47 protein-coding genes, 3 tRNA genes and 1 pseudogene (1 of these 51 running past the window's edge) are annotated in these 57,671 nt (G+C 65.8%); 40 read left to right on the top strand and 11 right to left on the bottom strand.

All coding sequences use genetic code 11. The features are described 5' to 3' along the window. Positions 1–73: 73 nt before the first annotated feature. Positions 74–2,221, bottom strand: coding sequence for an FUSC family protein (locus ACNFIA_RS21125; protein WP_416788386.1), 2,148 nt, complete (start codon positions 2,219–2,221; stop codon positions 74–76). Positions 2,222–2,549: 328 nt separating this feature from the next. Between ACNFIA_RS21125 and ACNFIA_RS21130 the strand changes: the two genes are divergently transcribed. The 24 genes from ACNFIA_RS21130 to ACNFIA_RS21245 all read left to right on the top strand — a co-directional run bounded on the left by ACNFIA_RS21130 (position 2,550) and on the right by ACNFIA_RS21245 (position 29,060). Beyond that, positions 2,550–3,497 (top strand): LysR family transcriptional regulator, encoded by a 948-nt coding sequence (locus ACNFIA_RS21130; RefSeq protein WP_259756488.1) that lies wholly within the window; start codon positions 2,550–2,552, stop codon positions 3,495–3,497. 203 nt (positions 3,498–3,700) lie between these two features. Continuing rightward, the gene (locus tag ACNFIA_RS21135; RefSeq protein ID WP_416788389.1) at positions 3,701–4,717 is read left to right on the top strand and encodes a TRAP transporter substrate-binding protein; all 1,017 of its coding nucleotides are present in this window, start codon (positions 3,701–3,703) and stop codon (positions 4,715–4,717) included. Positions 4,718–4,779: 62 nt separating this feature from the next. Further along, the gene (locus tag ACNFIA_RS21140) at positions 4,780–5,418 is read left to right on the top strand and encodes a TRAP transporter small permease (protein ID WP_416788391.1); all 639 of its coding nucleotides are present in this window, start codon (positions 4,780–4,782) and stop codon (positions 5,416–5,418) included. After that, complete coding sequence (gene dctM, locus ACNFIA_RS21145) at positions 5,415–6,695, top strand: C4-dicarboxylate TRAP transporter large permease protein DctM (protein ID WP_416788394.1); 1,281 nt, start codon at positions 5,415–5,417, stop codon at positions 6,693–6,695. The genes ACNFIA_RS21140 and dctM overlap by 4 nt, the downstream gene beginning before the upstream one ends. A gap of 162 nt (positions 6,696–6,857) precedes the next feature. Then, positions 6,858–8,813 (top strand): acetate--CoA ligase, encoded by a 1,956-nt coding sequence (acs, locus tag ACNFIA_RS21150; protein WP_416788396.1) that lies wholly within the window; start codon positions 6,858–6,860, stop codon positions 8,811–8,813. Between the two features lie 619 nt (positions 8,814–9,432). After that, complete coding sequence (locus ACNFIA_RS21155; RefSeq protein WP_259756481.1) at positions 9,433–10,212, top strand: ABC transporter substrate-binding protein; 780 nt, start codon at positions 9,433–9,435, stop codon at positions 10,210–10,212. Positions 10,213–10,352: 140 nt separating this feature from the next. Beyond that, entirely contained in the window at positions 10,353–11,042 is a 690-nt protein-coding gene (locus ACNFIA_RS21160) for an ABC transporter permease (RefSeq protein ID WP_259756479.1), read from the top strand. Positions 11,043–11,058: 16 nt separating this feature from the next. Then, on the top strand, positions 11,059–11,757 hold the full coding sequence (locus tag ACNFIA_RS21165) for an ABC transporter permease (RefSeq protein ID WP_259756477.1): 699 nt from the start codon (positions 11,059–11,061) through the stop codon (positions 11,755–11,757). 10 nt (positions 11,758–11,767) lie between these two features. Next, positions 11,768–12,880 carry a succinylglutamate desuccinylase/aspartoacylase family protein gene (locus tag ACNFIA_RS21170; protein WP_259756476.1) on the top strand — a complete coding sequence of 371 codons (1,113 nt, stop codon included), beginning with the start codon at positions 11,768–11,770 and terminating at the stop codon, positions 12,878–12,880. A gap of 17 nt (positions 12,881–12,897) precedes the next feature. Continuing rightward, positions 12,898–13,662 carry an arginine/ornithine transport ATP-binding protein AotP gene (aotP, locus tag ACNFIA_RS21175; protein ID WP_192430289.1) on the top strand — a complete coding sequence of 255 codons (765 nt, stop codon included), beginning with the start codon at positions 12,898–12,900 and terminating at the stop codon, positions 13,660–13,662. Positions 13,663–13,696: 34 nt separating this feature from the next. Next, on the top strand, positions 13,697–14,680 hold the full coding sequence (gene argR, locus ACNFIA_RS21180; protein ID WP_416788400.1) for a transcriptional regulator ArgR: 984 nt from the start codon (positions 13,697–13,699) through the stop codon (positions 14,678–14,680). 828 nt (positions 14,681–15,508) lie between these two features. Continuing rightward, positions 15,509–16,729 carry an aspartate aminotransferase family protein gene (locus ACNFIA_RS21185; RefSeq protein ID WP_416788402.1) on the top strand — a complete coding sequence of 407 codons (1,221 nt, stop codon included), beginning with the start codon at positions 15,509–15,511 and terminating at the stop codon, positions 16,727–16,729. Between the two features lie 153 nt (positions 16,730–16,882). After that, positions 16,883–17,899, top strand: a complete 1,017-nt coding sequence (gene aruF, locus ACNFIA_RS21190; RefSeq protein ID WP_259756471.1) for an arginine/ornithine succinyltransferase subunit alpha — start codon at positions 16,883–16,885, stop codon at positions 17,897–17,899. Positions 17,900–17,910: 11 nt separating this feature from the next. Beyond that, positions 17,911–18,930 carry an arginine N-succinyltransferase gene (gene astA / locus ACNFIA_RS21195; RefSeq protein WP_416788405.1) on the top strand — a complete coding sequence of 340 codons (1,020 nt, stop codon included), beginning with the start codon at positions 17,911–17,913 and terminating at the stop codon, positions 18,928–18,930. Positions 18,931–18,955: 25 nt separating this feature from the next. Continuing rightward, positions 18,956–20,422, top strand: a complete 1,467-nt coding sequence (astD, locus tag ACNFIA_RS21200) for a succinylglutamate-semialdehyde dehydrogenase (protein ID WP_416788408.1) — start codon at positions 18,956–18,958, stop codon at positions 20,420–20,422. Beyond that, on the top strand, positions 20,422–21,768 hold the full coding sequence (astB, locus tag ACNFIA_RS21205; protein WP_416788410.1) for an N-succinylarginine dihydrolase: 1,347 nt from the start codon (positions 20,422–20,424) through the stop codon (positions 21,766–21,768). The genes astD and astB overlap by 1 nt, the downstream gene beginning before the upstream one ends. 9 nt (positions 21,769–21,777) lie before the next feature. Beyond that, on the top strand, positions 21,778–22,059 hold the full coding sequence (locus ACNFIA_RS21210) for a GTPase (protein ID WP_024766339.1): 282 nt from the start codon (positions 21,778–21,780) through the stop codon (positions 22,057–22,059). Between the two features lie 50 nt (positions 22,060–22,109). After that, positions 22,110–23,102, top strand: a complete 993-nt coding sequence (astE, locus tag ACNFIA_RS21215; RefSeq protein ID WP_416788413.1) for a succinylglutamate desuccinylase — start codon at positions 22,110–22,112, stop codon at positions 23,100–23,102. Between the two features lie 163 nt (positions 23,103–23,265). After that, a complete protein-coding gene (gene ltaE, locus ACNFIA_RS21220) occupies positions 23,266–24,270 on the top strand; it encodes a low-specificity L-threonine aldolase (RefSeq protein WP_259756464.1) in 1,005 nt (334 codons plus the stop codon). Between the two features lie 121 nt (positions 24,271–24,391). Then, the gene (alaS, locus tag ACNFIA_RS21225) at positions 24,392–27,016 is read left to right on the top strand and encodes an alanine--tRNA ligase (protein WP_416788416.1); all 2,625 of its coding nucleotides are present in this window, start codon (positions 24,392–24,394) and stop codon (positions 27,014–27,016) included. A 101-nt stretch (positions 27,017–27,117) separates the two neighbouring features. Then, positions 27,118–28,353 carry an aspartate kinase gene (locus tag ACNFIA_RS21230; protein ID WP_259756461.1) on the top strand — a complete coding sequence of 412 codons (1,236 nt, stop codon included), beginning with the start codon at positions 27,118–27,120 and terminating at the stop codon, positions 28,351–28,353. 184 nt (positions 28,354–28,537) lie between these two features. Next, complete coding sequence (gene csrA / locus ACNFIA_RS21235) at positions 28,538–28,723, top strand: carbon storage regulator CsrA (protein WP_003085981.1); 186 nt, start codon at positions 28,538–28,540, stop codon at positions 28,721–28,723. Between the two features lie 60 nt (positions 28,724–28,783). After that, positions 28,784–28,874 (top strand) — tRNA-Ser (locus tag ACNFIA_RS21240). 109 nt (positions 28,875–28,983) lie between these two features. After that, positions 28,984–29,060: transfer RNA gene (locus ACNFIA_RS21245), tRNA-Arg, on the top strand. A gap of 62 nt (positions 29,061–29,122) precedes the next feature. Here the strand turns inward: ACNFIA_RS21245 and bamE are convergent. Then, positions 29,123–29,650 carry an outer membrane protein assembly factor BamE domain-containing protein gene (bamE, locus tag ACNFIA_RS21250; protein ID WP_416788419.1) on the bottom strand — a complete coding sequence of 176 codons (528 nt, stop codon included), beginning with the start codon at positions 29,648–29,650 and terminating at the stop codon, positions 29,123–29,125. Between the two features lie 322 nt (positions 29,651–29,972). Between bamE and mgtE the strand changes: the two genes are divergently transcribed. Then, positions 29,973–31,415 carry a magnesium transporter gene (gene mgtE, locus ACNFIA_RS21255; protein WP_416788421.1) on the top strand — a complete coding sequence of 481 codons (1,443 nt, stop codon included), beginning with the start codon at positions 29,973–29,975 and terminating at the stop codon, positions 31,413–31,415. 125 nt (positions 31,416–31,540) lie between these two features. Here the strand turns inward: mgtE and amrZ are convergent, their stop codons facing one another. Continuing rightward, entirely contained in the window at positions 31,541–31,873 is a 333-nt protein-coding gene (amrZ, locus tag ACNFIA_RS21260; protein ID WP_017517196.1) for a transcriptional regulator AmrZ, read from the bottom strand. 487 nt (positions 31,874–32,360) lie between these two features. On the opposite strand from amrZ, the gene phnN reads away from it, so the two are divergent. Then, a complete protein-coding gene (gene phnN / locus ACNFIA_RS21265; RefSeq protein WP_416788423.1) occupies positions 32,361–32,924 on the top strand; it encodes a phosphonate metabolism protein/1,5-bisphosphokinase (PRPP-forming) PhnN in 564 nt (187 codons plus the stop codon). 2 nt (positions 32,925–32,926) lie between these two features. Here phnN and ACNFIA_RS21270 read toward each other — a convergent pair whose 3' ends face one another. Further along, positions 32,927–33,403, bottom strand: coding sequence for a GNAT family N-acetyltransferase (locus tag ACNFIA_RS21270; protein ID WP_416788425.1), 477 nt, complete (start codon positions 33,401–33,403; stop codon positions 32,927–32,929). Between the two features lie 92 nt (positions 33,404–33,495). Here ACNFIA_RS21270 and ACNFIA_RS21275 point away from each other — a divergent pair. Beyond that, positions 33,496–33,572 (top strand) — tRNA-Arg (locus ACNFIA_RS21275). A 54-nt stretch (positions 33,573–33,626) separates the two neighbouring features. Here the strand turns inward: ACNFIA_RS21275 and ACNFIA_RS21280 are convergent. The 5 genes and pseudogenes from ACNFIA_RS21280 to wecB all read right to left on the bottom strand — a co-directional run bounded on the left by ACNFIA_RS21280 (position 33,627) and on the right by wecB (position 42,163). Next, positions 33,627–34,694 (bottom strand): diguanylate cyclase domain-containing protein, encoded by a 1,068-nt coding sequence (locus tag ACNFIA_RS21280; protein WP_416788427.1) that lies wholly within the window; start codon positions 34,692–34,694, stop codon positions 33,627–33,629. A gap of 96 nt (positions 34,695–34,790) precedes the next feature. Beyond that, entirely contained in the window at positions 34,791–35,666 is an 876-nt protein-coding gene (locus tag ACNFIA_RS21285; RefSeq protein WP_416788430.1) for a DUF4434 family protein, read from the bottom strand. Next, positions 35,666–38,841 (bottom strand): annotated as a pseudogene (locus ACNFIA_RS21290) (NfrA family protein). Before ACNFIA_RS21290 ends, ACNFIA_RS21285 begins: the two are co-directional and overlap by 1 nt. Continuing rightward, positions 38,838–41,012, bottom strand: coding sequence for a cyclic di-3',5'-guanylate-activated glycosyltransferase NrfB (gene nrfB, locus ACNFIA_RS21295; RefSeq protein WP_416788433.1), 2,175 nt, complete (start codon positions 41,010–41,012; stop codon positions 38,838–38,840). The pseudogene ACNFIA_RS21290 and the gene nrfB overlap by 4 nt, the downstream one beginning before the upstream one ends. Further along, complete coding sequence (gene wecB / locus ACNFIA_RS21300; RefSeq protein WP_259756449.1) at positions 41,009–42,163, bottom strand: non-hydrolyzing UDP-N-acetylglucosamine 2-epimerase; 1,155 nt, start codon at positions 42,161–42,163, stop codon at positions 41,009–41,011. The genes nrfB and wecB overlap by 4 nt, the downstream gene beginning before the upstream one ends. Before the next feature lie 255 nt (positions 42,164–42,418). Between wecB and ACNFIA_RS21305 the strand changes: the two genes are divergently transcribed. Next, the gene (locus tag ACNFIA_RS21305) at positions 42,419–43,270 is read left to right on the top strand and encodes a LysR substrate-binding domain-containing protein (protein WP_416788436.1); all 852 of its coding nucleotides are present in this window, start codon (positions 42,419–42,421) and stop codon (positions 43,268–43,270) included. A gap of 389 nt (positions 43,271–43,659) precedes the next feature. On the opposite strand, the gene ACNFIA_RS21310 is transcribed toward ACNFIA_RS21305, so the two are convergent. Continuing rightward, positions 43,660–43,899 carry a hypothetical protein gene (locus tag ACNFIA_RS21310; RefSeq protein WP_416788438.1) on the bottom strand — a complete coding sequence of 80 codons (240 nt, stop codon included), beginning with the start codon at positions 43,897–43,899 and terminating at the stop codon, positions 43,660–43,662. Here ACNFIA_RS21310 and flgB point away from each other — a divergent pair. From flgB to ACNFIA_RS21370, 12 genes are all read left to right on the top strand, one after another. Then, on the top strand, positions 43,898–44,305 hold the full coding sequence (flgB, locus tag ACNFIA_RS21315) for a flagellar basal body rod protein FlgB (RefSeq protein WP_416788441.1): 408 nt from the start codon (positions 43,898–43,900) through the stop codon (positions 44,303–44,305). The two genes, ACNFIA_RS21310 and flgB, sit on opposite strands and share 2 nt — an antisense overlap. A 5-nt stretch (positions 44,306–44,310) precedes the next feature. Beyond that, a complete protein-coding gene (gene flgC, locus ACNFIA_RS21320) occupies positions 44,311–44,754 on the top strand; it encodes a flagellar basal body rod protein FlgC (RefSeq protein ID WP_045212156.1) in 444 nt (147 codons plus the stop codon). A gap of 16 nt (positions 44,755–44,770) precedes the next feature. Continuing rightward, positions 44,771–45,472 (top strand): flagellar hook assembly protein FlgD, encoded by a 702-nt coding sequence (gene flgD / locus ACNFIA_RS21325; RefSeq protein ID WP_259756446.1) that lies wholly within the window; start codon positions 44,771–44,773, stop codon positions 45,470–45,472. Positions 45,473–45,499: 27 nt separating this feature from the next. Then, on the top strand, positions 45,500–46,807 hold the full coding sequence (flgE, locus tag ACNFIA_RS21330) for a flagellar hook protein FlgE (RefSeq protein WP_259756445.1): 1,308 nt from the start codon (positions 45,500–45,502) through the stop codon (positions 46,805–46,807). 220 nt (positions 46,808–47,027) lie between these two features. Next, positions 47,028–47,771 carry a flagellar basal-body rod protein FlgF gene (gene flgF, locus ACNFIA_RS21335; RefSeq protein WP_259756444.1) on the top strand — a complete coding sequence of 248 codons (744 nt, stop codon included), beginning with the start codon at positions 47,028–47,030 and terminating at the stop codon, positions 47,769–47,771. 56 nt (positions 47,772–47,827) lie between these two features. Next, on the top strand, positions 47,828–48,613 hold the full coding sequence (gene flgG / locus ACNFIA_RS21340; protein ID WP_259756443.1) for a flagellar basal-body rod protein FlgG: 786 nt from the start codon (positions 47,828–47,830) through the stop codon (positions 48,611–48,613). Positions 48,614–48,654: 41 nt separating this feature from the next. After that, a complete protein-coding gene (gene flgH, locus ACNFIA_RS21345; protein ID WP_253453403.1) occupies positions 48,655–49,347 on the top strand; it encodes a flagellar basal body L-ring protein FlgH in 693 nt (230 codons plus the stop codon). 92 nt (positions 49,348–49,439) lie between these two features. Further along, a complete protein-coding gene (locus ACNFIA_RS21350) occupies positions 49,440–50,504 on the top strand; it encodes a flagellar basal body P-ring protein FlgI (RefSeq protein ID WP_416788709.1) in 1,065 nt (354 codons plus the stop codon). Positions 50,505–50,514: 10 nt separating this feature from the next. Further along, a complete protein-coding gene (flgJ, locus tag ACNFIA_RS21355) occupies positions 50,515–51,744 on the top strand; it encodes a flagellar assembly peptidoglycan hydrolase FlgJ (RefSeq protein ID WP_416788445.1) in 1,230 nt (409 codons plus the stop codon). A gap of 34 nt (positions 51,745–51,778) precedes the next feature. Continuing rightward, entirely contained in the window at positions 51,779–53,776 is a 1,998-nt protein-coding gene (flgK, locus tag ACNFIA_RS21360; RefSeq protein WP_416788447.1) for a flagellar hook-associated protein FlgK, read from the top strand. A 10-nt stretch (positions 53,777–53,786) separates the two neighbouring features. Continuing rightward, positions 53,787–55,382, top strand: a complete 1,596-nt coding sequence (locus ACNFIA_RS21365; RefSeq protein WP_416788449.1) for a flagellar hook-associated protein 3 — start codon at positions 53,787–53,789, stop codon at positions 55,380–55,382. Positions 55,383–55,450: 68 nt separating this feature from the next. Further along, complete coding sequence (locus ACNFIA_RS21370) at positions 55,451–56,293, top strand: hypothetical protein (RefSeq protein WP_416788451.1); 843 nt, start codon at positions 55,451–55,453, stop codon at positions 56,291–56,293. 139 nt (positions 56,294–56,432) lie between these two features. On the opposite strand, the gene ACNFIA_RS21375 is transcribed toward ACNFIA_RS21370, so the two are convergent. Next, positions 56,433–57,671: the 3' portion of a hypothetical protein gene (locus ACNFIA_RS21375; RefSeq protein ID WP_416788454.1), read on the bottom strand. Its footprint extends 399 nt past the window's final position; only the last 1,239 of its 1,638 coding nucleotides appear in the window; the start codon falls outside the window, past its right edge; the stop codon is at positions 56,433–56,435.

The following is a 57,671-nucleotide window of genomic DNA, read 5'->3' on the forward strand; positions in this document are numbered from 1 at the left end:
CGAGCAAGCTCGCTCCTACTGGGAGGGCATGACGCTCTTCGTAGGAGCGAGCTTGCTCGCGAACCCGCCGGACTCAGTCGCGCAGCGGCGACTGCGGATCGAGCAGCGAGGTGCGGATGAAGTGCAGGTAGCTGCACACCCGGCGCAGGGGAGAGGAGTCGAAGTGCGGCGGGCGGCGATCATCCGTGCTGCGGGTCGCGTGGATGGCATGCTCCACCGCCGCCAGGGCGCGCTGGCGGTTGCTCTCGCTGGGCTGGAGGAACAGGCGGACCAATGACCGGCCCAGCGCGCGGATCGCCCGGCGCCAGGGCATGCGCTCGGCGTACCAGGGCTCCTTCGGCAGGGCCTCCTGCTCGCGGCGCAACTCGATGATCGACAGACCGATCTCCTGCACCTGGAAGGTCCAGCGCAACAGCCGGCGCTGCACGTCGGGGCGGCCTGTGGATAACCCGTAGGCCTGGTTCAGCAGGTCGCGGGTGCCGCTTTCGAAGTTCGACGACAGCCCCTTCAGCGGATCGCTGATCACCCGCACCACGCGCAGGCGCAGCTCGGCTTCCAGGCGCTCCCACAGCCACGGCCGGTTCGGCGGCAGGATGACGATGGCCGCGACCACCGCCATGCCCATGGAGAGCAGCATCGCCAGGTATTCGTTGATGAAGGTGTAGGCGTCGTAGCGTGCCACGTTGGCCGGCAGCGAGGCGATGCAGAACCACACCAGCAGGCCGACGCCATAGCCGCTCCATTGGGGCCGGGTGATCAGGAAGGCGCCCAGGGCGAACACCGGGGCGAGCACGAAGCACAGCAGCGGGAAGCCATCGATATGCGGCAGCACGCGGAAGGTGAGAATGAAGCCCAGGGTGGCGCCCAGCAGGGTGCCCAGGGTCAGTTGCAGGGACTGGCGCTTGGGATTGGGCGAGGCGGAGGAGAGCGCGGCGATCAGCACCGAGGTCAGAGCGAAGGTGGCGCCGCTGAGCCAGGACGTCTCGATCCAGAATACTCCGCCGACGATCACCAGCAGCGCACAGCGGAAGCCCGCCACGGTGGCGGCCAGTGCATTGGCCTTGGGCGTGAAGCGCTCCTTCCACTGCTCGCGCTCGTGCTTGTGCGCGGCCAGCGAGGCGTGGGTCTGGGCGTAGTTGTGCATGTCGTCGGCGAAGCGGTAGAGCAGCTCGGCGGCGGTTTCGAAATCCAGCTGGTCGGCTTCGCGCGGGCAGGTGTGGCCCAGGTTGGCACGGGCCTCGCGGATGCGCGGCATCAGGTGATGCTTGCACAGTTCCAGTTGCACGCTCAGGCGCTCGGCGTCCGCTTCGCCGAGCGGCCGCCCATGCCAGCTGGCGAGCAGTTCGCTGACGTCGATCAGGCAGGGCATCAGCACTTCCAGCACGTTGCTGGCCTGGCGTTCGCGCAGGCGGTCGAGCAGGCGCTGCAAGGCGTGGAAGCGGGTGGTCAATTGCATGAATTCGCTGTTCAGGCGCGCCAGGCGACCGCTGCGCAGGCGCATGTGCGGGTCTTCGAAGGCGGTGACGTTGCGCAGGCTTTCCAGGCCCACCACCTCGGCGGCGAGCCGCGCGCTGGCCTGTTCGAAGCGCTCGCGCTCCAGCGTGCCGTTGAGGCCCGCGCTGGCGAGGCCGGCGAAGTCGCCGAAACGGGTGTTCAGCGCGTTGCGCAGGGCGGCGCTGCTGGTCTGCGGCAGGACCACGGCGCTGACCACGCCGGTGCAGAGAATCCCCAGGGTGATCTCGATCACCCGCCACAGCGCCTGCATGAAGGCGCCCTCCGGGTGCAGGGTGGCGGGGATGCCGATCATCACCGCGGTGTAGCCGGCCAGCAGGCAGGCGTAGGCGCGGAAGTCCCGGTAGCGCGCGGCGCCCGCCGTGCACAGGCCGACCCAGATCGCCACGCAGAGCAGGAACAGCACGCGCTCCTGGGCGAACAGGGCGATGAAGGTGACCATCACCGTGAGCCCGGCCAGCGTGCCGAGGATGCGGTAGAAACTCTTCGCCAGCACCTGGCCGCTCTGCGGTTGCAGCACGATGAAGGCGCTCACCAGCACGGTGTTGGGCTGCGGCAGCTCCAGCCGGTAGGCCAGCCACAGCGCGGTGAAGGCGGTGATCAGGGTCTTGAGGATGAACATCCAGGTCACGCCGTCGGTGTGCGCCCAGTCGGACAGGGCGAAGCGCACCGCGGCGGCCTTGGGCAGGCGCACGGGCAGACTGCTCATCGGGCTTATCTCGGCAGGCGGTAATCGGGCTGGATCGGCTGGAAGGCGTAGCGAAGGGGTGGAAGCACGTTGCACGAAAGGCGGAGCACGGCTGCTTGTCCTGGGGCGTGGCGGGAGACCGCGTTGGGGAGGGCGATTCTAGAAGTGCGCCGGGGACAGGATAAGCTGACGGATGGGCGAATTATTGTTACCTGAAAGTACAATAATCCCCGGCGGGCACCTGTGCGACAATTCGCCGCCTGTCATGAATCTGTAACAAGGCGTTGCTTGCCATGCACCGTTGCAGAGGCCGCCCGCCGTGGCGTGGACAGACTCTTCTGGAGAACTGATGGACCTGCTGCACAACATGCGTGCCTTCGTCTGTGTCGCCGAGACCGGCAGCTTCACCGCCGCCGCCCAGCGCATGGACCTCACCACCGCCTACGTCTCGCGGACGGTGGCCAAACTCGAAGCGCACCTGCGCACTCGCCTGCTGCACCGCACCACCCGCCGCATCGCCCTTACCGAAGCCGGCCAGCGCTACCTGCAGCGCTGCCAGCAGATCCTGGGCTACATCGAGGAAGCCGAGGCCGAGGCCGGCGACGCCCACGCCCGCCCCCACGGCAAGGTGAAGGTGCATGCCATGACCGGTATCGGCCAGCACTACCTGATCCGTGCGATCGCGCAGTACTGCGAGATCTACCCCGAGGTCACCTTCGACCTGACCCTGGCCAACCGCATCACCGACATCCTCGACGAGGGCTACGACATCTCCGTCGTGATCGCCCAGGAATTGCCGGATTCGGGCTTCGTCTCCAAGCGCATCGGCAAGACCTACAGCGTGCTCTGCGCCTCGCCCGAGTACGTGGCGCGGCACGGCATGCCGACGAAGCTCGGCGAGCTGACCGAGCACCGCTGCCTGCGCCTGGTGAACTCGGTGATGTCGCTGGACAAGTGGCTGTTCGACGGCCCCGACGGCCAGGAAATGGTCGGCATCAACCACAGCCATTTCCAGGTCAATACCGCCGACGCCATGACCGAGGCGGTGCGCGCCGGGATGGGCATCGGCGCGCTGCCGGTATATTCCGCCGTGCACGGGTTGCAGGATGGCAGCCTGGTCCGCGTGCTGCCGGCCTACAGCCTGTTCCATCTCAACGTCTATGCGCTGTATCCGTCGCGGCAGTACCTCGACGCGAAGATCCGCACCTGGGTGGAGTTCCTGCGCGACTGCGTGCCCGGCATGCTCGAAGAGCACGAGCGGATGATGCTCGAGCACCGCACGCGGCTACCCGCCTGAGGCCCGTTCCCCGGCCCTGAACCCAGGAATACTCCAGTGCCCGGCCCCTGCCGGGCGCTGCTTTTTCTGCCTGGCGTTTTGTCTGTACGAACGCCGCTTTGGGAAAAGACGAATTCTCCGAACGCCAGCATTTGCGTCAGTCTCCTCACGAGCCTGCCGCCAGGCTCACCTCGCAAGCACAAGAACAAATTGAGGGTGACGCGATGTTTGGATCGATAGGGCGGGCCTTGCTCGCCGTCCTGGCGTTGGCCTGCGCCTCAGCCAGCCAGGCTGCCGATGAACCGCAGGCTGCCAACGAACCGATAGTGATCAAGTTTGCCCACGTGGTCGCGGAGAACACGCCCAAGGGGCAGGGCGCGCTGCTGTTCAAGCGCCTGGCCGAAGAGCGCCTGCCCGGCCGGGTGCGTGTGGAGGTGTACCCCAACTCCTCGCTGTTCGGCGATGGCAAGGAGATGGAGGCGCTGTTGCTGGGCGACGTGCAGATGCTCGCACCGTCCCTGGCCAAGTTCGAGCAGTACACCAAGAAGGTGCAGATCTTCGACCTGCCGTTCCTCTTCGACGACATCGACGCCGTCGACACCTTCCAGCGCAGCCCGCAGGGCCAGAGGCTGCTGACCAGCATGCAGGGCAAGGGCATCCTCGGCCTGGCGTACTGGCACAACGGGATGAAGCAGCTGTCGGCCAACCGCCTGCTGCTCGAGCCCGGCGATGCGCGCGGGCTGAAGTTCCGCGTGCAAGCCTCCGATGTGCTCAACGAGCAGTTCCGCCAGTTGCGCGCCATCTCCCGCAAGATGTCCTTCGCCGAGGTCTACCAGGGCCGGCAGACCGGCGTAGTGAATGGCACCGAGAACACCTGGTCGAACTACGAGAGCCAGAAGGTCAACGAGGTGCAGAAGTACTTCACCGAGTCCAACCACGGCCTGGTGGACTACATGGTCATCACCAACGCGGCGTTCTGGAACGGCCTGCCGCCGGACCTGCGTGGCGAGTTGGAGACGATCATGGCCGAGGTCACCGTGAAGGTGAACGCCGAAGCCGAGCGCCTGAACCGCGACGCCCGCCAGCGCATCCTCGCCAGCGGCACCAGCGAGATCCACCCGCTCACCGCGCAGCAGCGCGCCGACTGGCGCGAGGCGATGCAGCCGGTGTGGCAGAAATTCCGCGACAACGTCGGCGCCGATTTCCTCCAGGCCGCCGAAGCCGCCAACCGTCCCCATTGATTCCGCCCGGCCCTGCCGGCTGGCGGGGCGACCTGGCGTTCCTTCGTTGTGGAGAATTTTCGATGAACCGACTCGTGCGCGTGTGGAACCACGTCGAGGAAGGCGCCATAGCCTTCCTGCTGGCGGCCATGACGCTGGTGACCTTCGTCTACGTGGTGGTGACCAACGTCTTCACCCTGTTCTATGACCTGGGCGATCGCCTGCCCTCGATCCAGGGGCCGTTCTACGCCATTGGCGATGCGATCCTGGGCGTTGCCCAGGACATGTCCTGGAGCAACGCGCTGACCAAGGCGCTGTTCGGCTGGCTGATCTTCCTCGGCATCGCCTATGGCGTGCGCACCGCCGGCCACCTGGGCGTGGATGCGCTGGTGCGCCTGGCGCCGCGCCCGGTGCAGCGCGGCATCGGCGTGCTCGCCTGTCTCTGCTGCCTGGGCTACGCCGGCCTGTTCATGGTCGCCAGCTACGACTGGGTGAAGACCCTGTTCATCGCCGGCATCGGCGCGGAAGACCTCGACCACTTCGGCATCCTGCAGGCCTACGTCGCGGTGATCGTGCCCATCGGCTTCGGCCTGGTGGTCCTGCGCTACCTGGAAATCCTCGTCAACCTGTTGCGCGGCCGCCAGCTCGGCCTGGGGCTGGCCGACGAGGCCGCGGAAGCCTCGAAGCTGGCCGGCGAAGACGCCGTGGAGAACCGTCCATGACCGTGATGATGCTGTTCCTCCTGCTGTTCGTCTTCATGTTCATCGGCGTGCCCATCGCCATCTCCCTGGGGCTGTCCGGGGCGCTGACGATCTTGCTGTTCAGCCCGGACTCGGTGCGCTCGCTGGCGATCAAGCTGTTCGAGACGTCCGAGGCCTACACGCTGCTGGCGATCCCGTTCTTCCTGCTCTCCGGCGCCTTCATGACCACCGGCGGCGTGGCGCGGCGGCTGATCGACTTCGCCAACGCCTGCGTCGGCCACATCCGTGGCGGCCTGGCGATTGCCGCGGTGCTGGCATGCATGCTGTTCGCCGCGCTATCCGGCTCCTCGCCGGCGACCGTGGCGGCAGTGGGCTCGATTGCCGTGGCGGGCATGGTGCGCTCGGGTTACCCGCGCGAGTTCGGCGCCGGGATCATCTGCAATGCCGGCACCCTGGGCATCCTGATCCCGCCGTCGATCGTCATGGTGGTGTACTCCGCCGCCACCGAGACCTCGGTGGGCAAGCTGTTCGTCGCCGGCGTGGTGCCCGGGCTGCTGCTGGGCGTGATCCTGATGGTGGTGATCTACATCGTCGCGCGGGTGAAGAAGCTGCCGGCGCAACCGCGCGCCAGCCTGCGCGAGTGGCTGTCCGCCGCGCGCCGGGCGATCTGGGGGCTGCTCCTGCTGGTGATCATCCTCGGCGGCATCTACTCGGGGCTGTTCACGCCCACCGAGGCGGCGGCGGTGGCGGCGGTGTACTCGGCCTTCGTCGCGCTGTTCGTCTACAAGGACATGCGCCTGCGCGACTGTCCCAAGGTGCTGGTGGAGTCGGGGCGGCTGAGCATCATGCTGATGTTCATCATCGCCAACGCCATGCTCTTCGCCCACGTGCTGACCACCGAGCAGATCCCCCAGCAGATCACCGAGTGGGTGATGCAGGAGGGGCTGACGCCGATCGGCTTCCTGCTGATGGTCAACGTGGTCCTGCTGGTGGCCGGCAGTTTCATGGAGCCTTCGGCCATTGTGCTGATCCTCGCGCCGATCTTCTTCCCCATCGCCATGCGCCTGGGCATCGACCCGATCCACCTGGGGATCGTCATGGTGGTGAACATGGAGATCGGCCTGGTGCACCCGCCGGTGGGGCTCAACCTGTTCGTCACCTCGGCGGTCACCGGCCTGCCGCTGGGTTCGACCATCCGCGCGGCGCTGCCCTGGCTGATGATCCTGCTGCTGTTCCTGATCCTGGTGACCTACGTGCCCTATATCTCGCTGGCGCTGCCCCACGCCCTTGGTATGTGACAGGTTGTCGCGGCCCCATGCGCCCGCTGTGAAAACAACGGCTTATGGGGCCCATCACTACGACTAAGGATTGGTAAGACCATGGTCGTATGGTTCGGGGGAGGGTGTCGCCGTTACAACTGATGGCAACAAAAACAACACTCTTCACCGAGGTAAAACGCCATGACAGCGGCATCCGTGTACCCCGTGCGTCCCGAAGTGGCCGCGACCACTCTGACCGACGAGGCCACCTACAAGAAGCTGTACCAGCAGTCGGTGGTCAACCCCGACGGCTTCTGGCGCGAACAGGCCCAGCGCATCGACTGGATCAAGCCGTTCACCAAGGTCAAGCAGACCTCCTTCGACGACCACCACGTGGACATCAAGTGGTTCGCCGATGGCACGCTGAACCTCTCCTACAACTGCCTCGACCGCCACCTGGCCGAGCGCGGCGACCAGATCGCCATCATCTGGGAAGGCGACGATCCTTCCGAGCACCGCGAAATCACCTACCGCGAACTGCACGAGCAGGTCTGCAAGTTCGCCAACGCCCTGCGCGGCCAGGACGTGCACCGTGGCGACGTGGTGACCATCTACATGCCGATGATCCCCGAGGCCGTGGTGGCGATGCTGGCCTGCGCCCGCATCGGTGCGATCCACTCCGTGGTGTTCGGCGGCTTCTCTCCCGAAGCCCTGGCCGGCCGCATCATCGACTGCCGTTCCAAGGTGGTGATCACCGCCGACGAAGGCGTGCGCGGCGGCAAGAAAACCCCGCTCAAGGCCAACGTCGACGACGCGCTGACCAACCCGGAAACCAACAGCGTGCAGAAGATCATCGTCTGCAAGCGCACCGGCTCGCCCATCAAGTGGAACCAGCACCGCGACGTGTGGTTCGAAGACCTGATGAAGGTCGCCGGCAACAGCTGCGCGCCGAAGGAAATGGGCGCCGAAGAGCCGCTGTTCATCCTCTACACCTCCGGCTCCACCGGCAAACCCAAGGGGGTGCTGCACACCACCGGCGGTTACCTGGTGTACGCCTCGCTGACCCATGAGCGCGTGTTCGACTACCGTCCGGGCGAAGTCTTCTGGTGCACCGCCGACATCGGCTGGGTGACCGGTCACACCTACGTCGTCTACGGCCCGCTGGCCAACGGCGCCACCACCGTGCTGTTCGAGGGCGTACCGAACTACCCGGACATCTCCCGCGTCGCCAAGATCGTCGACAAGCACAAGGTCAACATCCTCTACACCGCGCCCACCGCCATCCGCGCCATGATGGCCGAGGGCAAGGCCGCGGTCGAAGGCGCCGACGGTTCCAGCCTGCGCCTGCTGGGTTCGGTGGGCGAGCCGATCAACCCCGAAGCCTGGCAGTGGTACTACGAGACCGTCGGCCAGTCGCGCTGCCCGATCGTCGACACCTGGTGGCAGACCGAGACCGGCGCCTGCCTGATGACCCCGCTGCCGGGCGCCCATGGCCTGAAGCCGGGCTCCGCCGCCAAGCCGTTCTTCGGCGTGGTGCCGGCGCTGGTGGACAACCTGGGCAACATCCTGGAAGGGGCCACCGAGGGCAACCTGGTGATCCTCGACTCCTGGCCGGGCCAGGCCCGTACGCTGTACGGCGACCACGACCGCTACGTGGACACCTACTTCAAGACCTTCAAGGGCATGTACTTCACCGGCGACGGCGCCCGTCGCGACGAGGACGGTTACTACTGGATCACCGGGCGTGTGGATGACGTGCTCAACGTTTCCGGCCACCGCATGGGCACCGCCGAGATCGAGAGCGCTCTGGTCGCCCACCCGAAAGTGGCAGAGGCCGCGGTGGTTGGCGTGCCGCACGACATCAAGGGGCAGGGCATCTACGTCTACGTCACCCTGAACGCCGGCGAGGAATCCAGCGAGCAACTGCGCCAGGAACTGCGCGCCTGGGTGCGCAAGGAAATCGGCCCGATCGCCACGCCGGATGTGATCCAGTGGGCGCCCGGTCTGCCGAAGACCCGCTCGGGCAAGATCATGCGCCGCATCCTGCGCAAGATCGCTACGGCCGAGTACGATTCCCTGGGTGACATTTCCACCCTGTCCGATCCGGGTGTGGTGCAGCACCTGATCGACACGCACCAGGCCATGCGCGCGGCCTGATCCGCCGCCCGCCGAAGAACGCCCCGCTTGCCGGGGCGTTTTTCATTGTGCGGATCTGCAGCGAACCGCCTGCCAGTGGGAACGGGCCATGCCCGCGATCACGCGCTCCTACAGATGGGCGCTTCTCTTGTTACCGCGGATTCCCCCGTGAGGCCTTTCGCGCACAAGGTCCGCTCCTACGGTGTGCTACTCACCCACCGGTAACATTTCCCCGCGACAAAATGAGGCGCCCGGAAACATTTCGCACAGGCTCGGTGCGTCTTTTCTGTTGGCGCAGAATGAGTCAATATCGCGCACCCCGCGTGGGGCCTGGGATTTGTTATTTGTGGCCCAATTACTGCAGGTAATTCAGGTTTTACTACCCGCTTTCGGATCACGTAAAATCCCCGCCGTCAAGCCGCTGGGGCCCTGTCGCCAGCGCTTCTATAATTACTTGTCGCATTGAAGAAATAACCGCTTCGGGGCTGTCGCTAGAATGCCGCTCACCCCGGTAGGCGCGCTTTTCAAAAGAATCGCGCCGGCAATGCGCAGACGAACAATAACCTTCACTTCTGCACGGGCAGCCTGGGCCAACCCCTTTCTCCTGCCAATCGAAGTCCTACCCTCGAAGGAGTTACTGATGAAGAAGTTTGCACTTCTCGGTGCGCTGGCCCTGTCCGCGCTTTCCCTGGTTGCCCACGCTGACGACAAGCCGGTACGCATCGGCATCGAAGCCGGCTATCCGCCTTTCTCCTTCAAGACTCCCGACGGCAAGCTCGCCGGTTTCGACGTGGATATCGGCAACGCCCTGTGCGAAGAGATGAAGGTCAAGTGCACCTGGGTCGAGCAGGAGTTCGACGGCCTGATCCCGGCGCTGAAGGTTCGCAAGATCGACGCCATCCTCTCGTCCATGACCATCACCGACGAGCGCAAGAAGTCCGTGGACTTCACCAACAAGTACTACCACACCCCCGCGCGCTTCGTGATGAAGCAGGGCGTGACCCTGAACGACCCGCTGGTGGACCTCAAGGGCAAGAAGGTCGGTGTGCTGCGCGCCTCCACCCATGACCGCTACGCCACCGACGTGCTGGCCCCCGCCGGCATCGAAGTCGTGCGCTACAACTCCCAGAACGAAGCCAACATGGACCTGGTCTCCGGCCGCCTCGACGCGACCATGGCCGACTCGGTCAACCTCGACGACGGCTTCCTGAAAACCGACGCCGGCAAGGGCTATGCCTTCGTAGGGCCCGAATACAACGATCCGAAGTACTTCGGTGGTGGCGCCGGCATCGCCGTGCGCAAGGGCGATACCGCCCTGGCCGAGAAATTCAACGCGGCCATCGCCGGCATCCGTGCCAACGGCAAGTACAAGGAAGTACAGGACAAGTACTTCAAGTTCGACGTCTACGGCGAGAACTGATCCACGTCCAGAAGTGGCACAGACCCAGGCCTGATCCTGAAGTTTGTGCCACTTTTTTATTGGGGGTGAGCCAGCACCTGCGCTTGCCCTGAGCGTCCGTGTCGTTGCGGGCGGCGTCCGGTTTCACGAGGTACGAAATTATGCTCAATGGCTACGGAGCCACCATCGTCGATGGTGCCTGGCTGACGCTTCAGCTGTCCCTGCTGTCGATGGCCCTGGCGATCGCGCTGGGCCTGCTCGGCGCGGCCATCCGCCTGTCGCCGGTGAAGTGGCTGGCCTGGTGCGGCGACCTCTATGCCACCGTGATCCGTGGCGTGCCGGACCTGGTGCTGATCCTGCTGATCTTCTACGGCGGCCAGGCCGCGGTGAACTGGGTCGCGCCGATGCTGGGCTATGAGGACTACATCGACCTCAACCCCTTCGCCTCCGGCGTCGGCACCCTGGGCTTCATCTTCGGCGCCTACCTGTCCGAGACCTTCCGTGGTGCCTTCATGGCGATTCCCAAGGGGCAGGGCGAGGCCGGTTTCGCCTACGGCATGAGCCCGCTTCAGGTGTTCTTCCGCATCCAGGTGCCGCAGATGATCCGCCTGGCCATTCCCGGCTTCACCAACAACTGGCTGGTGCTGGTCAAGGCTACCGCGCTGATTTCCGTGGTCGGCCTGCAGGACATGATGTTCAAGGCCAAGCAGGCCTCGGACGCCACCCGCGAACCCTTTACCTACTTCCTCGCCGTGGCGGCGTTGTACCTGGTGGTCACCACCGTTTCCCTGGTACTGCTGCGCATGCTTGAACGCCGCTATTCGGTTGGCGTGAAAGTCGCCGAGCTTTGAGACCGGGAGCCTGATCATGATTTTCGACTTCTCCGTCATCTGGGACAGCCTGCCGCTCTACTTCAGCGGCCTGCTGGTGACCCTCAAGCTGCTGGCGATCTCGCTGTTCTTCGGTCTCGTGGCGGCGGTGCCGCTGGCGCTGATGCGCTGCTCGAAGAACCCGGCGGTGAACCTGCCGGCCTGGCTCTACACCTATGTGATCCGCGGCACCCCGATGCTGGTGCAGCTGTTCCTGATCTATTACGGCCTGGCCCAGTTCGAAGTGGTGCGCGAAAGCTCGCTGTGGCCGCTGCTGTCCAACGCCACCTTCTGCGCCTGCGCAGCGTTCGCCATCAACACCAGCGCCTACACCGCCGAGATCCTCGCCGGCAGCATCCGTGCCACGCCGCACGGCGAGATCGAGGCGGCCAAGGCCATGGGCATGTCGCGGATCAAGATGTACCGCCGCATCCTCCTGCCGTCGGCCCTGCGCCGCGCGCTGCCGCAGTACAGCAACGAAGTGATCATGATGCTGCAGACCACCAGCCTGGCGTCCATCGTGACCCTGGTGGACATCACCGGCGCCGCGCGCACCGTGTACTCGCAGTATTACCTGCCGTTCGAGGCGTTCATCACTGCCGGCATCTTCTACCTGATCATGACCTTTACCCTGGTGCGCCTGTTCAAGCTGGCCGAGCGCCGCTGGCTGGCCTATCTCGCGCCGCGCAAGCACTGAGGAACCGACCGTGGAACGTATCGATCATCTTCTGCCGTGGAGTAGCCTGGGTAGCGAGCGCCGCCTGAGCGTGTTCCGCTACGGCAAGGGCCCGCGCAAGGTCTACATCCAGTCCAGCCTGCACGCCGACGAGTTGCCCGGCATGCGCACCGCCTGGGAGCTGAAGCAGCGCCTGGCGGACCTGGAGTCGCGCGGGCAGCTGAACTGCGTCGTCGAGCTGGTGCCGGTGGCCAACCCCATCGGCCTGGGCCAGACCCTGCAGGCCAGCCATCTGGGCCGTTTCGAATTCGGCAGCGGGAAGAATTTCAACCGCGATTTCGTCGAGCTGTCCGCGCTGGTGGCCGAGCGTGTCGGCGCCCAGTTGGGTGCCGACGAGGCCGCCAACGTCGAACTGATCCGCCAGGCCATGCGCGATGGCCTCGATGCGCTGCCGCCGGCTTCGTCCGAGCTGCAGGGTATGCAGCGCCTCCTGCTGCGCCACGCGTGCGACGCCGAGGTGGTGCTCGACCTGCACTGCGACTTCGACGCCGCCATCCACGTCTACGCGATCCCGCAGCACTGGCCGCGCTGGCAGTCATTGGCGGCGCGCCTGAAGGCGGGCGTGGCGTTGCTTGCCGAAGATTCCGGCGGCAGCTCCTTCGACGAGTCCTGCTCGCTGCCCTGGCTGCGTCTGGCGCAGGCCTTCCCGCAGGCGGCCATCCCGCTGGCGTGCCTGGCGACCACCGTCGAGCTGGGCGGGGTGGGCGACACCCGTGTCGACCAGGCGCGGGACAACGCCGAAGCCATCCTTGGCTTCCTCGCCGAGCAGGGATTGATCGCCGGTGACTGGCCGGCGGCCCCGGGCGAATGCTGCGAAGGCATGCCCTTCGAAGGCACCGAATACCTCTACGCACCCCATGCTGGCGTGGTGAGTTTCCTGCGCAGGGCAGGGGAGTGGGTGGAGAAGGGCGACGCGCTGTTCGAGGTGGTCGACCCGCTGGACGACAAGGTCAGCACCGTTTGCGCCGGTACCTCCGGCGTGCTGTTCGCCATCGAGCGTGGGCGCTATGCCCAGCCAGGGCTTTGGCTGGCCAAGGTGGCCGGGCGTGAGCCGTTCCGCAAGGGCCGGCTGATCAACGACTGAATTCGAGAACCGACACCATGTACAAACTGGAAATCCAGGACCTGCACAAGCGCTACGGCAGCCACGAGGTGCTCAAGGGCGTCTCCCTGGCGGCGAAGGCAGGCGACGTGATCAGCATCATCGGCTCCTCCGGCTCGGGCAAGAGTACCTTCCTGCGCTGCATCAACCTGCTGGAACAACCCCACGCCGGCAAGATCCTGCTCAACGGCGAAGAGCTCAAGCTCGTGCCGAACAAGGACGGGGCGCTCAAGGCCGCCGACGCCAAGCAGCTGCAGCGCATGCGCTCGCGCCTGTCGATGGTGTTCCAGCACTTCAACCTGTGGTCGCACATGAGTGCTCTGGAAAACGTCATCGAGGCGCCGGTCCATGTACTGGGCGTGTCGAAGAAGGAAGCGCTGGAAAAGGCCGAGCACTACCTGGCGAAAGTGGGCGTGGCGCACCGCAAGGATGCCTACCCGGCCCACATGTCCGGTGGTGAGCAGCAGCGCGTGGCCATCGCCCGTGCGCTGGCGGTCGAGCCGGAAGTGATGCTCTTCGACGAGCCGACCTCGGCGCTGGACCCCGAGCTGGTGGGTGAAGTCCTGCGTGTGATGCAGGACCTGGCCCAGGAAGGCCGCACCATGGTGGTGGTGACCCACGAGATGGGCTTTGCCCGCGAGGTTTCCAACCAGCTGGTGTTCCTGCACAAGGGGCTGGTGGAAGAGGCGGGCTGCCCGAAGGAAGTCCTGGCCAATCCGCAATCGGACCGCCTGAAGCAGTTCCTTTCCGGCAGCTTGAAGTAAGCTGTCTGTTACCGTCGCCTGGTGATCTAGCCGAATGACCGCACAACGCATCGGATTCCTGCTCTGGCCGCACACGCGGGCGCTGACCCTCGGTCTGGCCGAGGAGGCCCTGCGGGTGGCCCGCCGGCTGCACCCCGAGGCGCTTTATGAGCCTGTGTTCATGAGTGCCGAGACGCTGGCGGACGCCGATGGCTGGCGGCTGCCGGGGCAAGCCTGGAATGGCGCGCTGGAGCAATGCCAGCGCATCTTCCTGGTCGCCGACGAGGTGCCGCAGACGGTGTCCGCGCCGCTGGCCACGGCCCTCAAGCAGCTGTCGCGCAGTGGCGTGAGCATCGGCGCACTGTCCGCCGGCATCTACCCGCTGGCGCAACTGGGCCTGCTCGACGGCTATCGTGCCGCCGTGCACTGGCGCTGGCACGACGACTTCACCGAGCGTTACCCCAAGGTCATCGCCACCAACCACCTGTTCGAGTGGGACCGTGATCGCCTGAGCGCCTGTGGCGGCATGGCGGTGCTGGACCTGCTGCTGGCCGTGCTGTCCCGCGATCATGGCGCCGAGCTGGCGGGCGCGGTCTCCGAGGAGCTGGTGGTGGAGCGCATCCGCGAAGGCTCCGAACGCCAGCGCATCCCGCTGAAGAACCGCCTCGGTTCCAGCCACCCCAAGCTCACCCAGGCGGTGCTGCTGATGGAGGCGAACATCGAGGAGCCGCTGACCACCGACGAGATCGCCCAGCACGTGTGCGTCTCGCGTCGTCAGCTGGAGCGCATCTTCAAGCAGTACCTGACCCGCGTGCCCAGCCAGTACTACCTGGAACTGCGCCTGAATCGCGCGCGGCAGATGCTGATGCAGACCAGCAAGTCGATCATCCAGATCGGCCTGTCCTGCGGCTTCTCCAGCGGCCCGCACTTCTCCAGCGCCTACCGCAATTTCTTCGGCGTGACCCCGCGCGAAGACCGCAACCAGCGCCGCGGCCATAGCGCCGCCGAAGCCCCCCAGGTGGTCGCCGAGCGCGGTTGACGGCTCTCGGGTAGGCGCAACTGTCTTTCTCTGAAAGTCCGTGCCTGTATTTCCCTCTCCCTAGCCCTGGCTACGCGCCCCGCTCCGAAGGGAGAGGGGATCGCATGATGCAGGATGAAACCTCAGCATCAGCCGGCACGGAGAGCTCCCTCTCCCTTCAGGGAGAGGGCGGGGGAGAGGGCGGGCCCCGGCGTGAAGCGGTTCGCGAGCAAGCTCGCTCCTACAGTGCCTCTTTCTGGTTGTCCTGCGACCACGCGTCTGGCCTAAAGGAACCCTCTCCCTAGCCCTCTCCCGCAAGCGGGAGAGGGGACCGTTCGGCGCCGAATGAAGGCATGGCGTGAGCCGGCACGATCTGCCGCTCTCCCTTCGGAGCGGGGCACGTAGCCAGGGCCGGGAGAGGGGCGCAATGCTGTAGGGCGAATAACCTGGAACAGGTTATCCGCCGCAATGACCACCGCGGATAACGCTGGCGCGTCATGCGCCCTACGACGCTGCTCTTCGTAGGAGCGAGCTTGCTCGCGAACGATCTCGCCGGGTGTGCCGACGTAAAGCGGCTCGCGAGCAAGTTCGCTCCTGCAAAAATCTCCCTCTCCGCTCTGTTGCTGACCGTTCGTTCATCGCGCGAACAAATTCCACGCGTCCGTGTACCCGCAGCAGGCCGCAGGCCTTACACTGCGCCTTCCCGACGCTTTCTGTCGCATTTCCGTAAGCCTCGGCAATCCGCGGGTTGGCGCTATAACAAGTTGTCGCATGGCGGCAATGCCGGCCCGCTGTTCGTCCCTACAATCCATCCATCGATAGCCGCCTCAACCAGGCAGGAGAACACCGATGTCCGCTCCGCAAGCTCAGGTCCAACGCTCCGACTTCGACCAGGTCATGGTTCCCAACTATTCGCCGGCTGCCTTCATTCCGGTGCGTGGCCAGGGTTCCCGAGTCTGGGATCAGAGCGGCCGAGAGCTGGTGGACTTCGCCGGCGGCATCGCGGTCAGTTCCCTGGGCCACACCCATCCGGCACTGATGCAGGCGCTGACCGAGCAGGCCGGCAAGATCTGGCACGTCTCCAACGTCTTCACCAACGAGCCGGCCCTGCGCCTGGCCAGGAAGCTGATCGACGCCACCTTCGCCGAGCGTGTGTTCTTCGCCAACTCCGGCGCCGAGGCCAACGAGGCCGCGCTGAAGCTCGCTCGCCGCTACGCCCACGATGTCTACGGCCCCGAGAAGTTCGAGATCATCTCCATGGTCAACAGCTTCCACGGCCGCACCCTGTTCACCGTCAACGTCGGTGGCCAGGCCAAGTATTCCGATGGTTTCGGCCCGAAGGTCGAAGGCATCACCCACATTCCGTTCAACGACCTGGAAGCCCTGAAGGCGGCCATCTCCGACAAGACCTGCGCCGTGATCATCGAGCCGGTGCAAGGCGAAAGCGGCGTGCTGCCGGCCGACAAGGCCTACCTGGAAGGCGTGCGCAAGCTGTGCGACGAGAACAACGCGCTACTGATCTTCGATGAAGTGCAGAGCGGCTTCGGTCGTACCGGCTACCTCTACGCCCACCAGCACTACGGCGTGACCCCGGACATCCTCTCCAGTGCCAAGGGCCTGGGCGGCGGCTTCCCGATCGGCGCCATGCTGACCACCGCGAAGATCGCCGAGCACCTGGTCGTCGGCACCCACGGCACCACCTACGGCGGCAACCCGCTGGCGTGCGCCGTTGCCGGTGCGGCGTTCGACGTGATCAACACCCCGGAAGTGCTCGAAGGCGTGAAGGCCAAGCACGAGCGCTTCAAGGTCCGTCTGGAGAAGATCGCCGCCGAGTACGGCATCTTCACCCAGGTGCGCGGCATGGGCATGCTGATCGGCGCGGTACTTAACGATGCCTTCAAGGGCAAGGCCAAGGACGTGCTCAACGCCGCCGAGAAGGAAGGCGTGATGGTCCTGCAGGCCGGCCCGGACGTGGTGCGCTTCGCCCCGAGCCTGGTGATCCCGGACGCCGACATCGACGAAGGCCTGGATCGCCTCGAGCGCGCCATCGCCAAGCTGACCCGCGGCTGATCCCCCGGCTACGCTGAATCGGCGGGGCCCGCGCCTCGCCGCCTGACCGGCCGGATCGTCCCGGCCGGTTCCCGAGAATGCCCTGATGAGCGCGGCACAGGCCGTGTCGCGCCCGCAAATCATGAACCTTTGTCTGGTTAGAGGAGTGACGCCATGCTGGTGATGCGCCCCGCCCAAGTGGCCGACCTGCAGCAAGTGCAGCGTCTCGCCGCGGACAGCCCGGTCGGCGTCACGTCGCTGCCGGACGACGCGGAACGCCTGCGGGACAAGATCCTTGCCTCGGAGGCCTCGTTCGCCGCCGAAGTGAGCTTCAACGGTGAAGAAAGCTATTTCTTCGTGCTGGAGGATACCGACACCGGCCGTCTGGTCGGCTGCTCGGCCATCGTGGCCTCGGCCGGTTTCTCCGAGCCGTTCTACAGCTTCCGCAACGAGACCTTCGTGCACGCTTCCCGCGAGTTGAAGATCCACAACAAGATCCACGTCCTCTCGCTGTGCCATGACCTCACCGGCAACAGCCTGCTGACCAGCTTCTACGTCGAGCGCGACCTGGTGAACACGCCGATCGCCGAGCTCAACTCCCGTGGCCGCCTGCTGTTCATGGCCAGCCATCCGGAGCGTTTCGCCGATGCGGTGGTGGTGGAGATCGTCGGCTACAGCGACGAGCAGGGCCAGTCGCCCTTCTGGAACGCCATCGGGCGCAACTTCTTCGACCTCGACTACACCGAGGCCGAGAAGCTCTCGGGCCTGAAGAGCCGTACCTTCCTCGCCGAGCTGATGCCGCACTACCCGATCTACGTGCCGCTGCTGCCCGACGACGCCCAGGAAGCCATGGGCCAGGTGCACCCGCGTGCGCAGATCACCTTTGACATCCTGATGCGCGACGGTTTCGAGTCCGACAACTACGTCGACATCTTCGACGGCGGCCCGGCACTGCACGCGCGCACCAGCAGCATCCGTTCCATCGCGCAGAGCCGGCAGGTGCCGGTGCGCATCGGCGAAGGCGCCAAGGGCAACCGCGGCTACCTGGTCACCAACGGCCAGCTGCAGGACTTCCGCGCCGTCGTGGCCGAACTCGACTGGGTACCGGGCAAGCCCGTCACCCTGAACCAGGAAACCGCCGACGCCCTGGGCATCGGCGAGGGCGCCAGCGTGCGCCTGGTTGCGATCTGAGGGGAGAGAGCATGATCGTCCGTCCCGTAACCAGCGCCGACCTGCCGGCTCTCTTTGACCTGGCGCGCAGCACCGGCACCGGCCTGACCACCCTGCCGGCCAACGAGCAGCGCTTGCAGCACCGCGTGAGCTGGGCCGAGAAGGCCTTCCGTGGCGAAGCCGAGCGCGCCGACGCCGACTACCTGTTCGTCCTCGAGGACGACGCCGGCAAGGTCGTGGGGATTTCCGCCGTGGCCGGCGCCGTCGGCCTGCGCGAGCCTTGGTACAACTACCGCGTCGGCCTGACCGTCAGCGCGTCCCAGGAGCTGGGCATCCACCGCGAGATTCCCACGCTGTTCCTGGCCAACGACCTCACCGGGCAGTCCGAGCTGTGCTCGCTGTTCCTGCATGCCGACCACCGCAGTGGCCTCAATGGCCGCCTGCTGTCCAAGGCGCGCTTCCTGTTCATCGCCGAGTTTCGCGAGCTTTTCGGCGACAAGGTGATCGCCGAGATGCGCGGCATGTCCGACGAGGACGGCCGCTCGCCGTTCTGGGAAAGCCTGGGCCGGCACTTCTTCAAGATGGAGTTCAGCCAGGCCGACTACCTGACCGGCGTGGGCAACAAGTCCTTCATCGCCGAGCTGATGCCCAAGTTCCCGCTCTACACCTGCTTCCTCTCCGAGGATGCGCGGGAAGTGATCGGCCGGGTGCACCCGCACACCGAGCCGGCGCTGGCCATGCTCAAGGCCGAGGGTTTCAGCTACCAGGGCTACGTCGACATCTTCGACGCCGGCCCGGCCATCGAGGCGCCGACCGAGAAGATCCGCGCCATCGCCGACAGCCAGAACCTGGTGCTGGCCATCGGCACGCCGGGCGACGACGCCGAGCCCTACCTGATCCACAACCGCAAGCGCGAGGAATGCCGCATCACCGCGGCCCCGGCGCGCGTGGCCGCCGGCTCGCTGGTGGTCGATGCGCAGACCGCCAAGCGCCTGCGCCTGTCCGCCGGGGCTTCGGTCCGCGCGGTGCCCCTCTCCGGAAAACGCAACTGACGCCGCCCGGCGTCAGGGGAGCCTGATGATGAATACCCACTACATTGCCGGCCAGTGGCTGGCGGGCGAAGGCGAGCCGCTGCAATCGCTCTGCCCGGTCAGCCAGGCCGTGGTCTGGTCCGGCCGTGCCGCCTCCGAGTCGCAAGTGGCCGCCGCTGTCGCCGCCGCGCGCAACGCCTTCCCGGCCTGGGCCCGTCGCCCGGTGGAGGAGCGCATCGCCGTGCTGGAACGCTTCGCCGCCGCCCTCAAGGGCCGCGCCGAGGAACTGGCCCGCGCCATCGGCGAGGAAACCGGCAAGCCGCTGTGGGAAGCCGCCACCGAAGTGACCAGCATGGTCAACAAGGTCGCCATCTCGGTCCAGGCCTTCCGTGAGCGCACCGGCGAGAAGAGCGGCCCGCTGGCCGACGCCACCGCCGTGCTGCGCCACAAGCCCCACGGCGTGGTCGCCGTGTTCGGCCCCTACAACTTCCCCGGCCACCTGCCCAACGGCCACATCGTGCCCGCCCTGCTGGCGGGCAATGCCGTGGTGTTCAAACCCAGCGAGCTGACCCCGAAAGTCGCCGAGCTGACCCTGCAGGCCTGGATCGAGGCAGGCATTCCCGCCGGCGTGATCAACCTGGTGCAGGGCGCCCGTGACACCGGCGTGGCGCTGGCCGGCAACGACGACATCGACGGCCTGTTCTTCACCGGCTCCAGCCGCACCGGCAACCTGTTGCACAGCCAGTTCGGCGGTCGCCCGCAGAAGATCCTGGCGCTGGAAATGGGCGGCAACAACCCGCTGATCGTGGACGAGGTGAAGGACGTCGATGCCGCCGTCTACACCATCATCCAGTCCGCCTTCATTTCTGCCGGCCAGCGTTGCACCTGCGCCCGCCGCCTGCTGGTGCCGCAGGGCGCCTGGGGCGACGCGCTGATCGAGCGCCTGGTGGCCGTGGCCTCGACCATCAAGGTCGGCCGCTTCGACGAGCAACCGGCGCCGTTCATGGGCTCGGTGATCTCGCTGGCCGCCGCGCAGCACCTGATCAAGGCCCAGGAGCAATTGCTGGCCAAGGGCGCCAAACCGCTGCTAGCCATGACCCAACCGCTGGACACCGCCGCGCTGCTGACCCCCGGCATCCTCGACGTGACCGCCGTCGCCGAGCGCCCGGACGAAGAGTTCTTCGGCCCGCTGCTGCAGGTCATCCGCTATGCCGACTTCGACGCCGCCGTGCGCGAAGCCAACGCCACCCAGTACGGCCTCGCCGCCGGCCTGCTGTCGGATTCCCGCGAGCGCTATGAGGACTTCCTCATCGAAAGCCGCGCCGGCATCGTCAACTGGAACAAACAACTGACCGGCGCCGCCAGCAGCGCGCCGTTCGGCGGCATCGGCGCCTCCGGCAACCATCGCCCGAGCGCCTACTACGCGGCCGACTACTGCGCGTACCCGGTCGCCTCGCTGGAAAGCGAGAGCCTGAGCCTGCCTGCAACCCTGACCCCGGGAGTGAGCCTGTGATGACCGCCTATGAAATGAACTTCGACGGTCTGGTCGGACCGACGCACAACTACGGCGGCCTGTCCTACGGCAACGTCGCCTCGCAGAGCAACAGCCAGGCGGCGTCCAACCCGCGCGAAGCGGCGAAGCAGGGCCTGTCGAAGATGAAGGCGCTGATGGAGCTGGGCTTCAAGCAGGGCGTCTTCGCCCCGCAGGAGCGCCCGGCCGTTGCCTCGCTGCGCGCCCTGGGCTTCTCCGGCACTGACGCCGAGGTGATCGCCAAGGCGGCGAAAGACGCGATGCCGCTGCTCGCCGCCGTCAGCTCGGCGTCCTGCATGTGGACCGCCAACGCCGCCACCGTCAGCCCCGGCGCCGACACCGCCGACGGCCGCGTGCACTTCACCGCGGCCAACCTGAACTGCAAGTTCCACCGTTCCATCGAACATCCGCAGACCAGCCGCATCCTCGCCGCGATGTTCAACGACGAGAAACACTTCGCCCACCACGCCGCGCTGCCGGCGGTCGCCCAGTTCGGCGACGAGGGCGCGGCCAACCACACGCGCTTCTGCAAGTCCTATGGCGAAGCCGGCGTGGAGTTCTTCGTGTTCGGCCGCAGCGCCTTCGACAGCCGCTTCCCGGCGCCGCAGCGCTACCCGGCGCGGCAGACGCTGGAAGCCTGCCAAGCGGTCGCCCGCCTGCACGGCCTGAGCGACGACGGTGTGGTCTATGCCCAGCAGAACCCGGCGGTGATCGACCAGGGTGTGTTCCACAACGATGTGATCGCGGTGGGTAACGGCGAAGTGCTGTTCCACCACGAGGACGCCTTCCTCGACACCGAGCGCGTGCTCGCCGAGCTGCACGACAAGCTGGGCCGCCGTGGTGGCCGCTTCCGCGCCGTGTGTGTCCCGCGCGACCAGGTCACGGTCGAGGACGCGGTGAAGTCCTACCTGTTCAACAGCCAGCTGCTGACCCGTGCCGACGGCAACATGCTGCTGATCGTCCCTGAAGAGTGCCGCAAGAACGAGCGCGTCTGGAGCTACCTGTCGCGCCTGACCGCCGAGGACGGCCCGATCCGCGAGGTGAAAGTGTTCGACCTCAAGCAGAGCATGCAGAACGGCGGCGGCCCCGCTTGCCTGCGCCTGCGCGTGGCGCTGACCGACAAGGAGCTGGCAGCGGTCAATCCGGGCGTCATCATGACCCCGACCCTGCACGACACCCTGGTCACCTGGGTCGACAAGCACTACCGCGATCGCCTGTCCGAAGCCGACCTGGCCGACCCGCAGTTGCTCATCGAATGCCGGACGGCGTTGGATGAATTGAGCCAGATCCTTAAACTGGGCTCGGTTTATCCCTTCCAGCAAATTTGAGTAACTGACATGACCGAAAGCCTCCCGCTGATTCTCGAAGACAACCAGGGCGAGCGCCGCGAGACCCACACCGCACGCCTGGCCATCCGCCTGGAAGGGCGCGAGCTGTGGCTGGAGGCCGACGGCAAGGGCGGCCTGGTGATCTACGCCGACTCCCACGAGGACGACGCCGAGATCCCGCTGCTGGTGGTGCGCCCGCAGGCGGTGAACCAGTTGGGCCTGAGCCTGGAGCTGGAAGCCGCCGAAGTCCACGAACATGGTCCAGACTGTGGATGTGACCATCACCACTGATCGCGGAGTCCGCGGCTGCTCCGGCCGCGGGGAACGATGGAGGCGTCCGCATGCTAGCCCTGGGCAAACTGCTCGAACTGACCCTCGCCGGCCGTGAGCCGACGGAAAAGATTCAGCTCACCGCCGACGGCACCCGTCTGCACTGGCTGGCCGAAGGCGCCCTGGAAGTCACCCCGCCCGTGGCGCGCGACAACGGTCGCGACCTGCTGCTGTCGGCTGGCATCCACGGCAACGAGACGGCTCCCATCGAGCTGCTCGACCGCCTGGTGCACCGCATCGCCCGTGGCGAGCTGAAGCCGGCGGCGCGGGTGCTGTTCCTGCTCGGCAATCCCGAAGCCATGCGTCGCGGCGAACGTTACCTGGAGCAGGACATCAACCGCCTGTTCTGCGGTCGCCACGAGGAGGGCAGCGGCAACGAGGCCCTGCGCGCGGCGGAGCTGGAGCGCCTGGCCGCCGCGTTCTTCGCCCGCGAAGGCCGCCCGCGTCTGCATTACGACCTGCACACCGCCATCCGCGGCTCGAAGATCGAACAGTTCGCGCTCTACCCCTGGGCCAGCGGCCGCGAACATTCCCGCGAGGAGCTGGCGCGCCTGCGCAGCGCCGGCATCGACGCAGTGCTCCTGCAGAGCAAGCCGGGCATCACCTTCAGCGCCTACACCTACAGCCACCTGGGCGCCGAGGCCTTCACCCTGGAACTGGGCAAGGCCCGCCCGTTCGGGCAGAACCAGGGGGTCAACCTGGACCGCCTGGAAGCCATGCTGCAGGGCGTGATCAGCGGCCAGGAAGGCGATGGCGCGCAGATCGACGGTCTGCAACTGTTCGCCGTCTCCCGCGAAGTGATCAAGCACAGCGACCACTTCCGCCTGCACCTGGACGATGCGGTGGACAACTTCACCGAGCTGGACCACGGCTTCCTGCTCGCCGAGGACATCGGCGGCACCCGCTGGATCGTGGAAGAGCAGGGCGCACGGATCATCTTCCCCAACCCGCGGGTGAAGAACGGGCTGCGCGCCGGCATTCTGGTGGTCCCCACCGAGCTCTGACGGTCTTTTCGTAGGAGCGAGCTTGCTCGCGAACCGCACGGCGCCGAAGCCGCCGCAGAAACGTTCGCGAGCAAGCTCGCTCCTACTGTTGCTCCAAGCCTTGTTCCGTCTCTGGCGAGCGCTTAGCATCGGCCTTTCCGCCTGATTGCCTAGGAGCTCCGCCATGTCCCTCATCGACCTTCGCAGCGACACCGTGACCCTGCCCACCGCCGGTATGCGCGAGGCGATGGCGCGCGCCGAGCTGGGCGATGACGTCTACGGCGAGGACCCGACGGTCAACCGCCTGGAGGCCACCCTGGCCGAGCGCCTGGGCTTCGCCGCCGCGCTGTTCGTGCCCACCGGCACCATGAGCAACCTGCTCGGCCTGATGGCCCATTGCGGCCGGGGCGACGAGTACATCGTCGGCCAGCAGGCGCACACCTATAAATATGAAGGCGGTGGCGCAGCCGTGCTGGGTTCCATCCAGCCGCAGCCCATTGATGGCGAGGCCGATGGTTCGCTCGACCTGGCCAAGGTCGAGGCGGCGATCAAGCAGGATGATTTCCACTTCGCCCGTACCCGCCTGCTGGCGCTGGAAAACACCATGCAGGGCAAGGTGCTGCCGCTGACCTACCTGGCTGCCGCGCGGGAGCTGACCCGCCGCCGTGGCCTGGCGCTGCACCTGGACGGCGCCCGCCTGTACAACGCCGCGGTGAAGCTGGGCGTGGATGCCCGCGAGATCACCCGCCACTTCGACTCCGTCTCGGTGTGCCTGTCCAAGGGCCTGGGCGCGCCCGTGGGCTCGGTGCTGTGTGGCGATGCCGAACTGATCGGCCGCGCGCGCCGGCTGCGCAAGATGGTCGGCGGCGGCATGCGCCAGGCCGGCGGCCTGGCCGCGGCGGCGCTGTACGCGCTGGACCATCAGGTCGAGCGTCTGGCCGAGGACCACGCCAATGCCGAAGCGCTGGGCCGTGGCCTGGCTGAACTGGGCTATGCCATCGAGCCGGTACAGACCAACATGGTCTATGTCGGCATCGGCGAGCAGGCCGGCGCGCTGGGCGCGCACCTGGCCGAGCGTGGCATTCGCGTCAGCCCCGCGGCGCGCCTGCGCCTGGTCACGCACCTGGATATCAAAAGTGCGGATATTCCGGCTATCGTCGAAGCTTTTGCCGCCTTTCGTCGTTCCTGACCGCAAATATTGCGCGATAAGCGTTAACTATCGCGCAAAGACACTTCAACCTTGTTGCGGGGCCGATATAATGCGGCCCTTTGCCGGCGATTCGTGGCCGCATTTTTCCGTGGAAGAACCTATGAAAAGCGCTGAAATCCGTGAAGCCTTCCTCCGCTTCTTCGAAGAGAAGGGGCACACCCGCGTAGCGTCCAGTTCGCTGATCCCCGCGAACGACCCGACCCTGCTGTTCACCAACGCAGGCATGAACCAGTTCAAGGACTGCTTCCTGGGCCTGGAAAAGCGCGCCTACACCCGCGCCACCACCAGCCAGAAGTGCGTGCGTGCCGGCGGCAAGCACAACGACCTGGAAAACGTCGGTTACACCGCTCGCCACCACACCTTCTTCGAGATGCTGGGCAACTTCAGCTTCGGCGACTATTTCAAGCGCGACGCGATCACCTACGCCTGGGAATTCCTCACCTCCGACAAGTGGCTGAACCTGCCCAAGGAAAAGCTCTGGGTCACCGTCTACGCCAGCGATGACGAGGCCTACGACATCTGGACCCAGGAAGTGGGCATCCCCGCCGAGCGCATGGTTCGCATCGGCGACAACAAGGGCGCGCCCTACGCCTCGGACAACTTCTGGGCGATGGGCGACACCGGCCCCTGCGGCCCGTGCACCGAGATCTTCTTCGACCACGGCGCCGACATCTGGGGCGGCCCGCCCGGCTCGCCGGAAGAAGACGGCGACCGCTACATCGAGATCTGGAACAACGTCTTCATGCAGTTCAACCGCACCGCGGACGGCGTCATGCACCCGCTGCCGGCGCCCAGCGTGGACACCGGCATGGGCCTGGAGCGCATCAGCGCCGTGCTGCAGCACGTCCATTCGAACTACGAGATCGACCTGTTCCAGAGCCTGCTCAAGGCGTCGGCCGACGCCATCGGCTGCGCCAACGACGACGCGCCGTCGCTGAAAGTGGTGGCCGACCACATCCGTTCCTGCGGCTTCCTCATCGCCGACGGCGTACTGCCGTCCAACGAAGGCCGCGGCTACGTGCTGCGCCGCATCATCCGTCGCGCCTGCCGCCACGGTAACAAGCTGGGCGCCAAGGGCACCTTCTTCCACAAGATCGTCGCCGCGCTGGTGGGCGAGATGGGCGAAGCCTTCCCCGAGCTCAAGCAGCAGCAGGCGCACATCGAGCGCGTGCTCAAGACCGAGGAAGAACAGTTCGCCAAGACCCTGGAGCAGGGCCTGAAGATCCTCGAGCAGGACCTGGCCGAGCTCAAGGGCAGCGTCATCCCCGGCAACGTGGTGTTCAAGCTGTACGACACCTACGGCTTCCCCGTGGACCTGACCAACGACATCGCCCGTGAGCGCAGCCTGACCCTCGACGAGGAAGGCTTCGAGCGCGAAATGGAGGCCCAGCGCGAGCGTGCCCGCTCCGCCAGCGCCTTCGGCATGGACTACAACAGCCTGGTGAAAGTGGATGGCGACACCCGCTTCCTCGGCTACCAGGGCGTTTCCGGCGCCGGCCAGATCATCGCGCTGTTCAAGGACGGCAAGGCCGTCGAGCAGTTGGGCGAAGGCGAGGAGGGCGTGGTCGTCCTCGACCAGACTCCGTTCTACGCCGAGTCCGGCGGCCAGGTGGGCGACAGCGGTTACCTGGAAGCGGCCGGCGTGCGCTTCGACGTGCGCGACACCACCAAGGCCGGCGGCGCGCACCTGCACCACGGTGTGGTTGCCCAGGGCAGCCTCACCGTCGGCGCTGCGGTGAAGGCCGAGGTCGACGCCTCCGTACGCCAGGCCACCGCGCTGAACCACTCCGCCACCCACCTGCTGCACGCTGCGCTGCGCCAGGTACTGGGCGATCACGTCCAGCAGAAGGGCTCGCTGGTCGATAGCCAGCGCCTGCGCTTCGACTTCAGCCACTTCGAGGCGATCAAGCCCGAGCAGCTCAAGCAGCTGGAAGACATCGTCAACCGCGAAATCCGCCAGAACTCCGAGGTCGAGACCGAAGAGACCGACATCGAGTCCGCCAAGAACAAGGGCGCCATGGCGCTGTTCGGCGAGAAGTACGGTGATCAGGTGCGCGTGCTGAGCATGGGCGGCAGCTTCTCCGTCGAGCTGTGCGGCGGCACCCACGTGTCCCGCACCGGCGACATCGGCCTGTTCAAGATCACCAGCGAAGGCGGTGTGGCGTCCGGCGTGCGCCGTATCGAAGCCGTCACCGGCGGCGCTGCGCTGGCCTACCTGAACGGTGCCGAAGAGCAGCTCAAGGAAGCCGCCAGCCTGGTCAAGGGCAGCCGCGACAACCTGCTGGACAAGCTCTCCGGCCTGATCGAACGCAACCGTCAGCTGGAAAAGGAGCTGGAACAGCTCAAGGCCAAGGCCGCCAGCGCAGCCGGTGACGACCTGGCGGGCTCCGCCGTGGACGTGGGCGGCGTGAAGGTGCTGTCCTCGCGTCTTGACGGTCTGGATGGCAAGGCGCTGCTGGCGCTGGTCGACCAACTGAAGAACAAGCTGGGCAGCGGCGTGATCCTGCTGGGCGGCGTGTTCGAGGAGAAGGTCGTGCTGGTGGCCGGCGTGACCCAGGACCTGACCGCCAAGCTCAAGGCCGGTGATCTGATGAAGCAGGCCGCTGCGGCCGTGGGCGGGAAGGGCGGTGGTCGCCCGGACATGGCCCAGGGCGGTGGTGCCGATGCCGGCAAGCTGGACGACGCTCTGGCGCTGGCAGTGAAGTTTGTCGAACAGGGCCTCTAAAGGCCCTGAAATACGGGGCCCGCAGCGCGTCCGGCGGGCCTTGGCAGCATGCGGTGATGCATGTTTAATGGGCGCCCTTCAGGAATCAGGCGGCTTTTGAAATGGCTTTGATCGTACAGAAGTTCGGAGGGACCTCCGTCGGCACCGTCGAGAGAATCGAGCAGGTAGCCGAGAAGGTGAAGAAATTCCGTGAGGCGGGCGACGACATCGTCGTGGTGGTATCCGCCATGAGCGGTGAGACCAACCGCCTGATTGGTCTGGCGAAACAGATCATGGACCAGCCGATTCCGCGCGAGCTGGACGTGATGGTCTCCACCGGCGAGCAGGTGACCATTGCCCTGCTGAGCATGGCGCTGCTGAAGCGTGGTGTGCCGGCGGTTTCCTACACCGGTAACCAGGTCCGTATCCTGACCGACAGTTCCCACACCAAGGCGCGTATCCTGAGCATCGACGATGCGAACATTCGCGCAGATCTGAAAGCCGGCCGCGTCGTCGTGGTCGCAGGCTTCCAGGGTGTGGACGAGCACGGCAACATCACCACCCTGGGCCGTGGCGGTTCCGATACCACCGGCGTAGCCCTGGCGGCGGCACTGAAGGCCGACGAGTGCCAGATCTACACCGACGTCGATGGCGTTTACACCACCGACCCGCGCGTCGTGCCGCAGGCGCGCCGCCTGGACAAGATCACCTTCGAAGAGATGCTGGAAATGGCCAGCCTCGGCTCCAAGGTGCTGCAGATCCGCTCGGTGGAATTCGCCGGCAAGTACAACGTCCCGCTGCGCGTGCTGCACAGCTTCCAGGAGGGTCCGGGCACCCTCATTACCCTTGATGAAGAGGAATCCATGGAACAGCCGATCATCTCCGGCATCGCCTTCAACCGCGACGAAGCCAAGCTGACCATCCGTGGCGTACCGGATACCCCCGGCGTTGCTTTCAAGATTCTCGGTCCGATCAGTGCCGCCAATGTCGAAGTCGACATGATCGTGCAGAACGTCGCGCACGATAACACCACCGACTTCACCTTCACCGTGCACCGCAACGACTACCAGGCCGCCCTGGAAATCCTCAAGCAGACCGCCACCACCATCGGTGCGCGCGAAGCCACTGGCGACACCAACATCGCCAAGGTGTCCATCGTCGGCGTCGGCATGCGCTCCCACGCGGGTGTCGCCAGCCGTATGTTCGAAGCGCTGGCCAAGGAAACCATCAACATCCAGATGATCTCCACCTCGGAAATCAAGGTGTCCGTGGTCATCGAGGAGAAGTACCTCGAGCTGGCGGTTCGTGCCCTGCACACCGCCTTCGAACTCGACGCCCCCGCCCGACAGGGCGAGTAAGGCGGGTTATATCGAAAGGCGCGGCTACCCCGCGCCTTTTGTCGTTTTTGACTCTCTGTCAGGAACTTTCTTTCCGACAGGACTGGTCAATACTGGGTGAAGGATTCGCGCACTTGATCTATACGAATCTGCCACCATTTCTTTTTTTGCAGACTGCTTATCCGTAACACGTAAGGAGAAAGGAATGCTGATTCTGACTCGCCGGGTCGGAGAGACCCTGATGGTCGGTGATGACGTCACCGTGACTGTACTGGGCGTCAAAGGAAATCAGGTGCGTATCGGTGTGAATGCGCCGAAGGAAGTTGCTGTGCACCGTGAGGAAATCTACCAGCGCATCCAGAAAGAGAAAGACCAAGAACCAAACCATTAATTTTTCTAAAATTTTTCTTTGCAAACGGGGAAAACATGGATATCATGCGCCCCGTGTTGCGGAGAGGTGGCCGAGTGGCCGAAGGCGCTCCCCTGCTAAGGGAGTACACCTCAAAAGGGTGTCGGGGGTTCGAATCCCCCCCTCTCCGCCATTGCATCCTCTGGTGCGATGAGTTGTCCGGTTACGTAAGTGACTGAAAAGATTGAAAAATCTTGTTGACAGGTCAGAAAAATCGCCCTAGAATTTGCGCCCTCATCAGCGCACTCATAGCTCAGCTGGATAGAGTACTCGGCTACGAACCGAGCGGTCGGAGGTTCGAATCCTCCTGAGTGCGCCATATACCGAAAGGGCCTGCAGAAATGCAGGCCCTTTTTCTTTGCCGTCGAAAAAAACCGGCGCTCACCGCTTCGCCTTACCCATCACGCAGCCGTCCTCATCGAAGGTCACGGTTCGCGCGCCGTGCTTCCGGTCCGCCTCATAGTGATAGCGCAGCGTCTCGTTGTGCTGGCTGACCCGGTCGGGCCTTCCCAGTGCGCTCTCCACGTCGCTGCGGGTCATGCCCGTCCTTATCCGTCCCTCGATGATCGCCTTGCGCCGCGCATTGCCGGTGACGCGGTTGCCGCAGCCGTTCTGCTGCTCGCCGACCACCACCACGGCTTCGCGCTCGGCCTGCTCCTGGCGCTGCCCTTTGCTGCGCGCCGGCGGTTTCGACACGATGGGTGCCGGCGCAACGGCCATCGGCACTGGATCGCCACTGCCCGGCGTCGGATTGCTTGCCTCCTGGATTTCCTGCCGCCGTTGCGCAGGGCAGCCATACTGACTGAACAGCACGCTGCCATCGGCCGCGGTGCAGCGGAACACCGAGGCTGCCTCGCTGGTCGGTACCAGTGACATCAGGAGAAGGCAGAGCAGGGCAGGCAGGCGCATGGGTTCCTCCGTGATGGCGGGCCTGCGTGCAGCCTAGGAGGGGAAATTGTCAGCCGTAGCCGGGTGTCCTGTGGGAGCTTTCGGGCGTCGAACCGGGCAGTGATTCGGCAGTGAACTTTCGCCCGCAAGCGATTGTTCTAGCCGCCATTTTGTAACGCGTAATACACCCCGGAGTGTTATCATTTCCCGCATCTGCCCTCGATGGGCGCATGGGACACCACCATGGACTTACCCAGTAGTTACTCAGAACCCCGATTGCGTACACACGACCTGATGTATTGATCCCCTCTGGCCCGTTCTGCCACTGGGGGTGGAGCGTGCTATGACCGAAGTAGAAGCCAAGAAGCCGCAGGAAAGCCTGCAGGACCGCCTCAACCAGGTGGTCGACCTGCTGCACAAGCACAAGCTGGTCGAAGACCTGACGCACCGTCAGGAAGGCCAGCATCACGACCTCGTCGAAAATCTCGTGCACCGCCAGAACCTGGCGGAACTCCAGCGCAAGCTGGATGAACTGCACCCGGCCGACATCGCCCACATCCTCGAATCGCTGCCCCTGGATGACCGCCTGACGGTCTGGCAGTTGGTCAAGGCCGAGCGCGACGGCGACATCCTCCTCGAAGTTTCCGATTCCGTACGGGAAACCCTGATCGCCGACATGGACGATCACGAGATCCTTGCGGCGGCGCGGGAGATGGATGCGGACGAACTCGCGGACCTCGCGCCGGAATTGCCGCGCGATGTGGTCCACGAGCTCATGGAAACCCTCGACCAGCAGCAGCGCGAGCGTGTGCGCTCGGCGCTGTCCTACGAGGAAGACCAGGTCGGCGCGCTGATGGACTTCGAGATGGTCACCATCCGCGATGACGTCAGCCTGGAAGTGGTGCTGCGCTACCTGCGCCGCCTGAAGGAGCTGCCCGGTCATACCGACAAGCTCTTCGTGGTCGATTACGACGGCGTGCTCAAGGGTGTGCTGCCGATCAAGCGCCTGTTGGTGAACGACCCGGACAAGGACGTGGCCGAGGTCATGGCCACCGACCCGGTGACCTTCAGCCCCGACGAAGACGGCTACGACGCCGCCCAGGCGTTCGAACGCTACGACCTGATTTCCGCCCCGGTGGTGGACAAGAACGGCAAGCTGATCGGCCGCCTGACCATCGACGAGATGGTCGACCTCATTCGTGAGGAAAGCGAAAGCGAAGTCCTGAACATGGCCGGTCTGCGCGAGGAGGAAGATATCTTCGCCTCGGTGTGGAAGTCGGTCGGCAACCGCTGGGCCTGGCTGGCCACCAACCTGGTGACTGCCTTCATCGCCTCGCGGGTGATCGGCCTGTTCGAAGGCTCCATCGAGAAGCTGGTGGCGCTGGCGGCGCTGATGCCCATCGTCGCCGGCATCGGCGGCAACTCCGGCAACCAGACCATCACCATGATCGTCCGCGCCATGGCCCTGGACCAGATCCAGGTCAGCAGCGCCAATCGCCTGCTGCGCAAGGAACTGGGCGTTGCGCTGGTGAACGGCCTGATCTGGGGTGGGGTGATCGGCCTGGTGGCGTTCTACCTGTACGGCAACTGGGAACTGGGCGCGGTGATGACCGGCGCCATGACGCTCAACCTGCTGCTCGCCGCGCTGATGGGCGTGCTGATTCCGATGACGCTGCTGCGTCTGGGCCGGGACCCGGCCATGGGGTCCAGCGTGATGATCACGGCGATGACCGACAGTGGCGGTTTCTTCATCTTCCTCGGGCTGGCCACGCTGTTCCTGATGTAGGGCCAGCTCCGCCGAAAGGGCCGCCCGCGAGGCGGCTTTTTTGTGCCCGGCGAGGAGAGAGGGCGGTCAATCGCAGGCATGAAAAAGCCGGCTCGGGGCCGGCTGTTTCGGAGGTCACGAACGAATCAGGCGTCGTTCTGTGCCATCTCGGCATCGTGTGCGATCAGGGCGATCAGGGCGTTCTGCTGACGGTGGGTCAGCTGGCGGAAGCGTTGCAGCAGCTCGCGTTCGTGCAGGCTGAGTTCCGGGCTGTCCAGACGGATGCCCAGGTTGTCCTGCAGCGCGCCTTCCTGCAGCAGGCTCTGTTCGAGACGCGCAATGATCTCGGAGTTCATGCTGCGGTGGTGGCTGCGAGCGACGTCGGCGATACGCTCACGCATGCCTTCGGGCAGACGTACGACGAATTTGTCAGCAGTACGGCTGGAGTAGGTGGGGGTTGCCTGTTTCAATGGGCGCATACTTTAAACCTGTAAGTCAGGGAGGCCGATGCCATGGGTCAGCGTTCGTTCAGGCCCTTTGACAGCGATTTCCAGTGGCCGTTCAGCGCGTCGTCAAAGCTTTTGCAAAAATATCCAATAACTTGACGTCAAACCTTCGGCATATTGTGTCTCGGGTGAAGGCTAAATGCCAGCACCAATCGTCCGAAATGAGACCGTCTAGGCAGACCTTTCTTTAGATGGGAGTTAAGGGAAAACTGGCGATGTGCCCCTTGGGTTCAGCGTAGTCGATAGATGCAGGGCCCCTCTCTGCCGTTGAGCGACCTGATGCGGGCACTTCGTCGCGGGTGGCGATGATGGCACAGCGCCCGACGGCGAGTCAGGGGACGGCAGCCCGACGCGGCGCCCATCACGGTGTTTTCACTGATATCGCACAAGGCTCGGAGTATTATCCGCCCCGCGGATCAGAATTGAAGTAACGCCGAGCCGCCGGCGCACCGAGAGTTCTATGACCCCAGGCAGACTGATTTTCCTGATGGGCCCGTCGGGTTCCGGCAAGGACAGCGTGTTGCAGGCCGCCAGCGCTCCCCTGGCCGCGATGGATTGCCGGATCGTCCGGCGCGTCATCACGCGCTCCGCCGAGGCGCGCGGGGAAGAGGCGCACCCGGTGAGCGTCGAGGAGTTCACGCGTCTGGAGCAGGCCGGTGCCTTCGCCATGAGCTGGCGCGCCAATGGCCTGCACTACGGCATTCCCCGCGAGATCGATGACTGGCTCGCTGCCGGTCACGATGTGCTGGTCAACGGTTCACGCAAATACCTGCCCGAGGCGCGTCGTCATTATCCTCAGTTGATCGCGGTCTTGCTCAAGGTCGAACCCGAGGTGCTGCGCCAGCGGCTGCTCAAGCGTGGCCGGGAATCGCTGGCGGAGATCGAGGAGCGTCTGGCGCGCAATGCGCACTTCGCCGACGGCCTGCCCGGGCCGCTGGTGGAGTTGGACAACTCGGTGTCGCTGGATATCACCGTCGGCCACCTGCTCGATCTGCTCGCCCCGCCGGACGCACAGGCCAGCTGAGGTCAGTCCAGCGGCAGCGCCAGGCTGACCCCGTGCGGCGCGAAGCCCATGGCGGCATAGAAGCGGTGCGCCATTTCCCGGTCCTGGTGGCTGGAAAGCGCGAGCTTGTAGCACTTCCAGTCCCGCGCCCATTCCACCGCCCGGCCAATCAGCGCCTGGCCGACGCCCTGGCCGCGCGCGCGGCTGTCCACCACCATGTCCTCGAGAATCGCCGAGCGGGCGAAGCCGTGGGCGATGTGCTCGATCAGGTGCAGGGTGCAGGTGCCCAGCAGGGCGCCGTCGCGCTCGGCTACCAGCGTTACCCGCGCTGCTGGCGGGTTGCTCAGGGCGAGCGCGAGCAGGGCGGTATCGGGCAGCGGATCCTGTGTGCCCAGTTGCTGCAGCAGCGGCGCCAGGGTGGCCGCATCGTCGGCGGTGGCGACGCGCACATCGAAGGTGGCGAAGGGGGAATCGGGCAGGGCGCCGTCGTCTGTGGTCATGGTCATTCTCCGGCTGAAGGCGAAATTATGAACCGCGCCGGTGGCGGCGGCATGACAAAACGCTTGTCGGTGGTTAACATGCCGACCCGATTGTCCCGGTAGCTCAATTGGATAGAGCGTCCCCCTCCTAAGGGGAAGGTTGGAGGTTCGACCCCTCTCCGGGACACCAGCACGCCAAAGGCCCGCATTCGCGGGCCTTTTTTGTTTGCGCTCGATGCTGTCGTCACGGCGAATAGGTCACCCGGTTGCGGCCGTTGTGCTTGGCGTCGTATAGCGCCTGGTCGGCCTTGATCAGCGCCTGGCTCAGGGTGCCGTCGGCGCTGAGGTGGGCCAGGCCCAGGCTGATGGTGACGGTTGGCGTACCCGGCAGTTCGGCGGTGGCGCGGCGCAGCCGTTCGACCCGCGCCTGGGCGTCCTCCACGCTGATGCCCCACAGGTACAGGCCGAACTCCTCGCCGCCCAGGCGGGCGAATTCGAAGTCCTGCATTTCCTGCTGGATGGTGCGCGCGACGCGTGTCAGCACTTCGTCGCCGATGTCATGCCCGTAGGTGTCGTTGACGCGCTTGAAATGGTCGATGTCGACCATCGCCAGGTAGCGTTGTTCGCCATCGTCCGGCAGGCGCTGGCCGACGCGGGTCATGAACGAGCGGCGGTTGGGAATGCCGGTGAGCGCGTCGAGGTAGGCCTGGTCCATCAGCAGGCGCGCCATGGCGTAGTTGTACAGCTTGGATTTGCTCAGGTGGTTGAACACGTAGACGGACAGCGCGCTGATGAACAGCGGGTAGCAGACCAGCATGCTGCGCCGGGCATCCAGGGCGGGCACGTCGCCCAGCAGCGGGTTGAGGAACGTCCAGGTCACGGCCAGTACGGAATAGAACGCGAGCGTGTTCAGCGGCAGGGCGGTGGCGCTGTACAGCACCGAGGCGGCGGCGATGACCAGCCACGCCGGTCGCAGCAGTTCCGGTAGGCCGTCGATCACCAGGCGTGCGCCAAGGCTGAAGGTGATGACGAACGCCAGGTTCAGCCAGTAGAAATGCACGGCCCGGCGTACCAGGCTGGCCAGGACGGTGATGAGGAAGAACACGCCGAGAAAGATCACTGAGACATAGGTGAAGCCCTGGCCGGCCTGGAAGCTGACGATGAGGTCGAAGAGCAGCCACATGGCGGCGCTTACCGCATAGACCAGCAGGCTGAAACCGTGGAGTCGCTCGAAGTCGTGCTGGAGGAATTCGGCCCTGATCCCGGGCGGGACGCGTTGCTTGAGTATCTCGGACTCGATGGTCTTGAACATGAACTGCCCTGTGCGAGTGTGGGGTCGCTCGCGCGAGCATAGCCGAAGCCTGCGCGCCCCGCGCAAGCGGGCGGGGCGCGCAGGCAGCGAGGCGTGTCAGGGCGTGGCGGCGGTGCCGCTGTGGGCGCGCTGGTTGTCCAGCAGCAGCTTGCCCCAGGGGCGATAGCGCACCTCGAACACGGCACTGGCGTGGCAGCCGGTGGAGACCGTGGAAGGCGCGGCGGGCTCGGCGCGGAACGCCTGGCCGGCGGCGCTGGTCTGGCGGAAGGCCTCGCGGACGATGCCGACCGAGCAGGGCAGGGCACCGGCGTAGGCCTGGCGCACGCGCTCGGGCAGCGCACCGGTGCCGGCGCCGTCCTGCCACCAGACCTGCACGCCGAGCCCCGCGATCTGCCCCAGCCAGTCGCCATACACCTGCGGCGCCAGTTTGCCGCCGGAGAACGCGCTCAATTGCAGCGGCGCCTTGAGTTGTCCGGCGAAGTCCTTGAGCTGGCGTTGCAGGGCCTGGCGGCGCTCGACGGCCTGGAAGTTCCAGTCGTCCAGCTCCATCGGCAGGTACCAGGCGGCGACCGGCAAGTGCCACTGCGCGCTGACTTGCCGCTGCTGGGCCAGGGAACGGCCGAGCTGGTGCTGCCAGTAGGCTTCCAGGCCGGGCGTGTCGAGCTCGCCCTGGCGCTGGTAGTAGGCCGGGTCCATGTACAGGCCGAGGATCAGTTGCAGGCCATTGTCGTGAGCGTTCTTCAGGGCGCGCGCGAGCCAGCCGTTGGCTCCGCCGAAGTCGGCGTCGCCGTAGGCGGTCCACTGCACGATGAGTGTCTTCGCACCCTGGGCCGCGCTGGCGCGCCAGATCTGTTGCCACTGGGCGTCGCTGAGCGACGCGTCGACATTCAGCGGTTGGTAGAACAGGCGATCATCGGCCCGTGCCGCAACGGCGGTGACGAGCAGGGCGAGGGCGTAAAGCAGACGGCGCATCAGAAGTTCACCTCGAGTCCCACCAGCCAGCCGTTGGCCTTTTCATAGAGATTGCCCGCCATGCCCAGCTGGTACTCGGTGCGCACGGTGACATGGGCGCGGTAGGCGTTGTAGCGATCGTCGCCGTACCAGTACTGCCAGCGCAGGCCGACGCCGCTGCGCAGGTCCTGGCGCCAGTCGTTGCTCGGGTCCTGCGCGGAGAACTCGGCGAAGCCGTAGGGCATGATCGTCTGCGGCGAGTCCACCGGCAGCTTCCAGGTGTGGCCCTGCTGGTAGCGCGAGACCCACTGGTGATCGCCGGCGTGGGTCCACCAGGCCAGGTCGGTGTAGAGGAAGCGCTCGTCCCAGTCGCTTTCATCCACCCGCCAGTCGTTGCGGTAGTCGCCCTGGTCGAGGAAGGAGGCGGTGGCGCGCAGTAGGAAGTCGGTGGAGGTCTGGCCGTACTGGTCGCGTTTGCGAATGTAGCGCTCGAACTTCTCGGGGGTGCCGATCTCGTGCCAGCGCAAGCCTTCGAACGTGAGGCCGGAATCGCCGCTGTCCTTCACGGTGTTCTGCTTGTACAACTCGCTGTAGAGGTTGAGGTTGTAGTCGCCGAAGGGCTTGTAGCGCAGGCCGAAGCCGGCGGCGAGGGTCTGGGTGTATTTCTTGCGGCCTTCGTTGCCGGCGATCGCCCGCCCGTACACGGAGAGGGTGCTGCCGTTGCGGGTCGGTTCCTCGCCCAGGGCGTGGTCCCAGATGAAGGTCTGCAGGTTCTGCGATTGCGCGCGGCGGCGGTCGCCGGTCTGGATGTTGTCGTTGAGGATCGGCACCGTGGTGACGCCCGCCGGCGACCAGGTGCTGGCAATGGTCAGGTTGTCCCGCTGGGACATCACCTGGTGCGCGCGGCGTTGGCGATAGCGCCGGGCTTCCAGGCTGCCGTATTCGTCGTCGGCGGCCACCGGGTCCTGCTCCAGGTCGATCACCCGGCGCAGCTCGCGGCGGGCGGCGAAGCTGTCCTCGGCTTCGTCGTAGCGCCAGGCGAGGGTCTCGCCCAGGCGGAAGTCCTCGGGGTAATCGCGGGTTGCGCGTTCCAGGTAAGGGATCGCGGTGCGGCGCTCCTGCGGCGTGTCGGTGTCGGCCAGGCGCATGCCGTAGTCCGCGCGGAAGCGTGGATTGTTCGGTTCGCGGCGCACCGCTTCGGCCAGCCAGAGTTTGCTCTGCTGCTTGTCGCCGGCCTTCTGCGCGCTGCCGGCGGCGTTGTAGAAGTGCTGGCCGTTGGGTTCGTGCTGCAGTGCTTCGCGGTGCCGGGACAGGGCTTCGGGATAGTCGCCACGGGCGTCGGCGATGTTGGCGCCCAGGGCCCAGTCGTCGGCGCTGTCCTTCTTCGCCTGCTGCCAGTAGCGCTCGGCGGCGGCGTTGTCGTGGGTGAGCAGTGCGGCGCGGCTGGCGGTCAGGCGGGCGTTGTCGTTGAGCTCGCCGGGCGGCAGGGCGTTGAAGATGCGCAGCGCGCCGGCCGGATCGCCGGCGGCTTCCAGGGCATAGGCCAGCGGCAACTGGCTGTCCCTGTCGCCGTGGGCGATGGCGGCCTGGTAGTAGACCACCGCCTCGCCAGGCCGCGCGGGCATGGCGCAGCGGCCAAGGGCGCGCAGTTCGCCGGGGGTGTTGGAGTCCGGGCTAAGGTAGCGCTGCAGGGCGTCGCAGCGCCCGGCTTCGGCGAGGCGACCGAGCAGGTAGCCGCGCGAGACCGGGTCGGCCTTGGGCAGCAGCGCCTCGATGCGCGCGACGTCCAGCGGCGTGTCGCTGCGCGCATGGATGCTGGCCAGACGTTGCAGCAGCGTGGGCGGCAGGTTGCCGCCACGGCGGTCATAGGCGCTTTCCAGCAGCTGCTTGGCGCGCTCGGTGCGCCCGGCGTTGAGGGCGAGGTAGCTGGCCTGGTCCAACGCCCGCAGGTCGCCGGTCTGGCGGTAGCGCTGTTCCCACAGCGCCGCCGCTTCGCCGGTGCGGCCACGGGCCTGCAGCAGCTCGGCGCGCTGGCGCACAGTGTCGGGCGTCTGCGGCTGGCGCGAGAGCCACGCCAGCGCCAGGTCGGTGCGACCCTGACGGCGCCAGGCGTCGATCAGTTGGTCGCGCCGGGCGGTGTCCCAGGGTTCCGGCAGCCGGGTAGTTTCCAGCAGGTCGGTGGCGTCCAGGCGCTGGGCCAGCACCAGCCAGGTCTTCGGGTCGTCGGCGGGCTTGCACTGCTGCAACTTGGCCAGTGCGGCGGCCTGGTCGTGGCGCGACAGCCATTCGGTGGTTTCCAGGCACGGGCGGTTCTGCTCGTCGCTGAGCTGGGTTACCAGCGGGGCATCGGCGCTGTCGCGCGCGACTTCCAGCAGTTGCGCCCGGCGCGTCGGGTCGTTGCGGTCCTGCTCGGGCAGGGTGAGCAGCCAGCGTTTGGCGACGTCCGTCTGCTCCACGGCGATGGCGCGGTCGATGAGTGCCAGCCGTGCCTGGCGCGCGGCGTTGGCATCGGGCGCCTGCTGCAGCAGTTGCTCCAGCGGTTTCTCATCCAGGCGCTGGGCGTAGGCGTTGGCCAGGCGGTGCCAGTCCTCGGCGGACAACTGGTGGGCGGCGGCCAGCGGCGCCAGCTGGGCGATGGTGGTGTCCCAGTCGCGCAGCTGTTCGGCCCAGTTGGCGCGGGCTTCGCGCAGCACGCGGCCGTCGTTGCCCGGCGGCAGGGTACCGAGCCAGTCCAGCGCCTTGGCGGCGCCCTGGGTCTGGCCAAGCTTGAGGCTGTAGGCCTGCCACAGGCGCACGCGTTCGTTGGCGTTGCCAGCCACTGGTTGACCTGGGCCTCGGGCGGCGGGCCGTTCTCGATCAGGTCCAGGCGCAACTCGGTGAGCACTTGCGCGCCGGCATCGGTGCCGGCCAGGGCCTGGGCCTCCCGTTCGGCGTCGGCGAAGCGCTGCTGCTTGGACAGGGACTGGATCAGCAGGGCGCGCGCCTCGGTGTTGTTCGGCACGCGGTCGAGCAGGTGGCGCATCAGGCGTTCGACTTCCGCCCAGTTGTTCTTCTTCGCTTCCTTGTAGCCCTTGTCGAGGTACGGGAAGCTGCGGAAGCGCTGGAACTCGCTGAGCTGGTCATCGGCGGCCTGGGCCAGCGGTGCGGCGATGCTCGCCAGGATCAGGCCGTAAAGCAGGGTTTGTTGCGGTTTCACACGGCCTCCCGGACGATGCGATAGGCCTCGTGCTGTTCGCTGGCCTGTTCCTGGAGTGCTTCCTCGAGCACCTGCTGGGTGATCATGCCGCGCTTGATCAGGTGTTCGCCGAGGGAGTCCTGCTCCGGGTCGAAGTCGATCAGGGCCTGGTTGAACAGGCTCGGCGGCACCATCCCGCGCACTTGCAGCAGGGAGCCGAACATCACCACGTGGCCGCTGAGGCGTTCCATCAGCGCCTCGTCGCCCTGGCGCTGCCGCAGCACGTCGATGATGGCGCGGGTTTCCTCGGTCTGGTGGCGGCCGCCGTACCAGTGGCGCAGGCCGAGGGTGACGCGGCCCTGCGGCGCCAGGCGGCCCCGCACCGGGCGCTTGAGCTGACGGCTGATGGCGCCGAGGGAGACCTGGCTGATCTGCTGCTCGCTGGCCAGCACCAGGGTCTTGCCTTCCTCGGCGACCGGCAGCACCGCATAGCGCAGCGCCAGCTTGCGCGGCAACGCCTCGATCAGGCGCGCGTCGAGGGTGAAGGGGTTGAGCGGCGCCCATTCCTCGCCCAGTTCCTCGGCGAGGGTGCTGACCAGCTGGGTACTGGTGATCAGCTCGCGCAGTAGCAGCTCGCGGCCCAGGCGCCGGCGGATCGGGCTGGTCAGTGCCGACTGCAGCTGTTCCTCGGTGATCAGCCCCTGTTCGATCAGGCGCTGGCCCAGGGGCGTGCGCTGCGGGCCGGCGAGGGCGGGGAACTCATGGGTGGTCTTGTCCCAGGCCACGCGGCGCGAGTCGCCCATTTCCATGACCTGCTTGAGCGCGCGCAGGTTGGCGAAGAAGTTGACGAAGTTGCTCCACATCATTCGCGGCGCCGACAGCAGCCCCTCGAAGATGCCGTAGAAACGGGTGACGAACCAGAAGCGCTGGAACAGCCGGTTGAGCAGCATCAGGCCGTTGAGGAACAGCAGCACCACCAGCAGCTGGCTGCCTTCGAGGATCGACGGGAAGCGCCAGGCGTCCGGCGACAGGGTGGTGATCAGCCACAGGGTGATCAGCACCAGGAACAGCAGGTTGACCAGGAAGCTCAGCAGGTAGGCGATCAGCCCCCGGCGGTCGCGCCAGAGGAAGTAGTTGAGCATGGTCTTGCTGCTCCAGCCCAGGTTGCGCGTGCCCTGGAAGACGATCCCGGTGATCCACCGCGACTTCTGCCGGATGGCGTGCTGCCAGGTGCGCGGGAAGTGCTCGCGCACGCAGATGACCTGGGAGAAGCGCCGGTCCATGCCCGGCACCCAGTCGCTCTTGAGCGCCAGCTGCGGGTCGGTGATGGAGTAGCGGGCGAAGATGCACTTCATGCCCTTCTGCTTGAGGCGGAAGCCGATGTCGTAGTCCTCGGTGAGACTCTGCACGTCGAAGGCGATGCCGTCGCCGTCTTCCAGCAGCGCGGCGATGGCGCGGCGGCTGAAGCAGGTGCCGACGCCGGCGCTGGGCACCTGGCCGGTCAGCGCCTCGCGCACCGGCACGTCCTTGCCGTGGTTCTCGGCGAACTCGTCGACGTAGTGGCCCGCGGTGAAGCCGGTCCATTCCGGGGCGTAGGGGTAGACCGGGATCTGGATCAGGTCCTTGGCCGGCAGCAGGTAGTTGAACAGGTGCAGCTCCAGCGGCGAGATCACGTCTTCGGCGTCATGCAGGATGAAGCCGGCGAACTCGACGCGGGCGTCGGCCTCGAAGCGCAGGATGGCGTCGATGATGTTGTTCAGGCAGTCGGCCTTGCTGGTGGGCCCGGGGCGCGCGCAGACCACCTTGTGCACGTTGGGGTAGTGCAGGCACACCGCGTCGACGTCCGCCTGGGTCTGCGGGTCGTTGGGGTAGGTGCCGACGAAGATCTGGTAGTTTTCGTAGTCCAGGGTGGAGGCCGCCAGGCGCGCCATCTCGCCCACCACGCCGACCTCGTTCCAGGCCGGCACCATGATCGCCAGCGGCTTTTCCGGGGCGGCGAAGAGGCGTTCCTCGTCGGCCCGGTCGAAGCGGTTGTAGATGCGGAAGCGCCTGACCAGCACCCGGCCCCAGTACACCAGGTCGATGAACAGGTCATCCAGGCCGAGCAGGAACATCAGCGCGGCGAGGAGGATGGCCAGGTACTTCAGCGCATAGAGAACGTACGTGAGGATGTCGACCAGTTCGAGGTTCATTCGAACTCGCTTGGCGTGCGTGATTCACCGAACCAGGACAGCAGCCGCGCAACGATCTTCTCGCTGGCGTGGCCGTCGCCGTAAGGGCTGAACACCCGGCTCATCTGTTCGTAGACTTCCTCGTCGCGCAGCAGGTGGCTGGCTTCGCTGACGATGCGGCTGGTGTTGGTGCCCACCAGGACCACGGTGCCGCCTTCCAGCACGGCGGGGCGCTCGGTCACGCGGCGCAGCACCAGCAGCGGTTTGCCCAGCGCCGGGGCCTCCTCCTGGATGCCGCCCGAGTCGGTGAGGATGAGGTAGGCGCGGTCCATCAGCCAGACGAAATGCTGGTAATCCTGCGGGGCGATCAGGTGGATGTTCGGCTTGTCCGAGAGCAGGCCGTAGACGGCCTTCTGCACCTGCGGATTGAGGTGCACCGGGTAGACGAAGTCCACGTCGGGGAAGCGCTGGCCAAGCTCGGCGAGCGCCAGGCAGATGCGCTCGAAGCCCTTGCCGAAGTTCTCCCGGCGGTGGCCGGTGATCAGCACCAGGCGGCGCTCACCGGTGAACCGGGCCAGCGGCGAGTCGGCGGCAGGCGTCCAGTTCGTCTCGCGCAGGTGCTCGCGCATCCACAGCAGGGCGTCGATCACCGTGTTGCCGGTGACTTCGATCTGGTCGATGTTCACCCCTTCGCGCAGCAGGTTGTCGCGCGAGGCCTTGGTGGGCGGGAAATGCAGGTCGGCGATCACCGCGGTCAGGCGGCGGTTGGCCTCCTCCGGCCAGGGCTGGTGGATGTTGCCGGTACGCAGGCCGGCCTCAACGTGGCCCACCGGAATCTGCCGGTGGAAGGCCGTGAGGGCGGCAATGAAACTGGTGGTGGTATCGCCGTGCACCAGCACGATGTCCGGACGATGACGGTCGTAGCTGTCATCGAGTTTGCCCATCATCTGCAGGGACAGGCTGTTCAGCGTCTGGCCCTGGGTCATGACGTCGAGGTCTTCATCGACCTCCAGTTCGAAGGAGTCCAGCACTTGCTGTAGCATCTCGCGATGCTGGCCGGTGGAGCAGATGCGCAACTCGATTTCGGGGGTGCGGCGGAGGACGCGGGCGAGGGGGGCCATCTTGATGGCTTCCGGGCGGGTTCCGAAAACCATGGTGACTTTGTACTTCATTAATTGCTCCTGGGACGGACCCTTGTGAGGCCGCCTTCGGGTTTCCGTGTGGGATTTTTCCAACGGCAATGAAAGTCGCTCAACTCCGGGCTGTCCAGCCGTATTCGCGGATGCCAGTGATACAGGTCAGGGATATTGACCTTTTCGGGTGTTTTGTCGCTCGGCTGCAGGCCGCGTCGCCAGTGGGCTGGCGCCGAATTTCCGGCGTCGTGCAGCAAAATGATGGGCAGATTTTTCGAGAGGCCGGTGACACAGATGCTCAGTGCAGAGCTGAAGGCGTTTTACAGGGTTGCCAAGCTTGGGAGCATTACTCAGGCGGCGAAGAAGCTCGGCCTCAGCCAGCCCACGGTGACCACGCAGATCCGCCACCTGGAGAGCCAGTACGCGGTGGAGCTGTTCTACCGCGGCGGCCGCCGCCTGACCCTGAGTGACGAGGGCGCGCGCCTGTTGCCGATGGTCGAGGCGCTGCTGCAGCAGGAGGCCGACATCGAGTTCTACCTGCGCAACTGCGGCCAGATGCAGGGCGCCCTGCGCATCGGCGCCACCTCTCCTTATTACGTGCTGGGGTTGATCAAGACCTTTCGCGAACGCTTCCCGCAGATCGAAGTGTCGGTGGAGATCGGCAACTCCCGCCAGGTGCTCGAATCGCTGATCGAATGCCGGGTCGACCTGGCGGCCTCCTCGCAGCAGGTGGACGACGCGCGCCTGACCCGCGTGGTGCTGGGCAGCGACCCGCTGGTGTTGGCGGTGCACCGCAGCCACCCGCTGGCGACGATGCAGTCGGTCAGCCTGGGCGATCTGCGCAGCCATTGCCTGCTGATGCGCGAAGCCGGGTCGACCACCCGCCAGCTGACCGAAGCGATGTTGCGGCAGGCCGGCGTGGCGCCGGCTTCGATGCTGGAGATCGGCAGCCGCGAGTCGATCCGCGAGGCGGTGATCCGCAACCTGGGCGTGAGCATCATCGCCCGCCAGGAAGTGCCGGATAACCCGCAACTGTGCGTGCTGCAGATCAAGGGCGCGAGCCTGATCGACGAGTACCTGTACTGCCTGAAGGACCGCCGCCAGGCGCGCCTGCCGAGCGCCTTTCTGGCGCTGGCACAGTCATAACGGCGCATCGCGCCTGTCGGAGCGAGCTGGCTCGCGAAGCGCCTGGCAGGGTGTTCCCCGGTAGCAGCGGGCCCTGCCCGCGGTCGCGCGCATGGCGCGCTCCTACAGGTGGCTGCCGCCTCCGTGTGCCGGTGGGAACCGAGTCCGCTGCGAGGGATTTCGCGGACAAGGTCCGCTCCTACGCTGCACGCTTCCCCTTGGCGCTCCTACAGGTCGCTGCCGGCTCCGTGTACCCCGGTGGGAACTGATTCTGCCGCGAGGGATTCGCGGACAAGGTCCGCTCCTACGCTGCACACCTTCCTCTTGGCGCGAGAATTATAGGAGCGGGCCATGCCCGCGATCCGTCGGCAGGGCCGACGTGGCCGATGGGTTCGCGAGCCAGCTCGCTCCTACGAAAAGCCATCGAGCGGTAACGGCAGAGGCGGCCGGCAAACCGCAGCGGCAAGTTTGCCGCCTTGCCTGCGGCGGCAAGGAAAGCGCTTGCCGCTTTGCCGCTGTTTGCCGCTGTTTGCCGCCCCTTGCCGCTCTCGAAATCCACTCAAGCCTTTGAAAATAAAGGAAATGTAAATCTGGCACGCGCCTTGCTGAAGTGTTGGCAAGCCCACACCGGCAAACAGGTTCGCGACCATGAGCATCAGCTTCGACAAAGCCCTCGGCATCCACCAGCAAGCACTGAGCTTCCGCTCCCAGCGCGCTGAAGTCCTGGCCAACAACCTGGCCAACGCCGACACGCCCAACTACAAGGCGCGTGACCTGGACTTCGCCTCGGTGCTGGCGGCCCAGTCGGACAAGATGAAGAACGGTACCTTCAGCGCCACCCTGACCAATGCGCATCACATTGCCGCCGATGGTGTCGGTATCGGCGACGAGTCGCTCAAGTACCGCATCCCGAACCAGCCTTCGGTCGACCAGAACACCGTGGATGAGCAGATCGAGCAGGCCAACTACGCGGAGAACTCCGTGCAGTTCCAGGCCTCGTTCACCTTCCTCAACAGCAAGTTCAAAGGGCTGATGAACGCCCTGCGCGGAGAATAATCACCATGTCGCTCGCCAGTGTCTTCAACATCGCCGGTACCGGCATGAGTGCCCAGACCACCCGTCTGAACACTACCGCGTCGAACATCGCCAACGCCGAGAGCGTCTCCTCGAGCATCGACCAGACCTACCGCGCCCGTCACCCGGTGTTCTCCACCATGCTGCAGAACGCCCAGGGCGGCGACCAGGGTTCGCTGTTCGGCGAGACCGACCAGGCCGGTTCCGGCGTGCAGGTGCTGGGCGTGGTCGAGGACCAGAGCCCGCTGGTGCCGCGCTACGAGCCGAACCACCCGGCCGCCGACAAGGACGGCTACGTGTACTACCCCAACGTCAACGTGGTGGAGGAGATGGCCGACATGATCTCCGCCAGCCGTTCGTTCCAGAGCAACGCGGAAATGATGAACACCGCCAAGCAGATGATGCAGAAGGTCCTGACCCTGGGTCAGTAAGCGCAGAGGACGCCCCATGAGCATCAATACCGATAACAGCGCCGCCAGTTCGATCCTGTCGACGCTCAACGCCGGGTCCAAGAGCTCGTCGACGACGGCCGAGACCGGCACCAGCGCGCTGGGCAAGGATTCCTTCCTGCAGCTGCTGGTCACCCAGCTGAACAACCAGAACCCGCTGGACCCGCAGGACAACACCGAGTTCGTCTCCCAGCTGGCGCAGTTCAGCAGCCTGGAGAGCATGCAGAACCTGGACACCACCCTGGGCACCTTCTACTCCTCGTTCCAGTCGTCCCAGGCCCTGCAGGCCTCGTCGCTGGTCGGCCGCTCGGTGATCGTCAACTCCAGCAAGGTGCAGGTCGACAACCCGAGCGCCGGCATCAAGGGCTCGCTGGTAATGCCGTCCAAGGGCGATGGCGTGACCCTGAAGATCTACGACGACTCGGGCGACCTGGTGCGCACCGTCGACATGGGCAGCCAGAAGGCCGGCAACATCGACTTCACCTGGGATGGCAAGGACGACAGCGGCGAGCTGGTGGCCGCCGGCACCTACACCGTCAAGGCCAGCGCCACGCTGGATGGCACCAGCACCGCCCTGACCACCTACCTGCCGGCCACGGTCAACAGCGTCACCCTGGGCCAGAACGGTGGGGAAATGTCCCTGAACCTGGCGGGTATCGGCGCCGTTTCCGCCTCCAGCATTCAGACCATCGGAAAATAACGCCGCGTTTCGGCACAGGAGCAACACATGTCTTTCAATACCGCCCTGAGTGGACTCAACGCCGCGTCGATGGACCTGAACGTCACCGGCAACAACATCGCCAACGTCGGCACCACCGGCTTCAAGTCGTCGCGTACCGAGTTCGCCGACCTCTACGCCTCCTCGATGCTCGGCACCGGCCGCATCGCCGTGGGTAACGGCGTGGTCACCCAGGCCGTCTCCCAGCAGTTCACCCAGGGCAACCTGAGCACCACCGGCCGCAGCCTGGACCTGGCGGTGAGCGGCAACGGCTTCTTCATGACCAGCGACAACGGCAGCCGCGTCTACACCCGCAACGGCACCTTCAACACCGATGCCAGCGGCTTCATCGTCGACGGTTCGGGCAATCGCCTGCAGGGCTATGGCGTCAACGCCAACGGCAATATCGTCAACGGCGTGATCACCGACCTGAAGGTCGATACCGCCAACCAGCCGCCTAGCCCGACCTCGAAGATCACCTCGACGCTGAGCCTGAACTCCAACGCCACCACGCCCAAGACCACGCCGTTCGACGCCACCGACTCGGACAGCTACAACTGGTCGACCTCCGTGGACATCTACGACTCCCAGGGCAACTCGCACACCATGACGAACTACTTCGTCAAGGACAGCGCCAACAACTGGAGCATGTACACCCTGGTGGACGGGCGTAACCCGCAGACCCCGACCAGCACCACCCCGTTGAGCAGTGACATCACCTTCAACAGCGCCGGCCAGCTGACGGGCATCACCTCCACCGGCATGACCGTCAATGCCGACAACACCATGACCCTGACCGGGTGGACGCCGGCGGCCATCACCGACTCCACCACCAGTCCGGTGACCTGGGGCGCCAACGGCGCGGCGGGCGCTACCGGCGGCATCGCCATCGACCTGACCAAGACCTCCCAGACCAACGGCTCCTTCGCCGTGACGGCGGTCACCCAGGACGGCTACGCCACCGGCCAGATGTCAGGCCTGTCGTTCGCCGAGGACGGCCAGATGTACGCCACCTACACCAACGGCCAGTCCAAGGTGATCGGCCAGGTGATCCTCGCCAACTTCGCCAACACCCAGGGCCTGACCCCGGTGGGCAACACCGGCTGGAAGCAGTCGCTGGCCTCGGGCGAGGCGGTGATCGGCACGCCGACCTCCGGCACGCTCGGTTCGGTAGGGTCGGGCACGCTGGAAGAGTCCAACGTCGACCTCACCGCGCAACTGGTGAACCTGATCGTCGCGCAGCGCAACTACCAGGCGAACGCCAAGACCGTGCAGACCGAGAGCACCATCTCCGACACCATCATCAACCTGCGTTGATGACGGCGCGCGTCGCCGGGCTTCTCCACCGGCAACGCGCCCTTGCCGCAGGCGGCAGTTAGTCGCCGCCTGCCGGCCATCCAGGCTCCTTCGGGAGCCTTTGTTTTTTTATTTTCGCTTTAATTTCAATGGCTTGAGACTGTTTTTGGCGTTCTGGCACAGCCCTTGCTGAGTCCCTTCCAGCACCGCCGGGAATCCGACCCGGCACTGGAGGATTGCCTTGGACAGAATGCTGTATGTCGCCATGAGCGGCGCGAGCCAGAACACCAAAGCCATGCAGGCTCACGCCAACAACCTGGCGAACATCTCCACGACCGGTTTCCGTCGCGACTTCGAACAGGCGCGCGCGATGCCCGTGTTCGGTGACAGCTTTCCGGCGCGTGTCTTCGCCATGAGCGAACGCCCGGCCACCGACTTCACCACCGGCTCCCTGCAGGAAACCGGCCGTGACCTGGACGTCGCCGCCAAGGGCGACGCCTGGATTGCCGTGCAGGCGCCCGACGGCGGCGAAGCCTACGTGCGCACCGGCAGCCTGGAGATCGACGCCCTCGGCCAGCTGCGCACCAGTGATGGCATGCCGGTGATGGGCAATGGCGGCCCCATCGCGATTCCGCCGGAAGAGAAGATCGACATCGGCGAGGACGGCACCATCACCATCCGCGGCCAGGGCAACAACCCCAACGCGCTGGCCACCGTCGATCGCATCAAGCTGGTCACCCCCGATCCCAAGCAACTGGAGAAGGGCAGCGACGGCCTGATCCGCATGAAGTCCGGCTCGCCCGCGCCGCAGGTCGACGCCAACGCCAGCGTGCAGTCCGGCGTGCTGGAAGCCAGCAACGTCAATGCGGTCGACGAGATGACCTCGATCCTGGCGCTGTCCCGCCAGTTCGAACTGCACGTGAAGATGATGAAGACCGCCGAAGAAGACTCCCAGTCGATGGCGCGTGTTTTGCAATTCAGCTGATTAGAACCTGATTAACCGTTCGAGGCGCCACGAAACCGGCGCCCGAGGAGAACGACATGCTTCCGGCACTTTGGGTGAGCAAGACCGGTCTGTCCGCCCAGGACATGAACCTGACCACCATCTCCAACAACCTGGCGAACGTGTCCACCACGGGCTTCAAGCGCGACCGCGCGGAGTTCCAGGACCTGCTCTACCAGATCAAGCGTCAGCCCGGCGCCAACTCGACCCAGGACACCCAGCTGCCCTCGGGCCTGCAGCTGGGTACCGGCGTGCGCATCGTCGGCACCCAGAAGAACTTCACCGCCGGCAGCCTGCAGACCACCGACAACCCGCTGGACATGGCGGTCAACGGCCGTGGCTTCTTCCAGGTGCTGACCCCGGACGGCACCGTCGCCTACACCCGCGACGGCAGCTTCCACCTGAACTCCGACGGGCAGATCGTCACCTCCAACGGCAATGCCCTGGAGCCGGCCATCGTCGTGCCGCCCGAGACCCAGACCTTCACCGTCGGCAATGACGGCACCGTCTCGGTCACCGTCGCCGGCAACGCCACGCCGCAGATCATCGGCAACATCCAGACCGCCGACTTCATCAACCCGGCCGGCCTGCAGGCCACCGGCAACAACCTGTTCCTGGAAACCGCCGCCAGCGGCGCGCCCCAGGTCGGCACCCCCGGCCTGAACGGCCTGGGCACCGTGCTGCAGAACACCCTGGAGAACTCCAACGTCAGCGTGGTGGAAGAGATGGTGAACATGATCACCACCCAGCGCGCCTACGAGATGAACTCCAAGGTGATTTCCACCGCGGACCAGATGCTGTCCTTCGTGACGCAGAACCTGTAAGTCCTGATCCCGTAGTCGCTCTCCCCGAGAGGTAGCTGTAGATGAACCGTTCCCACCTCCTTCCGCTGCTGGCCATCGCCGCGTTGGCAGGGTGCGTGAGCCCTCCGCCCAAGCCGGACGACCCCTATTACGCGCCGGTGCTGCCGCGCACGCCTGCGCCGGCCGCGCAGAACAACGGGTCGATCTACCAGGCGGGGTTCGAGAACAACCTCTACGGCGACCGCAAGGCCTTCCGCGTGGGTGACATCATCACCATCACCCTCAACGAGAAGACCCAGGCCAGCAAGAAGGCCAGCTCGGACATCTCCAAGAACAGCAAGAACAAGCTCGGCCTGACCTCGATGTTCGGCAGCAGCCTGACCACCAACAACCCGGTGGGCAGCGGCGACCTGAGCCTCTCCGCCGAGTACGCGGGCGATCGCGAAAGCAAGGGCGACAGCCAGGCCGGGCAGAGCAACAGCCTGACCGGCTCGATCACCGTCACCGTGGCCGACGTCATGCCCAACGGCATCCTCGCCGTGCGCGGCGAGAAGTGGATGACCCTGAACACCGGTAACGAGCTGGTGCGCATCGCCGGCCTGATCCGCGCCGACGATATCGCCACCGACAACACCGTGGCTTCCACCCGTGTGGCCGATGCGCGCATCACCTACTCGGGCACCGGTTCGTTCGCCGATGCGAGCCAGCCGGGCTGGTTCGACCGGTTCTTCCTCAGCCCGCTGTTCCCGTTCTGAGGGTGATGACGATGATGGCCTCTGGAAAAACCTGGGTAGCGATCGCGGACACAGTCCGCTCCTACGTTCTTGCGGCGTTGTGTGCGCTGGTCATGGTGCCGGTGGCGCATGCCGAGCGGTTGAAGGACATCGCCACCATCCAGGGCGTGCGCAACAACCAGCTGATCGGCTACGGCCTGGTCGTCGGCCTCAATGGCTCGGGCGACCAGACCACCCAGACCCCGTTCACCCTGCAGACCTTCAACAATATGCTGGCGCAGTTCGGCATCAAGGTGCCGGCGGGCTCGGGCAACGTGCAGCTGAAGAACGTCGCGGCGGTCTCCATCCATGCCGACCTGCCGCCGTTCGCCAAGCCCGGCCAGGCCATCGACGTCACCGTGTCCTCCATCGGCAACGCCAAGAGCCTGCGCGGCGGCAGCCTGCTGATGACCCAGCTCAAGGGTATCGACGGCCAGACCTACGCCATCGCCCAGGGCAACCTGGTGGTCGGCGGCTTCGACGCCGAAGGCCGTGACGGTTCCAAGATCACCGTCAACGTCCCCTCGGCCGGCCGCATTCCGGCTGGCGCCACCGTCGAGCGCGCGGTGCCGAGCGGTTTCGACCAGGGCAACACGCTGACCCTGAACCTCAACCGCCCGGACTTCACCACCGCCAAGCACATCGTCGACCGCATCAACGAACTGCTCGGCCCGGGTGTCGCCCAGGCCGTGGACGGCGGCTCGGTACGCGTCAGCGCGCCGCTGGACCCGAACCAGCGCGTGGACTACATGTCCGTGCTGGAAAACCTCGACGTGCAGGCCGGCGAAGCCGTGGCCAAGGTCATCATCAACTCGCGCACCGGCACCATCGTGATCGGCCAGAACGTGCGTGTGTCCCCGGCCGCCGTGACCCACGGCAGCCTGACCGTGACCATCACCGAAGACCCCATCGTCAGCCAGCCCGGCCCGTTCTCCAACGGCCAGACGGCCGTGGTGCCGCGCTCGCGGGTGAATGCCGACCAGGAGGCCAAGCCGATGTTCAAGTTCGGCCCGGGCACCACGCTGGATGAAATCGTACGCGCCGTTAACCAGGTGGGCGCCGCGCCCAGCGACCTGATGGCGATCCTCGAAGCCCTGAAACAGGCCGGCGCGCTGCAGGCCGACCTGATCGTGATCTGAGGACGCCGCCGTGGACGCCCGACTGCTTTCTGCTGGTACTGCCAACACCGACTCCGGTTCCTACACCGACCTCAATCGCCTGTCGGCGATGAAGACCGGCTCGAACCGCGACAGCGCGGGCAACATCCGCAAGGTCGCCCAGGAGTTCGAATCGCTGTTCATGAACGAGATGCTGAAATCCATGCGCTCGGCCAACGAGGTGTTCGCCAAGGACAACCCGATGAACAGCGAAGCGGCCAAGCAGTACCAGGACATGTACGACCATCAGCTGTCCGTGTCGCTGGCCACCCAGGGCCACGGCATCGGCCTGGCCGACGTGCTGGTCAAGCAGATGGAAAAGATGCAGGGCGTACGCCACACCGGCAACAACCCGTTCGCCCAGACCGCGGCCGATGGCGCGTCGAGCGCGGCGGCGGTGGCCGCGGCGTCCGACCGGCAGAAGACCCCGAGCGTGTTTGCCGCCAACGGCAAGGCCTTGCCGCAGCCCGAGGCCGGCCGTGACGATCGCCAGGCACTGAACGCCCGCCGCCTCGCGCTGCCGGGCAAGCTCGCCCAGCGTATCGCCGCCGGCATCGTGCCGGGCGCCGACGCCGCCGTGGCCTCCACCGCCAACCAGCCGGCGCAGCTGGCCCGCAACGACTGGCGCGGCAGCAAGGCCTACACCCAGCAGATCGACACCACCGTGCCGGTTGCCGACGTCGACGTCTCGGCGATCTCCACCCAGCCGGGCAAGTCGATGTTCGCCTCCGCCGACGACTTCATCAGCACCATGCTGCCCATGGCCGAACGCGCGGCCAAGCGCATCGGCGTGGACCCGCGCTACCTGGTCGCCCAGGCCGCGCTGGAAACCGGCTGGGGCAAGAAGATGATCGCCCAGCGCGACGGCAGCAGCAGCCACAACCTGTTCGGCATCAAGACCGGTTCGAGCTGGAAGGGCGACTCGGCCCGCGCCACCACCACCGAATTCGAGAAGGGCAGGGAAGTGAAGGAAGTGGCCTCGTTCCGCGCCTACAACTCCTTCGAGCAGAGCTTCCAGGACTACGTCAGCTTCCTGCAGAACAACGACCGCTACCAGGGCGCGCTGGATTCCGCCGCGCGCCCCGAGCAATTCATGAAGGAGCTTCAGCGCGCCGGCTACGCCACCGACCCGCACTACGCGCGCAAGGTGAACCAGATCGCCAAGCAGATGCAGGTCTACCAGACCGTGGCGATGACCGACACCCCGACTCGCGCGCTGTGACGCCCTGTACGAAGGACCGCGCTAAGGAACGACCATGAGCCTCCTCTCCATCGGACTGTCCGGCCTCAACGCCTCGCAAACGGCGCTGAGCACCACCGGCAACAACATCACCAACGTCAACACGGCCGGCTACACCCGGCAGTCGACGTCGCAGGTGACCTCCGCCGAGCAGTTCGCCGGGCGCTACTACGTCGGTACCGGCACCACGGTGCAGGACGTGCGCCGGATGTACAGCGAGTTCCTGGCCAACCAGCTGCGCGGCGCCACCTCGGTGGACAGCGATGCGCAGACCTACCTGTCCCAGGTCAACCAGATCGACTCGTTGCTCTCGGACAGCACCACCGGCCTGTCCAAGGTCATGCAGAACTTCTTCGCCTCGCTGCAGACCGCCGCCGCCACGCCGACCGACGCCGCCTCGCGCCAGCTGGTGCTGACCCAGGCGGCCAACCTGGCGCAGCGCTTCAACTCCATTTCCACCCAGCTGGGCACCCAGAACAGCTACGTCAACACGCAGATGGACAGCCTGGCCGGGCAGGTCACCGACCTGGCCAAGACCATCGCCCAGTACAACCAGGCGATCATCGCCGCCGAGGCCGGCGGCGCCAGCGCCAACGACCTGCAGGACAAGCGCGACCAGGCGGTGCTGCAGCTCTCCGACATGATCGGCGTCAGCGTGGTCAAGCAGGGCAGCAGCCTCAACCTCTACCTGGGCTCCGGCCAGCCGCTGGTGGTGGGCGCCAACGCCTCCACCCTGACCGCCGGGCCGAGCGCCAACAACCCGTCGCAGTTCAGCCTGAGCCTGAGCTCCGGCAGCTCCACCATGGACGTCACCTCGGTGGTCACCGGTGGCCAGATGGGCGGCCTGCTGCGCTACCGCAGCGACGTGCTGAACACCACCCAGAACGAACTGGGGCGCATGGCCATCGTCCTTGCCGACACCTTCAACAGCCAGCTCGCCCAGGGCCTGGACCTCAATGGCAACTTCGGCGCCGAGCTGTTCAAGGACATCAACGACGCCAGCGTCATCGGCAACCGCAGCCTGGCCAACACCCACAACACCGGCACCGGCAACCTCAACGTCAACATCACCGACAGCAGCGCGCTGACCACCAGTGACTACGAGGTGACCTTCACCTCCGCCACCGGCTATACGGTCAAGCGCTCCTCCGATGGCACGGTGCTGGGCACGGGCGACCTGACCGACAACCCGCCCAAGGAATTCGACGGCTTCAGCATCAGCCAGCAGAGCGTCGGCACGGTGCAGGCGGGCGACCGCTTCACGGTGATCCCGACCCGCACCGCGGCCGCGGACATCTCGGTCACCATGACCGACTCCAACCGCCTGGCCTTCGCCTCGCCGGTGGTCGCCAGCAACACCACCGGCAACATCGGCAGCGGCACCATCAGCGGCACCACCCTGACCAGCAAGCTGGACGCCAGCAACAACGCGGCGCTGTCGGCGTCGATCAAGGCCGGCCTGCCGGTGAAGCTGGTGTTCGACGCGGCCAGCGGCGGCACCCAGGGCTATACCATCTACGATTCGGCGGGCAACTCGCTGGGCACCGGCAACATCGTGCCGGGCCAGAGCAACAACATCAGCATCACCGTGCCGGGCTCGCCGTCGTTCAGCTTCCAGACCACCATCGCCGGTTATCCGGGGCAGGGCGACAGCTTCGGCGTGGCCTTCAACAGCAACGGCGACGCCGACAACAGCAACGCCCAGAAGCTCATCAACCTGCAGACCGCCAAGACCGTCGGCAGCGGCACGGGCAGCGGCAGCGGCATGAGCCTGACCGGCGCCTACAGCAGCCTGACCGAGACCGTCGGCGCCACCGCCAACCAGGCCAAGCTCGACGCCACCGCCACCGGCGCGGTGCTGACCCAGGCGCAAGGCAGCCGCGACTCGCTGTCCGCGGTGAACCTTGATGAAGAAGCGGCCAACCTGGTGAAGTTCCAGCAGTACTACACGGCCTCCGCGCAGATCATCAAGACCGCGCAGACGCTCTTCGACACCCTGATCAACAACATCTGAGGAGGCCGAGATGGTAGTGCGCATTTCCACGCCGCAGATCTTCAATTCGAACATCGACAACTACAACCGCGGCTACGCCAGTCTCTCCAAGCTGCAGGACCAGATCTCCAGCGGCACGCGCATCCAGACCCCGGCCGACGACCCGGTCGGCGCCGCGCGCCTGCTGCAACTGGAGCAGCAGCAGGCACTGCTGACCCAGTACAGCGGCAACATGACGTCCGCCACCAACAGCCTGAACCAGGAACAGAGCGTCCTCGACTCCATCACCACCGCCCTGCAGCGCGCCCGCGAACTGACGCTGCGCGCCGGCGACGGTTCGATGACCGACGAGGACCGCGGCGCCATCAGCGATGAGCTGGGCGAGATCCAGAACCAGTTGCTGACCCTGATGAACAGCAAGGACGCCAGCGGCAACTACCTGTTCTCCGGCAGCAAGAGCACCGTGCAGCCCTTCGTGCAGAACGCCGACGGCAGCTTCAGCTACCAGGGCGACCAGAGCACCCTCAAGCTGCAGATCTCCGACAACCTGACGATGTCGACCAACGACAGCGGCTGGAGCATCTTCGAGATGGCGGCCAACGCCAGCCGCACCGCCAGTTCACTGACGACCAACCCCAACGCCGACGGTATCCAGCGCGCCTTCCTGTCCCAGGGCAACGTCACCAACGACAGCAACTACAACGCCAGCTTCCGCAACGGCGCGCCGTACACGCTGAACGTGCTCAGCGGCACGCAGTACCAGATCCTCGACAAGAACGGCAACGACGTCACCAGCGAAGCCACCACCAACGGCGTGTACGACGCGACCTCCACCGACAGCAACGCCATCAGCTTCCGCGGTGCGCAGTTCCAGCTCGACGTCTCGCTGCAGAAGACTGACGACCCCACCACCATGGACACCCTGGTAGGCGGCTACAGCTTCAGCTTCGGCGCGGCGGCGGAAAACCTGTCGGTCAAGCGCAGCGCCACCAACACCTCGATGGCGCAGATCACCTCGGCCTCGGTGAGCAACAGCACGGCCTATACCACGCAGTTCCCCAGCAGCGGCGTGCAGCTCAAGTTCACCAGCGCCACCGCCTACGAGGTCTATGCGCTGCCCACCAGCCAGGGCGCCTCGCCGCTGTCCACCGGCACCCTCGGCGCGACCTTCCCGCAGACCGTCACCGTGGCCGGCGTGGACATGAGCATCAGCGCGGCGCCAGCGGCCGGCGACCAGTTCAGCGTCACCGCCAACTCGCCGGAGCGGCAGAACATCCTCAACACCATCGGCGACCTGCGCAAGGCGCTGGATACCTCCACCGGCGGTGACCCGCAGGCGCAGCTGAACATCCGCAACATGGTGGCCACGGCGGTGACGAACCTCGACAACGCCAGCAACCAGGTGCTCTCGACCCAGTCCTCGATCGGTGCGCGGCTCAACACCATCGACGTGCTCACCCAGGAGAACCAGAGCCTGGCGCTGACCAACACCACCACCCAGTCGTCGATCCGCGACACCGACATGGCCGCGGCGACCTCGCAGCTGGTGCTGCAGCAGACCATGCTCGAAGCCGCCCAGGCGGCGTTCGCGCGGATCAGCCAGCTGAGCCTGTTCAACAAACTTTGACCGTTCTCTCGATCGGCAGGGGTGGCAGGCGTCGCCCATGTTGACGTGACGTGGCGGGGACTCATCCTGTGAAGATAAATATTGCGCATATTGGCAGCGCCGAATGGTTCAATTTCAAAGCCGAAATCATCTACGGTCTGTATCACAGCCTGTTGAAGCTGGGGCATGACGTCACGATGACGCAGAACCAGTTCACCAATGGCGTGCACAATCTGGTGATCGGCGCCGACTGGCTGACTGATGCGGCGCACCTCCAGAGCATCCGGGAGACGGGGGTCGAATACTCCATCTACGAGGTGGAGCGATTTGACGGACACACCATCAATGGTCGTCCGGGATTCAACATCGACAACTATCTGGAGCTGCTGCAGCGCAGCCGATTCATCTGCACGCCCTACTGGAGCAATCTCTCGGCATATGCAAGCCGAGGCCTGGGCGACAAGATCGTCTATGCGCCCTGGGGCTTCTACCCGCAACTGATTGACTCGAATATTCGACGAGATGCGCCAAGGCAGTTCGATGCAGTGTTCTTCGGTTTGCTGAAGGGAGTGCGGGCCGAAAAGGTCAATCAGCTGGCTGCCGTTCCCGGAATGAGGCTCAAGACGGTGGGCGCCTCCGACCCGCACTTGATGCGTGGCTATTATCTGTCAGCGGCGCGCTATGGTCTCTCGCTGAGCGCCGGGGACGATGAAGCATTTGTGAATCCTTTCAGAATCTATCTGATGGTCGCCAACGGCGTACCCGTTCTGGCAGACAACCGAAACGACGATGACGGTTATCTGGACTTCACAGCCCGCGGATCGATCGACGATATCGTCGAGTTCTTCATGGATCCGCAGTCGGAGTTTGTAGTCCATGCCTCATTGGAAGACGGTCGCTGGCTTTCCGAGAGTCTTGCCGAAGTCTTCTGAGTCGAGCGGGTCTGGTTCGAATCAAGGAGGCGAGCGCCAAAGAAGCTTCGCTATCAGGGAGCTGTCGGCGAGCGTTGACTGGCGAGGCGATGTGGGCAGCGCTTGACCCTTGAGCAGCTGCCCACAGCGTTGCCGGGAGCTAGATAATCCTTTCTTTGCGCAGGATTTCCACCGTTCGATCCAGTGCATTTCTCCAGTCGCCAAGCTGCCCGTTGCGGACCAGCCTCACCGACGGGTACCAGTAGCTGGGGCCCTCCTGCAATCCCCAGCGCCAATTTGGATTGAGCGGAAGCAGCGCACAGGCAGCAACGCCTAACGCTCCGGCAAGGTGGACGGTGGTGTTGTCGATGCTCACCACCGCTTCCAGGGCGCAGAGCTGCGCGGCCTGGCGGTCCATGTCGTGCAGCGGGTTGACGCTCTCGTCGTGGTAGATCTCGAACCCGTTGGCGAGGGCTTCCTCACGTTCGGCACGGGTATCGCCGTACTGCAGGTTGATCAGTTGCACGTCCGGCAGCGCCGCCAGCACGCCCAGGTCGGCGATGGGAATGCGCCGGCTCTGCTTCTCGTTCGACACGCTGGTGCCGCCGCGCCAGGACACGCCGATCAGGCGCTTGCCGGGGAAGCGCTGGCGATAGTCCGCGCGAATCTGCTCGACCATCGCCGGGTCTGCCGACAGGTAGTGCGGCTCGCGGGGGAAGCTCTCCAGGGTCGGGCGCAGCAGCGCCGGCAGGCTGCCCATGGGGATCTGGTAGTCGCTGCGCGGCCAGCTCTGCCGGTGCATGACCTGCGCGCCATCCTGCGCGGTGCCCTGCAGCTCGCGGCGAACGAAGTGGATCTGCGGGAAGCTGCGGCTGAGCAGGGCATCGAGCCGCTCGTAGATTTCGTAATGGACGGTGCCGCCCAGCCTGGCCAGCTCGCCCAGCATGCTGGCGAACATGATGTGGTCGCCGATACCCTGTTCGGCCCATACCAGCAGCGTCTTGCCTTCCAGCGGCTCGCCCTGCCAGCGTGGGATGGAGAAATGCTGCTGGTGCTCCTTCTGTATCTCCGCCCAGCGCCATTCATAGTGCTGCCAGCCGGGGCCGAACTCCCCCAGGCGCAGCATCAGCAGCGCCAGGTTGTTGTGGGTGGCGACGTGCTGCGGGTCCAGGCGCAGGACCTTCGCATAGGCATCGAAGGCTTCCTTGTAGCGGGCGACCTGTTCCTGGGCGACGGCGAAGTTGAAGTTCAGCGGCACGCTGTCGGGCGCCTGCTCAAGTCCGAGGGTGCAGCAGGCGATACTCTCGTGGAAGCGTCCGGTGTTGTAGTACAGCTGCGCCAGCAGGTTGAGCACCTGCGTCTGCTCGGCCGGCGGCAGCGGGCGTTCGAGGGTCTGCAG

This window comes from Pseudomonas sp. NY15437 (assembly GCF_048068435.1).
GTDB classification, from domain to species: Bacteria; Pseudomonadota; Gammaproteobacteria; order Pseudomonadales; family Pseudomonadaceae; genus Pseudomonas; species Pseudomonas nitroreducens_B.

Excerpts from the sequence above, each read along its gene's own strand:
- ACNFIA_RS21125 (WP_416788386.1), bottom strand. The coding sequence starts at position 2,221 with ATGAGCAGTCTGCCCGTGCGCCTGCCCAAGGCCGCCGCGGTGCGCTTC.
- ACNFIA_RS21165 (WP_259756477.1), top strand. The coding sequence starts at position 11,059 with ATGATTTTCGACTTCTCCGTCATCTGGGACAGCCTGCCGCTCTACTTC.
- astB (WP_416788410.1), top strand. The coding sequence starts at position 20,422 with ATGACCGCCTATGAAATGAACTTCGACGGTCTGGTCGGACCGACGCAC.
- flgK (WP_416788447.1), top strand. The coding sequence starts at position 51,779 with ATGAGCCTCCTCTCCATCGGACTGTCCGGCCTCAACGCCTCGCAAACG.
- flgH (WP_253453403.1), top strand. The coding sequence starts at position 48,655 with ATGAACCGTTCCCACCTCCTTCCGCTGCTGGCCATCGCCGCGTTGGCA.
- ACNFIA_RS21185 (WP_416788402.1), top strand. The coding sequence starts at position 15,509 with ATGTCCGCTCCGCAAGCTCAGGTCCAACGCTCCGACTTCGACCAGGTC.
- amrZ (WP_017517196.1), bottom strand. The coding sequence starts at position 31,873 with ATGCGCCCATTGAAACAGGCAACCCCCACCTACTCCAGCCGTACTGCT.
- argR (WP_416788400.1), top strand. The coding sequence starts at position 13,697 with ATGACCGCACAACGCATCGGATTCCTGCTCTGGCCGCACACGCGGGCG.
- acs (WP_416788396.1), top strand. The coding sequence starts at position 6,858 with ATGACAGCGGCATCCGTGTACCCCGTGCGTCCCGAAGTGGCCGCGACC.
- csrA (WP_003085981.1), top strand. The coding sequence starts at position 28,538 with ATGCTGATTCTGACTCGCCGGGTCGGAGAGACCCTGATGGTCGGTGAT.
- bamE (WP_416788419.1), bottom strand. The coding sequence starts at position 29,650 with ATGCGCCTGCCTGCCCTGCTCTGCCTTCTCCTGATGTCACTGGTACCG.
- ACNFIA_RS21285 (WP_416788430.1), bottom strand. The coding sequence starts at position 35,666 with ATGCGCCGTCTGCTTTACGCCCTCGCCCTGCTCGTCACCGCCGTTGCG.
- flgE (WP_259756445.1), top strand. The coding sequence starts at position 45,500 with ATGTCTTTCAATACCGCCCTGAGTGGACTCAACGCCGCGTCGATGGAC.
- ACNFIA_RS21305 (WP_416788436.1), top strand. The coding sequence starts at position 42,419 with ATGCTCAGTGCAGAGCTGAAGGCGTTTTACAGGGTTGCCAAGCTTGGG.
- nrfB (WP_416788433.1), bottom strand. The coding sequence starts at position 41,012 with ATGAACCTCGAACTGGTCGACATCCTCACGTACGTTCTCTATGCGCTG.
- phnN (WP_416788423.1), top strand. The coding sequence starts at position 32,361 with ATGACCCCAGGCAGACTGATTTTCCTGATGGGCCCGTCGGGTTCCGGC.
- ACNFIA_RS21270 (WP_416788425.1), bottom strand. The coding sequence starts at position 33,403 with ATGACCACAGACGACGGCGCCCTGCCCGATTCCCCCTTCGCCACCTTC.
- mgtE (WP_416788421.1), top strand. The coding sequence starts at position 29,973 with ATGACCGAAGTAGAAGCCAAGAAGCCGCAGGAAAGCCTGCAGGACCGC.
- ACNFIA_RS21130 (WP_259756488.1), top strand. The coding sequence starts at position 2,550 with ATGGACCTGCTGCACAACATGCGTGCCTTCGTCTGTGTCGCCGAGACC.
- flgB (WP_416788441.1), top strand. The coding sequence starts at position 43,898 with ATGAGCATCAGCTTCGACAAAGCCCTCGGCATCCACCAGCAAGCACTG.
- ACNFIA_RS21365 (WP_416788449.1), top strand. The coding sequence starts at position 53,787 with ATGGTAGTGCGCATTTCCACGCCGCAGATCTTCAATTCGAACATCGAC.
- aotP (WP_192430289.1), top strand. The coding sequence starts at position 12,898 with ATGTACAAACTGGAAATCCAGGACCTGCACAAGCGCTACGGCAGCCAC.
- ACNFIA_RS21280 (WP_416788427.1), bottom strand. The coding sequence starts at position 34,694 with ATGTTCAAGACCATCGAGTCCGAGATACTCAAGCAACGCGTCCCGCCC.
- ACNFIA_RS21140 (WP_416788391.1), top strand. The coding sequence starts at position 4,780 with ATGAACCGACTCGTGCGCGTGTGGAACCACGTCGAGGAAGGCGCCATA.
- flgD (WP_259756446.1), top strand. The coding sequence starts at position 44,771 with ATGAGCATCAATACCGATAACAGCGCCGCCAGTTCGATCCTGTCGACG.
- ACNFIA_RS21310 (WP_416788438.1), bottom strand. The coding sequence starts at position 43,899 with ATGGTCGCGAACCTGTTTGCCGGTGTGGGCTTGCCAACACTTCAGCAA.
- ACNFIA_RS21210 (WP_024766339.1), top strand. The coding sequence starts at position 21,778 with ATGACCGAAAGCCTCCCGCTGATTCTCGAAGACAACCAGGGCGAGCGC.
- ltaE (WP_259756464.1), top strand. The coding sequence starts at position 23,266 with ATGTCCCTCATCGACCTTCGCAGCGACACCGTGACCCTGCCCACCGCC.
- wecB (WP_259756449.1), bottom strand. The coding sequence starts at position 42,163 with ATGAAGTACAAAGTCACCATGGTTTTCGGAACCCGCCCGGAAGCCATC.
- ACNFIA_RS21230 (WP_259756461.1), top strand. The coding sequence starts at position 27,118 with ATGGCTTTGATCGTACAGAAGTTCGGAGGGACCTCCGTCGGCACCGTC.
- astE (WP_416788413.1), top strand. The coding sequence starts at position 22,110 with ATGCTAGCCCTGGGCAAACTGCTCGAACTGACCCTCGCCGGCCGTGAG.
- flgG (WP_259756443.1), top strand. The coding sequence starts at position 47,828 with ATGCTTCCGGCACTTTGGGTGAGCAAGACCGGTCTGTCCGCCCAGGAC.
- ACNFIA_RS21350 (WP_416788709.1), top strand. The coding sequence starts at position 49,440 with ATGGTGCCGGTGGCGCATGCCGAGCGGTTGAAGGACATCGCCACCATC.
- astA (WP_416788405.1), top strand. The coding sequence starts at position 17,911 with ATGATCGTCCGTCCCGTAACCAGCGCCGACCTGCCGGCTCTCTTTGAC.
- ACNFIA_RS21155 (WP_259756481.1), top strand. The coding sequence starts at position 9,433 with ATGAAGAAGTTTGCACTTCTCGGTGCGCTGGCCCTGTCCGCGCTTTCC.
- aruF (WP_259756471.1), top strand. The coding sequence starts at position 16,883 with ATGCTGGTGATGCGCCCCGCCCAAGTGGCCGACCTGCAGCAAGTGCAG.
- ACNFIA_RS21160 (WP_259756479.1), top strand. The coding sequence starts at position 10,353 with ATGCTCAATGGCTACGGAGCCACCATCGTCGATGGTGCCTGGCTGACG.
- ACNFIA_RS21135 (WP_416788389.1), top strand. The coding sequence starts at position 3,701 with ATGTTTGGATCGATAGGGCGGGCCTTGCTCGCCGTCCTGGCGTTGGCC.
- alaS (WP_416788416.1), top strand. The coding sequence starts at position 24,392 with ATGAAAAGCGCTGAAATCCGTGAAGCCTTCCTCCGCTTCTTCGAAGAG.
- astD (WP_416788408.1), top strand. The coding sequence starts at position 18,956 with ATGATGAATACCCACTACATTGCCGGCCAGTGGCTGGCGGGCGAAGGC.
- dctM (WP_416788394.1), top strand. The coding sequence starts at position 5,415 with ATGACCGTGATGATGCTGTTCCTCCTGCTGTTCGTCTTCATGTTCATC.
- flgC (WP_045212156.1), top strand. The coding sequence starts at position 44,311 with ATGTCGCTCGCCAGTGTCTTCAACATCGCCGGTACCGGCATGAGTGCC.